Origin of the sequence: Alcaligenes sp. SJTW-7 (assembly GCF_047716895.1) — a bacterium.
Lineage (GTDB): Bacteria > Pseudomonadota > Gammaproteobacteria > Burkholderiales > Burkholderiaceae_B > Alcaligenes > Alcaligenes ammonioxydans.
The window spans coordinates 573,558-631,228 of the sequence record NZ_CP136682.1; the positions used below are offsets into that span (position 1 = coordinate 573,558).

Annotated in this window: 43 protein-coding genes (2 of these 43 cut by a window edge); 13 read left to right on the forward strand and 30 right to left on the reverse strand. The window is 57.8% G+C overall.

Going from position 1 to position 57,671, the window contains the following annotated elements:
- A protein-coding gene (gene mobH, locus RSQ48_RS02510) for a MobH family relaxase (protein WP_264838725.1) crosses the window boundary here: on the forward strand, nucleotides 1-311 show its end. It extends 1,531 nt beyond the left edge of the window; only the last 311 of its 1,842 coding nucleotides appear in the window; its start codon lies beyond the left edge, outside the window; its stop codon occupies nucleotides 309-311.
- 97 nt (nucleotides 312-408) lie between these two features.
- Here mobH and RSQ48_RS02515 read toward each other — a convergent pair whose 3' ends face one another.
- The 13 genes from RSQ48_RS02515 to RSQ48_RS02575 all read right to left on the reverse strand — a co-directional run bounded on the left by RSQ48_RS02515 (nucleotide 409) and on the right by RSQ48_RS02575 (nucleotide 22,416).
- Nucleotides 409-1,422, reverse strand: coding sequence for a DUF4917 family protein (locus tag RSQ48_RS02515; RefSeq protein ID WP_415302124.1), 1,014 nt, complete (start codon nucleotides 1,420-1,422; stop codon nucleotides 409-411).
- Nucleotides 1,423-1,489: 67 nt separating this feature from the next.
- On the reverse strand, nucleotides 1,490-2,212 hold the full coding sequence (locus RSQ48_RS02520; RefSeq protein ID WP_415302125.1) for a hypothetical protein: 723 nt from the start codon (nucleotides 2,210-2,212) through the stop codon (nucleotides 1,490-1,492).
- Nucleotides 2,209-4,251, reverse strand: coding sequence for a BREX-3 system phosphatase PglZ (pglZ, locus tag RSQ48_RS02525; protein ID WP_415302126.1), 2,043 nt, complete (start codon nucleotides 4,249-4,251; stop codon nucleotides 2,209-2,211). Before pglZ ends, RSQ48_RS02520 begins: the two co-directional genes overlap by 4 nt.
- Nucleotides 4,248-7,061 carry a DEAD/DEAH box helicase gene (locus tag RSQ48_RS02530; RefSeq protein ID WP_415302127.1) on the reverse strand — a complete coding sequence of 938 codons (2,814 nt, stop codon included), beginning with the start codon at nucleotides 7,059-7,061 and terminating at the stop codon, nucleotides 4,248-4,250. Before RSQ48_RS02530 ends, pglZ begins: the two co-directional genes overlap by 4 nt.
- Nucleotides 7,058-8,848 (reverse strand): Fic family protein, encoded by a 1,791-nt coding sequence (locus tag RSQ48_RS02535; RefSeq protein WP_415302128.1) that lies wholly within the window; start codon nucleotides 8,846-8,848, stop codon nucleotides 7,058-7,060. The genes RSQ48_RS02530 and RSQ48_RS02535 overlap by 4 nt, the downstream gene beginning before the upstream one ends.
- Nucleotides 8,849-8,870: 22 nt before the next feature.
- Nucleotides 8,871-11,711, reverse strand: a complete 2,841-nt coding sequence (locus RSQ48_RS02540; protein ID WP_415302129.1) for a DNA methyltransferase — start codon at nucleotides 11,709-11,711, stop codon at nucleotides 8,871-8,873.
- Nucleotides 11,695-12,363 (reverse strand): hypothetical protein, encoded by a 669-nt coding sequence (locus RSQ48_RS02545; protein WP_415302130.1) that lies wholly within the window; start codon nucleotides 12,361-12,363, stop codon nucleotides 11,695-11,697. The genes RSQ48_RS02540 and RSQ48_RS02545 overlap by 17 nt, the downstream gene beginning before the upstream one ends.
- Entirely contained in the window at nucleotides 12,356-13,699 is a 1,344-nt protein-coding gene (locus RSQ48_RS02550; protein WP_415302131.1) for a hypothetical protein, read from the reverse strand. The genes RSQ48_RS02545 and RSQ48_RS02550 overlap by 8 nt, the downstream gene beginning before the upstream one ends.
- Nucleotides 13,700-15,832 (reverse strand): ATP-binding protein, encoded by a 2,133-nt coding sequence (locus RSQ48_RS02555; protein ID WP_415302132.1) that lies wholly within the window; start codon nucleotides 15,830-15,832, stop codon nucleotides 13,700-13,702.
- Nucleotides 15,829-17,199, reverse strand: coding sequence for an SIR2 family protein (locus RSQ48_RS02560; protein ID WP_022580054.1), 1,371 nt, complete (start codon nucleotides 17,197-17,199; stop codon nucleotides 15,829-15,831). The genes RSQ48_RS02555 and RSQ48_RS02560 overlap by 4 nt, the downstream gene beginning before the upstream one ends.
- Nucleotides 17,200-17,235: 36 nt before the next feature.
- The gene (locus RSQ48_RS02565; RefSeq protein WP_415302133.1) at nucleotides 17,236-20,988 is read right to left on the reverse strand and encodes a DUF6079 family protein; all 3,753 of its coding nucleotides are present in this window, start codon (nucleotides 20,986-20,988) and stop codon (nucleotides 17,236-17,238) included.
- A complete protein-coding gene (gene brxF, locus RSQ48_RS02570; protein WP_415302134.1) occupies nucleotides 20,973-21,497 on the reverse strand; it encodes a BREX-3 system P-loop-containing protein BrxF in 525 nt (174 codons plus the stop codon). Before brxF ends, RSQ48_RS02565 begins: the two co-directional genes overlap by 16 nt.
- A gap of 4 nt (nucleotides 21,498-21,501) precedes the next feature.
- Nucleotides 21,502-22,416 (reverse strand): WYL domain-containing protein, encoded by a 915-nt coding sequence (locus tag RSQ48_RS02575; RefSeq protein ID WP_415302135.1) that lies wholly within the window; start codon nucleotides 22,414-22,416, stop codon nucleotides 21,502-21,504.
- Nucleotides 22,417-22,694: 278 nt separating this feature from the next.
- Here RSQ48_RS02575 and RSQ48_RS02580 point away from each other — a divergent pair, with 278 nt between their 5' ends.
- Nucleotides 22,695-23,585, forward strand: a complete 891-nt coding sequence (locus RSQ48_RS02580; protein WP_415302136.1) for a LysR family transcriptional regulator — start codon at nucleotides 22,695-22,697, stop codon at nucleotides 23,583-23,585.
- Between the two features lie 37 nt (nucleotides 23,586-23,622).
- Here RSQ48_RS02580 and RSQ48_RS02585 read toward each other — a convergent pair whose 3' ends face one another.
- A complete protein-coding gene (locus RSQ48_RS02585) occupies nucleotides 23,623-23,928 on the reverse strand; it encodes a helix-turn-helix domain-containing protein (protein WP_071037998.1) in 306 nt (101 codons plus the stop codon).
- 121 nt (nucleotides 23,929-24,049) lie between these two features.
- Between RSQ48_RS02585 and RSQ48_RS02590 the strand changes: the two genes are divergently transcribed.
- Together RSQ48_RS02590 and RSQ48_RS02595 are read left to right on the forward strand one after the other, a co-directional pair.
- Complete coding sequence (locus RSQ48_RS02590; protein ID WP_415302137.1) at nucleotides 24,050-24,691, forward strand: substrate-binding domain-containing protein; 642 nt, start codon at nucleotides 24,050-24,052, stop codon at nucleotides 24,689-24,691.
- Nucleotides 24,692-25,364: 673 nt separating this feature from the next.
- Nucleotides 25,365-26,402, forward strand: a complete 1,038-nt coding sequence (locus tag RSQ48_RS02595) for a DUF72 domain-containing protein (protein ID WP_415302138.1) — start codon at nucleotides 25,365-25,367, stop codon at nucleotides 26,400-26,402.
- A 56-nt stretch (nucleotides 26,403-26,458) separates the two neighbouring features.
- On the opposite strand, the gene RSQ48_RS02600 is transcribed toward RSQ48_RS02595, so the two are convergent.
- The 10 genes from RSQ48_RS02600 to RSQ48_RS02645 form a co-directional block, all read right to left on the reverse strand.
- On the reverse strand, nucleotides 26,459-27,592 hold the full coding sequence (locus tag RSQ48_RS02600; RefSeq protein WP_059318615.1) for a calcium:proton antiporter: 1,134 nt from the start codon (nucleotides 27,590-27,592) through the stop codon (nucleotides 26,459-26,461).
- 334 nt (nucleotides 27,593-27,926) lie between these two features.
- The gene (locus RSQ48_RS02605; protein ID WP_230406241.1) at nucleotides 27,927-28,856 is read right to left on the reverse strand and encodes a DNA-binding response regulator; all 930 of its coding nucleotides are present in this window, start codon (nucleotides 28,854-28,856) and stop codon (nucleotides 27,927-27,929) included.
- A 639-nt stretch (nucleotides 28,857-29,495) separates the two neighbouring features.
- Entirely contained in the window at nucleotides 29,496-30,104 is a 609-nt protein-coding gene (locus tag RSQ48_RS02610) for a 2-hydroxychromene-2-carboxylate isomerase (RefSeq protein ID WP_131071268.1), read from the reverse strand.
- Complete coding sequence (locus RSQ48_RS02615; RefSeq protein WP_415302139.1) at nucleotides 30,101-31,429, reverse strand: MFS transporter; 1,329 nt, start codon at nucleotides 31,427-31,429, stop codon at nucleotides 30,101-30,103. The genes RSQ48_RS02610 and RSQ48_RS02615 overlap by 4 nt, the downstream gene beginning before the upstream one ends.
- Before the next feature lie 39 nt (nucleotides 31,430-31,468).
- Nucleotides 31,469-32,254 (reverse strand): aldolase, encoded by a 786-nt coding sequence (locus tag RSQ48_RS02620; protein ID WP_059318619.1) that lies wholly within the window; start codon nucleotides 32,252-32,254, stop codon nucleotides 31,469-31,471.
- 180 nt (nucleotides 32,255-32,434) lie between these two features.
- Nucleotides 32,435-32,614, reverse strand: coding sequence for a hypothetical protein (locus tag RSQ48_RS02625; RefSeq protein WP_131071271.1), 180 nt, complete (start codon nucleotides 32,612-32,614; stop codon nucleotides 32,435-32,437).
- A gap of 13 nt (nucleotides 32,615-32,627) precedes the next feature.
- On the reverse strand, nucleotides 32,628-34,040 hold the full coding sequence (locus RSQ48_RS02630) for a GNAT family N-acetyltransferase (protein ID WP_415302140.1): 1,413 nt from the start codon (nucleotides 34,038-34,040) through the stop codon (nucleotides 32,628-32,630).
- Between the two features lie 370 nt (nucleotides 34,041-34,410).
- Nucleotides 34,411-35,580 carry a YncE family protein gene (locus RSQ48_RS02635; protein ID WP_415302141.1) on the reverse strand — a complete coding sequence of 390 codons (1,170 nt, stop codon included), beginning with the start codon at nucleotides 35,578-35,580 and terminating at the stop codon, nucleotides 34,411-34,413.
- Between the two features lie 259 nt (nucleotides 35,581-35,839).
- A complete protein-coding gene (locus tag RSQ48_RS02640) occupies nucleotides 35,840-36,313 on the reverse strand; it encodes a nucleoside deaminase (RefSeq protein WP_003803938.1) in 474 nt (157 codons plus the stop codon).
- Nucleotides 36,314-36,485: 172 nt separating this feature from the next.
- Nucleotides 36,486-37,322 (reverse strand): bifunctional allantoicase/(S)-ureidoglycine aminohydrolase, encoded by an 837-nt coding sequence (locus tag RSQ48_RS02645; protein ID WP_003803937.1) that lies wholly within the window; start codon nucleotides 37,320-37,322, stop codon nucleotides 36,486-36,488.
- Nucleotides 37,323-37,732: 410 nt separating this feature from the next.
- Here RSQ48_RS02645 and RSQ48_RS02650 point away from each other — a divergent pair, with 410 nt between their 5' ends.
- Nucleotides 37,733-38,638, forward strand: coding sequence for a LysR family transcriptional regulator (locus RSQ48_RS02650; protein ID WP_059318623.1), 906 nt, complete (start codon nucleotides 37,733-37,735; stop codon nucleotides 38,636-38,638).
- A 42-nt stretch (nucleotides 38,639-38,680) separates the two neighbouring features.
- Here the strand turns inward: RSQ48_RS02650 and RSQ48_RS02655 are convergent, their stop codons facing one another.
- The 3 genes from RSQ48_RS02655 to RSQ48_RS02665 all read right to left on the reverse strand — a co-directional run bounded on the left by RSQ48_RS02655 (nucleotide 38,681) and on the right by RSQ48_RS02665 (nucleotide 42,316).
- Nucleotides 38,681-39,577: a cation diffusion facilitator family transporter gene (locus RSQ48_RS02655; protein WP_003803929.1), complete on the reverse strand. Its 897-nt coding sequence runs from the start codon at nucleotides 39,575-39,577 to the stop codon at nucleotides 38,681-38,683.
- Between the two features lie 195 nt (nucleotides 39,578-39,772).
- Nucleotides 39,773-41,842 (reverse strand): methionine--tRNA ligase, encoded by a 2,070-nt coding sequence (metG, locus tag RSQ48_RS02660; protein WP_240208951.1) that lies wholly within the window; start codon nucleotides 41,840-41,842, stop codon nucleotides 39,773-39,775.
- A 216-nt stretch (nucleotides 41,843-42,058) separates the two neighbouring features.
- The gene (locus RSQ48_RS02665; RefSeq protein ID WP_003803926.1) at nucleotides 42,059-42,316 is read right to left on the reverse strand and encodes a hypothetical protein; all 258 of its coding nucleotides are present in this window, start codon (nucleotides 42,314-42,316) and stop codon (nucleotides 42,059-42,061) included.
- Between the two features lie 102 nt (nucleotides 42,317-42,418).
- Here RSQ48_RS02665 and apbC point away from each other — a divergent pair, with 102 nt between their 5' ends.
- From apbC to gcvH, 7 genes are all read left to right on the forward strand, one after another.
- Complete coding sequence (apbC, locus tag RSQ48_RS02670; protein WP_415302142.1) at nucleotides 42,419-43,504, forward strand: iron-sulfur cluster carrier protein ApbC; 1,086 nt, start codon at nucleotides 42,419-42,421, stop codon at nucleotides 43,502-43,504.
- Nucleotides 43,505-43,510: 6 nt separating this feature from the next.
- Entirely contained in the window at nucleotides 43,511-45,289 is a 1,779-nt protein-coding gene (locus RSQ48_RS02675) for an autotransporter assembly complex protein TamA (protein WP_415302143.1), read from the forward strand.
- Nucleotides 45,289-49,338: a translocation/assembly module TamB domain-containing protein gene (locus RSQ48_RS02680; RefSeq protein WP_415302144.1), complete on the forward strand. Its 4,050-nt coding sequence runs from the start codon at nucleotides 45,289-45,291 to the stop codon at nucleotides 49,336-49,338. Before RSQ48_RS02675 ends, RSQ48_RS02680 begins: the two co-directional genes overlap by 1 nt.
- Before the next feature lie 127 nt (nucleotides 49,339-49,465).
- Nucleotides 49,466-50,029 carry a dCTP deaminase gene (gene dcd, locus RSQ48_RS02685; protein WP_003803918.1) on the forward strand — a complete coding sequence of 188 codons (564 nt, stop codon included), beginning with the start codon at nucleotides 49,466-49,468 and terminating at the stop codon, nucleotides 50,027-50,029.
- A 9-nt stretch (nucleotides 50,030-50,038) separates the two neighbouring features.
- Nucleotides 50,039-52,312, forward strand: coding sequence for an arginine/lysine/ornithine decarboxylase (locus RSQ48_RS02690; protein WP_003803916.1), 2,274 nt, complete (start codon nucleotides 50,039-50,041; stop codon nucleotides 52,310-52,312).
- Nucleotides 52,313-52,318: 6 nt separating this feature from the next.
- Nucleotides 52,319-53,542: an NAD(P)/FAD-dependent oxidoreductase gene (locus RSQ48_RS02695; protein WP_415302145.1), complete on the forward strand. Its 1,224-nt coding sequence runs from the start codon at nucleotides 52,319-52,321 to the stop codon at nucleotides 53,540-53,542.
- 92 nt (nucleotides 53,543-53,634) lie between these two features.
- Nucleotides 53,635-54,009 (forward strand): glycine cleavage system protein GcvH, encoded by a 375-nt coding sequence (gene gcvH / locus RSQ48_RS02700; RefSeq protein ID WP_039943780.1) that lies wholly within the window; start codon nucleotides 53,635-53,637, stop codon nucleotides 54,007-54,009.
- Nucleotides 54,010-54,363: 354 nt separating this feature from the next.
- Here the strand turns inward: gcvH and RSQ48_RS02705 are convergent, their stop codons facing one another.
- Genes RSQ48_RS02705 through RSQ48_RS02715 form a run of 3 tightly spaced genes read right to left on the reverse strand, consistent with a single transcriptional unit; the run spans nucleotide 54,364 to nucleotide 56,082 of the window.
- Nucleotides 54,364-54,855 carry a dihydrofolate reductase gene (locus tag RSQ48_RS02705; RefSeq protein WP_003803908.1) on the reverse strand — a complete coding sequence of 164 codons (492 nt, stop codon included), beginning with the start codon at nucleotides 54,853-54,855 and terminating at the stop codon, nucleotides 54,364-54,366.
- Nucleotides 54,852-55,652 (reverse strand): thymidylate synthase, encoded by an 801-nt coding sequence (locus RSQ48_RS02710; RefSeq protein ID WP_003803907.1) that lies wholly within the window; start codon nucleotides 55,650-55,652, stop codon nucleotides 54,852-54,854. The genes RSQ48_RS02705 and RSQ48_RS02710 overlap by 4 nt, the downstream gene beginning before the upstream one ends.
- Before the next feature lie 7 nt (nucleotides 55,653-55,659).
- Complete coding sequence (locus RSQ48_RS02715) at nucleotides 55,660-56,082, reverse strand: OsmC family protein (protein ID WP_003803905.1); 423 nt, start codon at nucleotides 56,080-56,082, stop codon at nucleotides 55,660-55,662.
- A 539-nt stretch (nucleotides 56,083-56,621) separates the two neighbouring features.
- Here RSQ48_RS02715 and RSQ48_RS02720 point away from each other — a divergent pair.
- On the forward strand, nucleotides 56,622-57,671 hold the 5' portion of the coding sequence (locus RSQ48_RS02720) for a cbb3-type cytochrome c oxidase subunit I (RefSeq protein WP_039943885.1). 606 nt of this gene lie beyond the right edge of the window; the window shows 1,050 of its 1,656 coding nt (coding positions 1-1,050); it begins with the start codon at nucleotides 56,622-56,624; its stop codon lies off the right edge, out of view.

Below are 57,671 nucleotides of genomic sequence, written 5' to 3' on the forward strand. Positions count from 1 at the left end.
CGAAAGCGCTAGTGCATACCGTGAGCGACACCGCCTACCTGGTCAGCCCGGGCGTATTTCAGCGCTATGCGCAGGAACATCCGCAGGTAGGCAAACTGGCCAGGCAGGAGAGCCTGCAGGATTGGCAGTGGGTGCAGAAGCGCTTCGAGCGGCTGCAATTGCATCGCAAGCAATCCAGCGGGTTGAACATCTGGACATGCGAAGTCACTGGCCCCAGAAAATCACGGAAGCTACATGGCTACCTGCTTCTCGAACCCAGCTCGATATTCAGTGATGCGCCTGCAAATAACCCATTCTTGAAGCTGGCATAATTTACGCGAACTTCCTGTGCAATTGCTCGTGGCTGCCGCCATCTGCACACCGGCCCCTGCGCGAGATTCGCTCGGCTGAGGCTCATCGCTAAGCAGGTCATGGATTGTTCCAGCAACCTGGGCTTCGCGAATCGAAGAACGTCACATCTGTGGCAGGCAAGGATCGGCCAGCAGCCTTCAGAACTTGGTGGCAGAACGCTTGCTGATCTCCATCTGGCTGACCAGTGAAAACCGAGACGGCCATTCGCTTTGGCTTATTCGCCGCGATGGCATCAAGCACATGTTGGTCTCGTTCGTCAAAGCTCCAGCCATAGACGACCAGACCCTCCCCGAGCGCCGGCAGCACCTCCTCATACACATTCGTCAGATAGTGACTCCGGCGGATCGCAGCGACCTTCTGCTGACTGGTTCCCTCGCTAACGAACACCGGCACATAGTGCCCGGACGCCCACCTGCGGGTGATCGTGTCAAGCAAGTCACCTGCAGATCCTGCCCCAACTGCGAGCTTTGTCTCATCACCAAGGTAGTTACGCGCAACCGCAAGACTGCCGTGAGGATAGAAAACCAATGTTGCTCCTCCAGCAGGCCCATAGGGCCGCCGCAGATATTCCCAGTCTGTCTGGAACTCGCCGCCGTGGAACGCATCCTTGAACCAGCTGCCATTTGCCGCATTGAACAGCAGCATGGCCCAGTACAGGGTGAGATCGTAGTTCAGGCTAACGACGGTCGGAAAAACGCTGGCAAACGCACCCATCCGTTGTAGGTCGGCGGCGACATCGGCATGTATCGGATGCACACTGTGCACAGCTTCGACCAATGCCGTGCGCACTTCCGCATAAGCCGCAGAGATGTCGGCAGACGGTGATCCCAGGGCGGCGTTGACGTGCTCCGCATACCAGCATGCGAGCAACACATGCTCAAAGTCAGTCGTCCCGAGCTTGGTGAATATTGGCGCAGTGGTTGCGAGCAACCCTTTTGCGTCGGCAACGCTGTGAAGTGTTGGATATGCAAACTCCTTGTGGATGGCGATGCTGGCGCCGTTGCCCAGAAGGAGGGAGCTCCAACTTTCCGCGCTGATGCTTGCCCAAGTGTCGATTTCGATTCTGTCCATGTTCTTTCATGTACCCGTCTTCATCGCGTGGTCTGGCACGCAGAGTCTCAGCTGCAAGCCGCTCACATCAAATCGTGCCTCGCAACGCGACAAACTGGTTACTCGGTCCTTCCGACCGGAGGGTGAGGCTCGGGCTGTTCGCCACCAAGTAAGCCAAAGGCCGCGTCAAGTTGAACGGGAACAGCACGGGCAGCGACTGCAGGCTGGGCACTGAAACCGGCTTGCCGGCGTAGCGCACGACAGCTTCGATCAGCCAAACCGTGAGTGCATCGTTGTCGATGCCCGTCTGTGGCAGGCGAATGACCCGCTTGCCTTTCTCGACCCGTTCCACCGCGCCCCAGCTCGCCTGACTCTGAATCACCATGTTGGTCATGCGTCGGGTGCCTTCGCGCTCCCCATAGGTTTCGCTCATGCGCCGATGCACTTCGGCGGCTGCGCAGTCGCCCTGGATAGCGGACAGGCGGCCCACCAGCTCGGCCACCTTGCCAAAGAACGGGTAGGTCGCCACGGACATGCCCCAGCACAGTGCTGAGACGGGAATGTCCGGCTGCGTCTTGTGGATGGCCACGCCGCGATCGGCGTATTCGACCAGTTCGGCACGCGGCTCCAGCCACAGCCGATTCAACACGGTACGCGTTTTCTTCTTGGCTTCCACGCCAAGCTCGGCTGCATCGAGCAGTGCATTCAGATCATCTAGCCCAGCCACGCCTGCACGTATATTCAGTGCCGCAGCCGCCCAATCAAGCTGAATGAACCGATCAAAGCCTATTTTTGGGGCTGATGAATTCATTCGGTACCTATCACATAACTGACTTTCACAAAGGGCACGATCAGTTCTTCGACCGACACCCCGCCGTGGACCACCACCTGGTCGCCCTCCGGCACAAAGGCGGTTCGTCCGCCTGCGAACAGGGGCATGAAATTCGCGGGAAGGCCTGCGACGTCCAACTTGACCGTGTTGGGATAGGCCGCTGCGGAGTCGGCCAGCAATGGCTCACTCCGATACACCCGCACGCGCTCGCCGCGCGTCTCGGCAATCACGCCCTGGTTGGGTCTGCCGACGCCGGTGGACTCCACATTGCCGTGATCCGCCGTGAGGTAGATGTGATACCCCTTGTCCAGCAGCATCGAAAACAGCCGGTCAACGAAACCGGTCGTCAGCCAGTTGCCGATCCACATCGCCACGTCTTTCTTGGATCGTTCCTTGTGGAGCCGCTCATCCACCTCATCGATGACCAGGCCCACGACCTTCGGCCGCCGGTCGATCAAATCGACTTCCAGTGCATCGAGCTGACTGACTTGGCGCAGTGCGCGTCGATACATCACCTCATTCGAGTTGACGCCTTCGTTCTGCCAAAACGTCTTCCACAAGGATTCCTCTTTGTCCGTTCGGTCGATGGAGTCCTCGAACTCACGCGGCTTCAGGCCGGAGAACAGCGCCTGGCGTGACACCGATGTCACCGTCGGCAGCCATGCGAACGCGGTTCCCTCGTCAAATGCGAAGCGTTTTGTGGTGGCAATCAGCCGCTCGCGGATCTGCACCCACTGGTCAAAGGCCAGCCCGTCGAAAACCAGCAAAGCGAGCTTGGTTTCCCCTGCGGATCGCCGATGGCGCAAGAAGCGCGGCACGTGGTGCACCATTACCGGGCCTTTGCTCACCGGCTGCAGGATCAGGTCGGCGTAATGCTTGGCCGCGACCCAGGCTTGCAGACGCTCGTCAGATTGCGCCTGCAAGGTCTTGATCCGCTCTCCGATCTGTTGAGACAAGACCGGCAGGCTCGCGCTGCCTTCGGTGCCCGGCAGGCCCTGCATGCGGGCCAGGATTTCACCGTAACGCTTGGCGAATTCGCTCCAGTCCTTGTGCGAAGAGGCTGCCGTTGGCGTCGTCTCGATCAGACCATCGATGCCTTTGAGTACCAAAGCCTGCAACGCCGCCGGGTCCTGAACAATGCCAGCCTTGATCCAGCTCGGCATCCTCGCCGGAACACTGTGCACCGCCAGCGGATGCAAGCTGCCGTCGAGAAACATGGAATCGACCAGCACCTGCACATCGGAGTGGTCGAACGGAATCTCGATCTTGGCGATGCCGTCTTTCTCAACATAAGCGGGTGGTGGTGGCTCCCCTGTACGCGTGCCATCAAGTCCCAGGGTCGTCAGGTAGCGATACCACGCATCCTGCACCACGCGCAGCAACGCACTCTTGGAAGTCAGCCAGGTGGCGACGGGCAGGTCTGCGAATAATCCCTTGCCCTGGATGATGCTTGCCGCGTGCTGGGCGAACAGGGGCGGCAACGAGCGGTTGGCAAAGTGCATCCGCAGCAGTTCGCGCCAGAAGTCCACCGGGTTACGGATAGACCTGGGCGCAAGCTGGTAGACGTGTTCAAGGATGAAGTCCTTCGATTCGTTCTCGCCGCGCGCAGACTGCAATTCGGTCTGGTGGGCATGAAACAGCCCGGCAAAATGCTCCGGCTCGACTTGCTGTACCGCGCTGTATGCCAGCCTGGGGAAAATCTCAGCAAGACTGAGCCGAACCACGCGCCCGTGATGCACGATGTCCCACGGCAAGGCATTCGCATCGGCACTGCGCAAATGCAGAACCAACGAAGGCGCTGGCCCCTGCTCCCCCCGATCCCATGCTGCGCGGTAGCGCTCCTCGTACTCCGCACGGAAGGCGAATGGGTCTTCGTACAGCATCAGCTCGAAGCCTCGGCTGCGCAGTTCGCTTAGCAGCTTTTTGTCCAACAGCACGTCGTCGGGGTCGCAGGCCACCCACAGCCGGGTGAGATCGACCGTGAAGTGACTCAGGATGCGTTCCGTCCAAAGGCTCATGCCTCACCTCCGACGCGCACCATCATCACGGCGTTCAAATCCGGCACGCTGGCCTCCATGTCGTCCAGGGCGGCCATGCGTGCATCGTGTTCCTGTTGCAGCCGCTTGCGGCGGTGCTCGCGCACGGCGGGCAGGCCGATTCGCCCAATGGCCTGGCTCCGGGCCTCGAAGGCATACAGCGCTCGTTCGCGTTCTTCCTTCAACCGGGCGCGGTGTTCGGTCAGCAGCTCGGTGAAGATTCGCTCACCCTGGGTACTGGCCGCTGCATGGGATGCTTCAAACCACTTCGCAGACGCTTCGGCACAGGTCACGGCGTGCACGTCTACAGATTCAGTCAGCAGCAAATCCCACACGCGCTTGGCAGTCGGCACGAAGGGGCGGCCTTCTTCGTTGATGAACACCGGCAGGAAGCGCTTGCGGCTCAGGCCTTCTGCCGCCAGGCTGATTTCCCACAGCGACCAGATGCCGCGCACCGAATCCGGCAAACCCGTCGCGCGGATCACCGGCAGCGGCTGCCCGGCGACAAAGCGCGGCAGCTCGCTGATCACTGCCCGAGCGCGCGGGTCTTCCATGGTGACCCATTCCAACTCCGGGTTCTCATCCGCCGTGCGCGCGTCAAAACAGGCCTGGGCCGACTCGCTGCCGTCCGCCCACTTCACTTGCCACGCCTTGCCAGCCTTCGTTGCCGAGCCGCCGCGCGCAGCCAGCCCGTTGATGATGGCCCGTTCCAGCCAGAACTGCGCCGGGTGATCGAGCCACTTGCGGGCATCCTCGACGTCCAGATCGTGCTCGGTGGTGAGCAGGTCACTGTTGTTCTGGGACTCTGCCAACGTTGAGCGCAACTGCGACACCACCGCGTCGCACTCCTGCTCGATGGCTTCCGGGTTCTGCAAGCCATGCACGAACAGCTCGTCGAAGATCGGGTCGGCTTCGACCGAGTCCATCACGTCGGCCGCCTTATCGACGCCGAACTCCTGCGCGATGACCTCCAGTTTTTCTTCCAGCACCTGGCGCACCCGGTGCTCCACCGTGTCTTCAAGCACGAAGTTGATGGCGCGGACCACATGCTTCTGGCCGATACGGTCCACCCGGCCAATGCGCTGTTCGATCCGCATGGGGTTCCACGGCATGTCGAAATTGACGATGACATGGCAGAACTGCAGGTTCAGACCCTCACCACCGGCGTCCGTCGAAATCAGCACGCGCACATCCTTGGAGAACACCTGTTGTGCCCGCGTGCGCGCTTCCAGATCCATGCTGCCGTTAAGCGTAGTCACCGAGAAACCACGGCTTTCCAGGAACTCGGCCAGCATGGCTTGGGTGGGTACAAACTCGGTGAAGATCAGCACCTTCAACGCCGGGTCGCCTTCCTCTTGCTGCAGCTTGTAGATCAGCTCCAGCAGCGCTTCGGCCTTGGCGTCGGTGCCGGCGGCCTCGGTTTCGCGGGCCAGCTCCAGCAGCATCTCAACTTCGGACTTCTCCAGCTCCCAGCCACTGGACTGCATGGCCAGATCCACCTGAGACTGGCCGTCGAGGTCTGCCCATTCGTCGGTGCTGGTGTGCTCAAACAGGTTGGCCTGCGGCTGCGGCGCATCGAGCAGGGCCTGGCGCTTCTCCAGCGTGGTGCGGATGGCCGCAGTGCTGGATGTCACCAGCCGCTGCATCAGGATCATCAAAAAGCCGATGTGGCGCTGCTTGGCCGCCATGGCCTGGTTGTAGCCGTGGCGCACATAGTCGGTCACCGCCTCATACAGGCGCTGTTGCGCGCCGTGCCGGGCCTGCCAGGCGACCGCCTGCAGCCGGGTCACGCGCGGCTTGAACAGCGGCTGGCCTTCGGCGTTGATCGATGCGCGCTTTTCGGTGCGAATCACGAAAGGCCGCACCCGCTCACGGTTGACGCTGCCCTCGTCCGGGAAGGCTTCTCGATCCAGCAACTGCATCAGCCGCATGAACTGGTCGGTCTTGCCCTGGTGCGGCGTGGCCGACAGCAGCAAGAGATAGGGCGAGGCTTCAGCCAGCGCTGCGCCCAGCTTGTAGCGGGCCACCTGCTCGGTGCTGCCGCCCATGCGGTGGGCTTCGTCGATGATGACCAGATCCCACGACGCCGAGATCAGGTCCTCGAAGCGCTCGCGGTTGTAGGTGTTGAGTTGCTCCAGGCTCCAGCCTCGCCGACTTTCCATGGGTTTGACCGAGTCCAGCGAGCAAATCACCTGGTCGTGCATGCGCCACAGGTTCTCTTCCTCGCCCGCGCCGCCGCTGCGCCACTGGCGGAAGGCCGCCAGCTCGGACGGCTCGATGAACTGAAACGTCTCGCCAAAGTGCAGGCGCATTTCCGCCTGCCACTGGCGTACCAGCCCCTTGGGCGCCACCACCAGGATGCGCTTCACGCGGCCACGCAATTTCAACTCGCGCAGCACCAAACCGGCCTCAATGGTCTTGCCCAGGCCCACCTCATCGGCCAGCAGGTAGCGGATACGGTCGCGGCTGATGGCGCGGTTCAGTGCGTAGAGCTGGTGCGGCAGCGGCACCACGCTGGACTGGATCGGCGCCAACAGCAGGTTGTCCTCCAGTGCATCCAGCAACTTGGCGGCGGCTGTGGTGTGCAGAATCTGCTCCACACTCGGGCGCACGCTTTCCAGCGCGGCCAGGTCAACCGCCCGTGCACGTACCACCGCGTCCTTGGCGGGTAGCCACACGCGGTAGGCCACCTCGCCCCACACGTCTTGCCGCTCGATCACCCGGCACGGCGATGCCTGCCGGGTGAACCAGCACCAATTGCCGACGGTGAAGTCGCGCCCGGCTTGCGTCATTGGCCCACCTCATCGCGCAGCGCTCTGCCTTGCGCAGTCAGGCGATAGCGTTGTTTGCTGCTGTTAGGCTTGTCCGGGATGGTCATTTCGACCAGTTCCAATGCCAGCAAAGGCGTCAACACCACCTCGCGGAACTTGCTCCTGTTGCTGCGACCGACCCACTGCATCAAGGTTGCCACATCGTGTTCATCGGTCATCTGAGCCAACAACCTGTGTTGCTCGGCACTGAGTCCCAACTTAGGCCCGACTTGGTCCCGACTTGGTCCCGACTTGGCCCCGGCTTGATCCCTGGCCTGCGCTTGCGCCTCTTGGGCAAAGCGCTGACGAATCGCCTCGCGGGCCTGAAACTGGGTATCGCTGAGCGGATCGAGCAACTGCTGCCGCACCAGATGGTCGGCCACCGCGCGGGCTTGCTGGGTGGTGCTGATACCCAGGCTGCGGATTGCCGTGAGGGTGAGCGGTTCCCCATCTGGCAGCGACAGCGACAAAGCCAGCACATCCGCTTGCTCGGGCGTCAAGCTCGCCCCTAGGGTTTGGCGCAAGCGCTGCATGGCCTCGGTGACCAGGGGCTTGTTTACCAGCACCAGCTCAAAATCCTTGCGCGCCTTGTCGTTCTTCAACTGGGGTGGGGTGCGCCCCAGCTCATGCCAGTTACGGAAAATGGCGCGAATACCGGTGCCGGCCTGATCTGACAGGCCAATGCGCCGGAATGCCTTCACGATGGCAGGGTTGCGCACTTCCTTTTCAGTGGGGTCCAACAACTCGGCTTCTGTAGCGAAGGCATCGCCGGGGTTCCAGAACACCGTGCGGTCGGTAAATAGCTTGATCGATGCCTTGCGCCCGTGGTCGCCGTAGTCCTGGTGGATCAGCAGGTTGATGGCGGCTTCACGGAAAGCCACATAGTCGGGCGGATCATCGTTGCGGCGCAGGGTGGCCGGATCGAGCGAGAACGGATGTTCGGCAATGCGCATGTAGCGCGCCACCAGGCCCTGCCAGGTCTGAAAGACGTTCTCCTCGAATACATAGCGGTCATGCCAGCGCTGCTCGGCAGACCACTGCTCAAAAGCCGTGTCGATGCGCTGATAGTCCAGCACCGGCCTGGGCAGAATTTGGCGCACAAAACGCCCCGTGCCAAATAGCAGCACGCCTGCGCGGGTGGGGTGCAGCTTGCCGCCTTGCTCGACCACGAAATTCCAGTTCAGCAGGAAGGCAATCGGGTCGGTGATCTCGGCATGCTCCGGGTTACGCCGTGCAAACTGGGCCTGATACCACTTGACGGTATCCAGATCGAAGCAGGTGTCCGCAGCAAGCTCGGTCAGCACCGTGCCGTCATACCGCTCTTGTGCCGCGTCACGTAAAAAACGCTCCAGTTCGCTTTGGGTGAACTGTTCGTCGCCCGCGCCACGTCGCAAATAACTCTGGCGCGGGTCGCCCTTGAGGTAAACCGGCTTCTCCAGGCGCGGCATTTCCGGGATGTGGAAGGCAAACACATGCTTGCCGTCCAGTTCAAAGCGATGGGGCGTTACCCTGATCACCCGATTCAGTTTCTGCCCACCACGCAGTACCGCCAGAAAATCATTCTGAACCTTGTCCGGCTCTTCAACGCCGGTCACTTCCAACCGGCCATTGACCTCACTGACACCAAACACCAGCCAGCCGCCTGCCGTATTGGCAAAGGCTGAAACGGTTTTGTAGGCATCTTCCGGCACGGCACGCTGGGCCTTCTTGCACTCGAAATCGTTCCATTCGATGCCGTTGAGTCGTGCCAGCAGTTCATCTTGATTCATCGAGCGGCTCCGCGAGGTGTCATCAGATACCGTCCTCGGTACGGGTCAGGGCGAGGTCGTACAGCGTCAGCAGCTTTTCGTCCTCTTGCAGCGCAGCGTCGGGCACTTTGGCCGCAATGTCGATGATCGTCTGATAGTCTTTATTGCCCCATGCCGTTCTGAAACCAGCCCGCAGCGCTTCCAGGCGGAACTCCTTCAGGCGTCGCCCCGTGAATGCCCGGTACTGATCGAACTCCTTGAGCAGGGCCTTCTCGCGTTTTTTCTCCAGGTCTTGGGCTTTGTTCGGGTCGGGAACGTACCAACGCTCCTTGGCTTTCGCCACAAGGGCTGGACTGTTCTTCTCCAAACCGCGCAAATCCTTGTGGTTGGTCGAGAGGTAGCTATGGATCTGGCTTGGCACATCACCTGTGCCATCGTACTGAATGAAGTTGTCTTCGAGCAGGGCGGCGAGTTCCGGCTTCGATTCGTGCTTCTTCCAGCCCGCTCCGAGCTGACTGATGAAGTCGGTGTGGACCTCTTGGTAGGTTGACGGGCGACGCTTCAAGAAATCGGTTAGCCAATCAATCGCGCTGCGCTCGTCGGAAACGAACATCTCCATTTGCGGTGCAATAGCGACTTGCATACGCTTCTTGTCGTACTCGGTGACCTGATCAGGCAAAAAGATCATTCCATCCCGTTCTACAAACCGCTGATAGAGACCCGACTGAAACTCGTGTGTTGACATTGGAACAGGTGCGTTGTGCCGGACAAACCATGCCACCATGCGATCAAAAATAATCCTTGGATCACGCTCTGCGATGAACTCCAGTTCATCTCGCTTTGCCTTGACGACAGGGAGGTATTTCAAATGCGTACGAACAAAATCCCAAACAGATTCCTCAGTTCCTCCGGACTGGGAGAATCGATCTTCAAGGCCGCCATTCGGCTTGTATGCAGAAATAACCAAATCTTGCTTTACCGCCGTTGTTGTTGTTATGGCCTTAAAGCTTCCCTTCTGCTTATCAAGAGCCGCGACGTTGGCAACTACGAACCCGGCTTCCTGTAACGACGTTTGAATTGCATTCCAAACACTTGCTTGCGTATTTGAGAATTCGATGGTAACCCAGCGGCCGGGCTTAAGTGCCTCATAGACGTTTATTAATGCATCAGCCATCATTTTTCTATAGTCGTTCAGTGATTTCGACTGTGCTTTACTTTCGATTGCTTCCGCCTTGGTATCAGTCAGTGCACCAATCCAACCCTCCCAGAGCGCATTTAACTCCGAGTACATGATGTTGGCGCCAAAAGGCGGATCTATGAACGCATAGTCAATTGAATTGGGCGGCAGCTTCAGCCCCTGCGTTGATTGCGTGGACAATATTGCATTCAGCTCATTAATATCCGTTTTTGATTCGCTTTTTGAGACAGCGTTGTCTAGCATCTCAAACATATTCAACTCTTTGACAAGAGATGGAATATATAGAGTTCCGTTAGTCGGTCCGCCTCCCGCACCCCAAGTGCCTGCTTGATAAGTCAAGCCATATCTTTTTGTTATACGAAAAGCGACGGTTGTCACCAGTGACTTTAGTAGCGGGTGCTCGCACAAAGCATTAAACGCCGCCAATGCGATACGATTTCTTCCCGTATAGAAATGATGAATATGAGTCAATCCATGCGACTCAATTGGTTGCCGGGTATTAAAACCAGTCGGCAACGGAAAAGTTGGGCACCATTCACCTGCCCGTAGCGACTCCGTTTTTAGAATCAGGGCAACGTCAGCTTGATCAGGGATTTTTTGGAATCTTTTTTTGCCTACCTTGTAGTTGATCATTACTGGCACCTGAACAGCCTGCTCAACTATATGCCCAAGGTAGGGGTCCATCATTTTTTGCCACTTTCTTTCCATTGAGCGCTTCGTAAGTGACGCGGCGCATGAAGGGCAGCTAAATTGATCATTAACCTTCCCTCCTTCTATATCAACAGCGGTATTCCAAAACACAACATCGCCAGCGCATTCCGGGCATGTGAATACATCGGACCAGACCGTGTAATTGACTCTTCCGACCGCACAAAATTTCCCTAGATTGGGGGTGTCTTTGGAGTTTATCTCCTCTACGGCAAGCTGAATCTGATCGTTAGTCGGGCTATGCGCGGTTTGAAACATCCATCCATACTTGTCCTCAGTTGCACGGAGTATTCTCTGAGCATCGTGCTGAAATGAAATAGGGTCAGAAGGGGTGTTGTAAATATATGAAATAAATCCTGCGACTGGAGATAGGTCGCTCAATATGGCCTTTCTTGCGCCAATTTTTGAAAACGGAAGCCACGATTCCTTTCCATCGACAATTTCTTCTCTATAAACAACGCCATTTGAGTCGACTTTGTATCCAAGAGACTCAACAACAGCCTTGTTTCCGCAAAGTTGAGCTGCGACGCCGGTTGCACCACTGCCCGCAAACGCATCCTGGACTAAATCACCCGGTTCGGTGTACTGAAGGATGTAGCGCATGATCGCTCTATGCGGAACTTTGGTGTGATACGGATGGAGCTTATAGAGCGGATCGTATTTTCCCTCACTCACATCTGCAAAGAATGGCTCTCTGAGATATGGGACGGACGAGTCGTATGATTTTCCGTAGTGCCGGATGAAATTCTCAATGAACGGGTTTGGGCATGCCGTGTAGTACGGTGGATCAGACAGCGCCAGGATGTCTTCATCCGAGCCGATAGGAAACCCTTCGATCTTCCGGAACTCGGGATCCTTGAGTTTCTCGGCAAGCAGCTTCAAGTAATGCTCGCGGCGAACCTCATCGCTCGGGAACGTCTGCCCGAGACATTCAACTGGGCCAGAATTTTGTTGTGAAGTGCTAAATAGATCGATCATTTTTTTCCTCGGTGCTTTGGGCCTTGATTACCGCGCTCGCAGACTGCTTGATTGTGGCGGTCAGTTTGTCAATGGACTGCCGAACCCGTTCCAGCTCTTCCACCACAGGATGCTTGGGCACGCTGGTGCCGATATAGGGGCGGAGATCTACGTGGGTCTTTTCGCTGTACTTGTTTTTCCCATACTCGTATTCGGCTGACACTTGGAACGTATGCGGACAAATCGCCAGATCAGCTCTACTTGCAAATATCTCGAAGCCCATTCCAAGATCGAACAGCAGCTCCGACATTGGCGGCAGGCAGTCGATAGATTGCGAAAAGGCAGATTGCTTGGCGAGGTTGCGACGATCAACTCGCTCGCCAAACTGAAAAAAATCTCGATCCAGGCGTAGCCGAAAATTCTGCGCAGGCGAGCGTCCCACATTCTTGATCAGCAACTGGATAACAGGTGTGCCCATGCGCACCTGCGCAGTCACGGCGACAAACGGGCGATTCTGATCTTCTATCTGCTCACGCATTGCACCAACTGCTGCGCGGTTGGCACGCAGGATAAAAAACGTGAGCCCGGCGAACATCGCGGTCAACAGGACGTTGGCCAGCGTCAACCATTCTGGCAAGTTCGCTGGCGTCATCAATGAGGTGACATCATTCATTGAGTGTTTCCTCTTCTACTTCTTGATCATCTTCTCGGGGTTCGTCGGGCTTTTTCGGCTTGATCGCAATGGCTACCGCTTTACCCGTTTCCAGAGTTGCCCGAATCACATCCTGAAGCACCTGCGACTGGCTGGGCGTCGTGCCAACCCAAGCCTTGGACACTACGGTGGTGAACGCGGTGTTGTCGAAATGGCGCTGCGCGTTGTCATAGGTGATCCGCAGGCCACCTTTCGGCCCCTGGATGCCGGGGTCGCTTTCCAACAGCTTCCAGTAGTCCAGCGGCAGGTACATGCCGGGCACAAGGCCCACGTCATCCGGGTTGAATACCAATCTGGAGCAGAGCTTGAGGAAGAACGGGTTCTCGGACAGGCGGAATCCGCCAATGCCGGTGTTTGGCGCACAGGCCCTCAGTGCGCTGAGCACGGTATCCATGCGGTCGATTTCTTCCTTCAATTGCGCGTTGGGCAAGCGATAGACCGCTTCGACTGGCCCAACGCGCCGATCCTCACGCTCCATCGCCTTGTACTGAACCATGACAAAACTTTGGTAGGTTTCGTTGAAGTAGATGAGGTCGGTGCCAGTTTGTTCTTCGAGCGGCAGGCGGTTGGCGAGAATGACAGTGAGGCGTTCCGACGTCGCCTCGGACTCGAAGACTGCCGCGCCGTAGGGGTAGGTTTTGATCACCTCGAAACCGGGCAGGTTTTGCAAGTCGTTGACCACCATCGGGTCTTCGCGCAGCCGAACGCGGGGCAGGCCGTCGAGAAAAGACACCGGTGTTTCGTCCAATGGCGTCCATTCCTGAACAGGGTCGCGGCTCAGGCCAGCTATCGACAGCGCCGTAAGCAGCGCTTCTTTTTGCTGGGCCAAGCTGTCTCTGGCCTTGGCTGACAACCGCCGGATGCGTTCTGTTCGTGACTGACTGAACCGATCCAGCAGGGTGCTGGCTTGGGGGGCGATCTGGCGAATGGTTTCAACGACAGCGGAGAAGCCCTTTTCGGTCAACAAGCCGCCCGACTGAAACCGATTGCGCACGGATGCGACATTGCGCTTGGGCAGACGATTCAGCAGTTTCCGCACAGACAGCGGTTCGGCGAGTTCTTCGACTTTGTCGATATTCAAGCGACTCAACCCCGTACCAGCGCGCACGCCACGACGCCCCAGGCCGATATGCGTCAATTTTCCTGCGTTGACGACAAAGCAGACCAATGGTGTAGTTCGGCTGTGCTGAAAGTCAGCGACAGGCTCAGCAAACGCGTGCTCCTCGGCTACACATTCAAGGAATGTGTCCATCCGATCCTTCGAGAGGGATACGGCGAAGCCGCTTGCCTTGGCCATCTAGGAAGCTCCGCCTTCATCCGATGCTTCCTTGTCTGGAGCAGGTGCTATTTGTTGCCAGTCCTCTGCAATCGCTGTCCAATCCACGGTGCGCTCGACAGCTTCGATCTCGCCTGTTTCGTTCTCCTTCTTGCCCGACCATACCGCCCAGAAGTCCGGGTCATCGGATTTTGGCCGTTGGCCTTCAGGCAAGGCATTCATCTGCACCAGCACGGGCAACTCAGAGGCCCAGCCCAGCAGGATGGCGTGGCGCGAAGGTAGCGAAGGAAGATCGCGCAGCAGGCCACGCAGGTTGTCAGGAACCAGCTTGTGCACCAATTCCTGGTCACGGTCATTGCTGATGCGGTGCAGCAGGTAGCTGTTGCATTGAGACAGCACTGTAGGCGACAACTCGCTGGGGCGCTGGGATGACAGCACCAAACCCAATCCGAACTTGCGGCCTTCGCGGGCAATTTTCTCGAATACCTGACAACAAATGGCGGCTGAGTTCTGGTTCTCAGCATCGTCCTGGTAGCGTTTGATAAATGTATGCGCTTCTTCCATCACCAGAACGGTAGGCAGCGTTTTGCCGTGGTTGAGCTTGCGGTAGCGCTGCATGGATTCCATCGTCATACGAGCAATAACGGCGGTGACGATGTGCACCACCTCAGCGGGCACCAGCGATAGGTCGATGACAGTTACCGTGCCGTTGGACGCTTGGTTGTCGCCGATGATGTTGGCCAGCCAGTCCTGCAAACTTACCTGATCTGAAGCTGTAGTTATTCGGCTGATCCTTGTGTCCGACAACATAGTGCGGATACGCATAATCAGGTAATCAAAAAACTGCGCGTTGTTTTCCTGGCTGGCCAAACTTTCCAAGTGATCCGCAAATTGTGCACCGTTAAAACTCAAAGGTGCATCTTCATTAGGGCCAGCCTGGTAGACGATGCCACCAATGCTATTCAGATAGCCTTGAAGGTTGGATATAACGACTTCCACTGCTGTGGCAGGAAAATCGTTATACCCGGTTTGCCCATTTTGCTTTCGGTAAGTCTGCTGAGGCCGGTTGAGTAATGCCTGCATTTGATCGCGCAGGTACTCAATGCTGTCACTGTGATCAGAGAACTCGCGTGAATATGCCTCCAGGTCCTCTATGAATACAGGGAGCTTGGGGCCAAACTTCCAGCCTTCATAGTTTTCGCCATTCCTGACTTGAGCTTTAAGCGTGATCAGTATTGAGCTAATTTTTCTTCGTAATATAAAAACCGGATCTTCTGTGACGTCAGCGCCACTGCGCATTTCGCGTAGAGCGCGCCGAAGCAGTGGTCGTTGGGCACGTTCGCTGGCTTGAGTAAACGCACTCCACTCAGCGCTGTTCCAGAACCAAAGCGGCACCTGTAGCTGCTCAATGCCACTGTCAGGCTTCGGCTCGACAGCGAATACGCGCACTTTCCCCAAACCATCAAATGCCTTGGCGTATTCGCCGTTGGGGTCGAGCACAATGAAGCGGGCATTGGGGTCTGCTCCGCCGCGTGCTTTGCGGGCTTCTTCCATCGACCAGCGGATCAAACCGGCGACTGAGCAGGATTTGCCACTGCCGGTGTTGCCCAGCACGGCCAGATGACGACCGAACAGGCGATCAGGGTCGATCTTGACCTCTGCATTGGCGGCCAGCGGACTGACGCCGATTTTCACCCGGCGGTTATCGCCGGATTCGACGATGGCGCGTAGCTGGGTTTGGGTGGGTAGCAGTACGGGGTCACCTACCGTCGGGTAGGCTTCCACACCACGCCGGAAGGAATAGCGTTCCTTTCCAGCAATCTGACCCTCGTAAGCGAGGCCTCCCAGCGGGTTGAGGCTCATCTTGCGCAGCGGATAAGGCAAATCAACCAGGCCGAAATCCTGCATGCCCTTCCGCTTGGGGTACTGAGACCGCTCGATGGTGATCCACTCCACCTGTGCGACCAGATAGCCTGTCTCACTAGGCACGAGGACATAACCATTGATACGCGGGAACGGCCGTGGAGTGCCTGTGTTCAGCGCGAGGTTGTCGGGTGCTTCGATGTCCAGCAGAACCTTAATTTCGTCGGGTGAGACAAAGTCGATGCTGCCGATACGCAGTGAGTCGGCGTAGGCCAGGGGCGAGAAGCTCATACCAGGTCTGCCCCGTCAAAATCGCTACCAGGTTTCGCTGCTGCTGGGCCTGGATGGGCTTCGGTGCCGAACCGCTGCTTAAGCAGTTCGCTCATGCGGAAGGTGGTTTTGTCGATAGCAGCCTTGGGCAGGAAGTTTTCGGTCAGGATTTGCAAATCAGCCAGAGCGGGGCCGATCAGCAGGCTGATCTGCGAGGGGCGTCCCAACTCTCGATAGGTCTGCATGATGCGGCCAAGCGGATCGTTATAGGCAATGATGACCAGATGGGTGGACGGCACTGTGAGCATGTCGCGGATGACGCGGTTGATGTGCTCGTCACCAAAGCTGTAGCCATAGGTAATCAGCGTGCTGTTAGGGCGGCACACCGCTGCGGCGAGGTCTCGGAACAGCTCCACGTAGGGGTGATCCGAAGTCTCCCGGTCCTTGGCGGCATTGGGGTAGATCATCAGCTTGTGAGCACTGGCACCGTTAAGCCCAGGCGCTTGCAGATAGGGCGCGACATCGTCGGCGCCGAAGGGCAGCCCGACGCGGCGGATATCCCTATCAACCTGCACCCAATCCACCGAGCCGTGCAGCTTGGTAAAGCGGGCTACTCCCTCCAGGTAGCGCGGTTCACCACGAATGCCTGGCGGGTTGTAGTGCATGTCCAGATCCAGCCGTGATGAACGAAAGATCGGCATGAGGTTGCCGAGGAAGCGGTCCAGCAGATGCAGCCCGGCCAGTTCGGCACCAGCTTCGATCAGTCGGTCGTAGTTGGTGGTGAAGATATTCAGCCGGTCGCGCACGCCGGTGCGGCTGGCGAAGCTCATCAGGAATGTGACCAGCACATTGAGCGCTTGCTCACGTTTGTCTTCATCTGCCCTGGCAATCCCAGCTTCGCTTTCGAGGATGGACTTGGAGAAGTCTTCCAGCGTGCTGGTCAGCTCAGTCAGCAGCGTTTCGGCTTCTGCTGAATTGCCCAGTATCTCTAGCCCTCGCAGCAATTCGTTGGCGGCGCGAAGCTGGTCTTCCAGATTGCCTGTTTCCCGACCTGATCTTTGGGCGGCTTCTTTCGCCGCTTTCCTGATTGCATCCTCGTAGATGGTCAGGGTGACTTCGTTCATTCCGGCAGCGGGCTTTCCTGTCGCCAGATGGTGCACGGCATGGGTCAATCCTGAGCCAGCAAGCAGCGAAAGATGCTCCGACTGAAATAAGGCGGTCAGCCAGGGCTCGACACGGCTTCGCAACGCCTTGATGTCGAAAGTTTGGCTCTGAGTTAGCCAGGCGGCTTCTGCCCCTTCGCAAAGCTTGAACTTGCCGGCATCCTCGGCGCTTGCTTCGAAGCAGATAGGGGCGTGGTCGTCCCTGACTTTCAGTGTGTTGCTCATGGCAGCAGTTTCCTGTTCGTTTGCAGAGTCATGGCATCACTCGATCACGAAGCGCAGCTTGGTGGCGTCCTTGCCCTTGCAGCGCTCGTTCATGAAGGCATCGAAGCGCTTACGAAGCTCATCCGGCGTAGCCGGCGATCCGCCTTGCAGCAGTGCCTGCTTGATCTCCTCATTCTTGACCGCGATCTTCTCCAGCCCCGACAGGGCCTCTTGCACGGCGTTGGCGAACTCTTGGGTCAAGGGCTCCGGCAGCTTGCGTGAGGTCAGGAAGGCGTCGATCAGCTTTTTGCTTACTGCGGGCAACAGGCCTAGGCTGTCCTGGGTGAACGGGTCTTCCAGGTTTTCCAGCAGGGTCTGCTGCCAGTTGGCCAGCAACGCATCCAGGTCATCGTCCAGCTTGTGCAGGCGGTTGGCGGCAGGCAGCAGCTCCAGTTGCTCGGCAGCCGGGCGGAACTGGCAGTGCGGGCAGACGGCGGCCGTGACCAGGGTCGGCTCATCCAGCGAAGAGCAGCTCTTGAGGCCATTGAGCGATTCCTCGAAGGCGGTGAGCTGGCTGGTGGGCATCAACGACACGCCGGCCAATACGCGCAGTGCCAGCAGACGCTCGTCGCGACGCAGGGCGTTGCGGGTCTTGTCTTCGGCCACGCCGAGCCGTGCCTTGCTGTGGCTGGCGATGTAGGCGGTGATGTAGTCCTTCTTGAGCTGGGCCAGCGTTTGCCGGCCATTACCCAGGATCAGGGCGGCGTGCTCGGCGCTGCGGTCCTGGCTGATCTTCTCGAAGATGGCCTTGCGGGCGGCTTCAGCCTGTTTCAGCCACGGGTGCTCGGCGGGCAACACCATCTCGGCCTGCGAGAGGTAGGACGCCGTGCTGCCCAGCTCCGCCACCAGTTCGAGCAGACGTTCTACTGCAGCCAGGATTTCCAGATTCTTTTTCTGGCCGTCCAGGTCTTCCTCGGTGACGCGCAGGTTCTTGAGTTTGCCGACGGTGTTGTAGGGTGTCAGCGACTCGGTGAACTTCTTCAGCGAATCGAGCCGGGCGTACCAGTCCTTGGCTTCTTCCTCACGCAGTAGGTTCTGGCCCCAGAAACCGAGCTTGCCTTGCTGCAGATCGGAGCCGGCCTTGAGCACGCGCGGCACCAGAGCGCTGACTTTCTCCTGCAGTTTGATAACCGGTTCAATGTCGCCCTGGCTGGCCTTCTGCGCCAAGCCAGACGGCAGATCGAACAACTCGAACAAGGCGCGCAGCACGGCGAGGTTGATCTCCTTGGGCGCCTCGATGTGCTTGAAAGCTTTGAGTTCCTCCAGTGAGCGTTCTGCCAGTTGGGTCAGCTTGCCGGAGTCGATCTTGTCGCCGGTGATCGACAGCACGATGTCACCGGAATAGACCAGCCCGCCCAGCACGGTGACCAGCAGGTCGGGTTCCAGCCGGTACTTGATCGGGGCGAAATACTCAATGTCGGACGAGCCTGACAACAGCTCGTTGCGGTTGAGCACCTGGCCGTGGCCCTTGGCTTTGAGCCGGCTCAGCACTTCCTGCGCGTAGCGGGAGTTGGCCGGATCGACGCGGTCGCCATCGAGCAGTTCCAGCGCATCGAGCATGGCCGCGGCATCCTTGGTGCGCGTGCCGCCAGCCAGAGCGCGCAATGCGTTGCCGATCAGTTGCTTGCGGTTGGTCTCGGTGACCAGCACGGAAAAGCTGGGGTATTCCGGCGCGAGATCGCCGAAACGCTGGCCCAGTACCAGGCCCGAAATGACGTTCACCACGTCACGAAAGTTGATGCGCTCGTCCGCACCGAGGCGCGCCCGGTCACGCAGCGACACGCCTTTGGCCCAGTCCTGCAGGTTCTTTTTCTTGCCCTGGTAGGTGACCTCGAAGGCGGTCATCTGCTTTTCCTGCAGCCACTTGCTCATGGCGCGCAGGAAATCCTGTGCCTTGGACAGGTAGATGGCCTTGGCGCCGCCACTGGCGGTGGATGCCAGATCGAGCGCCGCTGCGTAGGACGACAGGTGCCGCTTGAGATCGTCGTCCAGCCCGGTGAGGCGGAAGAAGACCTCATCCGACAGGTTGTTGTCGGCGAACTTCGGTTTGTCGAAGGGTTGGATGAAGTAGACGTAGAAATCGCGTTCGGGCTGGGCCGTAGGCCGATCATTCGGGGCGCCGAAGAACAGGTAGCCCATGCGCTCGACACGGCGTTCTTGCCATTCGAGCTGGTACTGCCAGATCTGGAAGCCGGGGTAACGCAGGTCGTCGCTGCACTCCATCAGCGCTTTGACGGCGCTGTAGTAGGCACGATCCAGCGCGTCGTCGGACAGGGCTTCGGCGCGCTTTTCGATCTGCGCGTCGTAGTCGATGTCTTTCTTGAGATCGAGGTAGTACTGCTCCGTATCGGGTGCCCTGGAGATGAACTGGCCGTTGACGGTCTTCAGCACTTCCCGCATCACGGTTTGCACCATCGACAGCAGGTTCTCGGCGGGGTCGCCCGGCATGTCCTCCACGCCCGGCTGGAACAGACACAGGGCGTCGCGCAGCTCGGCGGCGGTGGAGCCGATCGGAATGTGGATGTCGCCACCGGTGGTCAAGCGGTGGACGGCCAACGCATTGATGACGCGCAGTGCCATCGGCTTGTAGGCCGGGCGCGTGAAAGCCTGCTGCACGCGGGACTCCAGCACTTCGGACACGCGCATCACTTCCTTGATGTTCGGGTCGGCGCGCAAGACCGAGTTGGCCTTGATGGTGTTCCAGAAACTTTCGTAGCTGATGAACAGCGGCTTGTCGGCGGGCACTTCCTGGTCGAGGATGGCCAGCATGGCGGCCTCGATGGTCTTGAGCGCGCCGCGCTTCTCGGTGAAGTGGATCTGCTCGAAGGTCTTCAGGTAGTCCGGGTGCACAGGGAACAGTCGCACGTACTCGTCCATGCGCTCGTTCATGGAGCCGTAGAACTTGGCGAACGGCGTGAGGTATTCGCGGATCTTGTTCTGCTGGTCGGCAGTCTTCTTAAGCAGGCGCGCGGAGACGACGAAGCTGACGTCCTGGCGGTCGATGAGGATTTGGGTGAAGCGCTCGTTGACCCGGCGCATGCTGTCGGCAACGTGCTGGAAGCGCACGCTGTCGAAGATGGCTTCCTGCACGCCGGCCACGAAGCGGAACTTGAGATGTTTGGTGATTTCGCCGATCTGCCGCAGGATGGCCAAGTCGCGAATCAGTTCGTTGTCCTTGCGCGATTGCAGGTATTCCAGGAACTCATCGACCACCAGCAGCAGGCCCTGGTCTGGGTAGACCTCATGGAAAGCGGCCATCATTTCTTCAAGAGACTCTTTGTTGTTGAGTTCTTGATCTGCCGGCGGGAAGCTGTAGCTGACGCCCAGTTTGTCGAGGAAGCGCTCAAGCTGCTGGGTGATGACCTGGCGCAGCGGCATTTCCAGACCGCCCACCTCGATGCGAAGAACTTTGAATTTCCCGGCGATGGAGGCAACCGCCTCGGCGACCTTGGGGTGGCGAATCATCGGCGCATAAGCGGCGTCTTCTGCCACCAGCGACAGCACCGACATCAAGTGCGATTTACCGGTGCCGTAGTTGCCGACGATCAGCACGCCCTTGTGATCGACCGAATCCTCGAAACTGAGCTGGGGAACCATGAGCTTGGAGATTCGCTCGGCCATGTCGTCGGAGATGACATAGGTCGCGACGAGCTTCTTGGCTTCGTCCGGGCGTCCGGCATCGAGCAGTTGAATGACTGACTCGATCTGCTCAAACTGGATCAAATCTCCGTATTTCATGTTCGTACCCATATGCTTCTCTCTTCCCGCAGTTTTCGTAAATTCGGCCAAATTTCGAGTACGACCACACCGTCCTGGCTGTAGTCACGATGTTCTGGATGGCTCATGTCGGCGTAGATCAGCCGATCACCGCGCAGCTCGCCAGGCCAGACGGCCACGACACGCCTGGCGTGAGCCAGCCGCCTGACGAGGTCAAGCGGGTTGATCTGCAAGCTGGGCTCGAACAGCAACTCCAGGTTGTCGAGCAGCAGCGGGGTTTCGGTTCGTTCCCCGAATTGTTCAAGCAGCGCAATCTCGCGCAGCAATTCGCCGGCAGAGAAACCCCGCTTGTTGTTCGGCGTAGCGGCCAGCCGGCGCCCCAGCTCCAGGCCAACGTTGAGCGGCTCGATGTTGAGCTTGGCGCTGAGCTGGCGCAGTAGTTGGGTCTTGCCACTGCGGCTGGGGCCGACCAGCAGGATCAACTTGCTGTTGAGGTCGCCGATTTCGCCGATGAGTCGTTCCAGTTTCGCGAGCATGCTCATCCCATCAGTCCGTCTCGGCTTCGAGCCGGTGTTGATCAGGGGAGCGGTAACCCGGCGCCAGCACCGCACTGCGCACACCATAGATGGCGAGGTGGTTCCTCAACCAAAGCCGGTATTCGGGGCCGCGCAGGTTGTGGTCGGGGGAGCAGTCCACACTCCATTTGCGCAGGATGTATCCGGCGGTGGCGGCGCGCAGCTTCATGTGCAGCACACCACCCTGCATGCCGTAGTCCATTTCGGTGATTTCTGGCCGGGGCTGATCCGGGTGAGGAACCAGCTCCAGCTCGACGATCCGGGTCCACTGAATGTCCTGATCGTTCATTTCGTGGGGCGCCACGGGCTGCCCCTTGCGCACCACAGGGCACTTGATCCGGGTGATGACGAAATCCCGGAACTCCTGCGATTTGCGGTCGAAGGCGCGGACGTGCCAGCGCAGGCCGTTGTCGATCAACGCGAACGGGACGATCTCGCGTGTGGTGCGGCCACTGGAGATGGAGTGGTACTCGATACCCAGCGGGCATTCGTGGTGGATGGCACGAGTCACGCTCGCCAGGATGTCCAGGTCAGGGTGGGTGAGCCGGGACGGGCTCTCGCTGGCCACCCAGGCTTTGATGCGCATCGGTTCACCGTCGCCAAAACCCTGCGTCAGCCACGACAACACCCGCTCGGGCGGGAAGGTGAAGATCGGCTGGAAGCTCGGGCCGAGGACGTAGAACTTGCCTTTGCCGTCGTAGTCGATGTTGCCGGGGGCGATTTCCTTGTACAGCGCCAGGTCCCTGGACGCAGCAGCGGACTGGATACCAAACCGCGCGACCAAGTCCTGGCGGCGCATCTCCCCAATGAAGCGCACGCGCAACTCCACGAACGCGAGCCGGTCACGCTGTGGCTGGGTTAGATCGGCAAGCTGTTCGTGGGGCATCTTGGTTGGCTCGTTCGGGTTAGCGAATGCTTATGCAGATTTCTGCAGAAAGTATATGAGCTGCTTAAAAAGACGTTTATAAATCCAAGCGGGTTTGCTAGTGCGCTGCATTATGATAACCATTTTTTGAGGCGCAAATGAGTGATCTGACACGGACGAGTAGACGATCAGCCCAGCGGAGCGCACCAGGAACGGCGTGGAAGGGGGTGCATCCAGCAGGCCATCGCGGACGAAAACTGGTGCGAATAGATCCTTGATAGGGAACAGGAGCATGGCCCATGGAACTGCGACACCTTCGCTGCTTTGTGGCTCTCGCAGAGGAGCTGCACTTCACACGGGCCGCCGAGCGCCTTCATATCGAACAGCCACCCTTGTCCCGCGCCATCAAGGAGCTTGAGGGCGATCTGGGCGTGGTGCTCTTCGTGCGCAACCGCCGAGGTACGGTGCTTACCGAGGCGGGCGCAACTTTCCTGCAAGACGTGCGCAGGGTGTTCGCCGCGCTGAAGCAGGCTCAGGAGAACGCTCAGGCGGTCGCGGCGGGCCTGAGCGGAAGCCTTCGCATTGCAGTGTCCGACGGCGCAATCGATCCCCGGCTGTCGGCCCTCCTGGCCCGCTGCCGCGAGGAGGAGCCGGAGATCGAGATTCGCCTGTCCGAAGTGCCGCTGGCCGAGCAGTTGCGCGGGTTGCGCTCGGGCGACTTCTCGATCGGGTTTGCTCACATGGCGGAGGTCGGCGATGACATCCTGACCGAGCCACTCTGGCACGACTCGCTGGTGGTCGCCGTACCTGCCCGGCACCCTTTGCTTTCACACAAGGCCGTTCCGCTGCACCAGCTTGCGAGCTACCCACTGGTCTTATGCGACCCGCAGACATGCGAAGGCTGCTACCGCGAACTGACGCGGCTGCTGCGGCCGTTGGAGCGTGAGCCCGACGTTGTCGAGCATGTGTCCTCGCTGGATATGATGCTCACCCTGGTCGGTGCTGGCTACGGCGTTGGCTTCATCACGGCAACCAGGGTCGCGGCGAGCCCGCGCCCCGATGTGGTGATCCGTCCCCTGGCTATGGATTCCGCGATCATCACGACCTACTTGCTGCGGCCCGTCAGCGAGGATTTGCCGGTATCGGTGGAGCGGTTCATTGCGCGCCTGCGCGAGCACTCGGGCGATTGATGCGGCGGCACGAGCTGTGACTGAAGTTCGCGGCTGTTTATGGCGAGTCTTGCGGCTCACTGCCAGAGTTGAGGTTCTTTTCAGTCGCCGCCATCAACTCGCTGGCGCTAATCCCGAGCGCGGCGGCAATTTTCAGTATCAGGGGAAGCGTCGGCACATGCTCCCCGCGTTCGATCTTGCCCATGTGTGAACGCGATATTCCAGCCTGAAATGCAAAGTCGTCTTGAGCGACGCCGTGCGCGACGCGGGCCGCGCGCACGGCCCGCCCGAAAGCTAATGCTGGTTCGGATTCATAGGTGGGTGTGCCAGGTGGACGACCTGGCTGAATAGTAAGCTTCTGCATCGGCAGAAGCGTCAAACAATCCTCTTAAATTAACCACGTTAAACATATAGACGTTAAAGTTCTCTCTTTAATATGATGCTGGTTTGCCCTTGACCTGCTTTGTCGCTTCTGTGGGTTCTCCATGAACAACATCACCAGCCAGCCCGCCCACCTCAGGTTTGCGATAGCGCCAGGCGTATCGTCATCTCGGCTTTCGGCGCTGCTCGCGCTGCAACGTGCGCAAGAACCAGAGGTCAGCATCGGGTTCTTTGAGGTTGCAGGTGACGAGTTGCTTGATGGACTTCGTGAAGGCCGCTACGACGTAGGGGTGTCGCTTCAAGAGGCGAGCGATCCGGTCATCCAAACCCAGCCCTTGTGGGTTGAGAGCATGGCCGTTGCGATGCCGCTGCGGTTTCCATTGCTGGATCAGGCATCGCTCACCATCGCTGACCTACAGAACTACCCGATCTTTCGCTTGCAGGCTGAGGCCTGTTCTTCACTGGATCATCGGCTGCTCTCGCTCCCGTCCGCCGACCCGCAAAAACTTCAATACGTGACGTCTTTCGAGATGATGGCGCTATGGGTTTCTGCCGGCTACGGTGTCGGGCTATCCGCGCAATCGCGCATCAAGCACGCCCATGGATGGGGAGTCAGCATGCGCCCCCTGGACGACGGCCCCTACGAGATCGTGACGCACCTGCATAGGCCCCAGGGGCAAGCGAACTCTGTTTCCGTGCGATTCGAGAGCAGAGCTCTGCATGTAGCACAAGCTCAGGGCGCCTGATGCCGCTTCGCTTAGGAGCAGACCGCTGGGCACACAACTCAGTGGCTGTCAGTGGCTGCCCTAAGACCGCAGTGGATGCATCTATCCATCAGGAGGGCAAAACTGGTATCATTTACGGCCCAAACCGGACATCCGAACTTGGGAAACCCGTTATTAATCAATGGGTTGAATGATTGGATCGATTCCCATCACCCGCTCCAGTTCTGCTTTGTTTCCAACTCCCCCGTTTTTCTGCAACGTTTTCCCAAGCCAGGCTTTGCCGCTCTCGGGATTCGGGTGTGTTGGGCTGCAAAACGACTGCATTTCTACTTCTTAGGCTGTGGTAGCCGCTGATTCTTTCAGCGAAACTGGATGCACGTCGCTATGTATTGAAAATAAGTACACCTTTTATCGACGTGTCACTGGTGACGACATAAGGCGGCAACCTGTCGACGAAATCGAGATTTGGCATCATGATGCTTGATGCTGTGTGGAATCCGAGCCAGCCTTATATCCAGCTACCTACTTGGCTGCCCAAGCATGCACTGGACAGTCGTGTTGTTCTAAAAGCCCGCATTGAGGCGCGCACAGCATGGGCGGAGCTTAAGCAAGCTGCGCAGCTGATTCCTCATCAAACGATGCTGATCACGTTGCTCATTGGCGACCAGCTCCTTCCCATGGCACTATATTTGGCATGCAAGAAGATCTTTTCGGCGATGCCATTCCTCAGCCACCCGCCTCAAAGCCCGCCGCCCTCTCGCGACGCAAAATCACCAAAGTCAGCCTTGCTGCTTCCGCCCTGGAGCTAAGCGAGCTGGCAGCTCAGCTGCCTGAAACCCTGCGTTTCGGTGTCTCCACCTGGTCTTACCCCGGTTGGCAAGGTTTGGTCTGGGCTGGCGAGTACGAGCCAAGTACCTTGTCCAAGCACGGCCTGGAGGCCTACCACCAACACCCCTTAATGCGCGCGGTGTGCATTGATCGGACTTTCTGGCGTCCTTTGACGGTCACGCAGTATGGCGCCTACGCCGCGCAGGTCGATAAGGATTTTCGCTTCGTCGTGAAGTGTCCATCCCTGATTACGGACGCGCAAGTGCGCGATGAGCAGGGCAAGGTGCGCAAGTCCAATCCCGACTTTTTGAACCCGCGTCTGGCGGTGGAGCAGTTTGTGCAGCCTGCCGTGGAGGGCTTGGGGGCCAGCCTGGGGGTACTGGTCTTCCAGTTAAGCCCACTGTCCTGGGCTTGGTTGCATCGGCCCGTCGACTTGTTCCATAAATTGGGGCACATGCTGGCGGCGGCACGCGAGGCTTTGCCTCAAGGCTCCTCAGTGGTGCTTGCCGTAGAAGTGCGAGACCCCGAGCTGCTGAGTCAAAATCTGGTCGATACGCTCAAGGCCAATGGAGCAACGTTTTGTCTGGGCCTGCATGGCAAGATGCCGCCCATCGAGGAGCAGTTGCCGATATTGCGCGCCTTATGGCCCGGTCCTTTGGTGTGTCGCTGGAATCTGAATCGGGAGTTTGGGGCCTACGGTTATGCCGATGCTCAGAAAAAACACGCCCCTTTTAATGCCATTGTCAGCGAGGACTTGCCTACGCGTACCGTGCTGGCACGCACGATTGGCGGCATCACGGGGGCGGGCCAAGCTGCTTATGTGACGATCAGCAATGATGCAGAAGGCTGCGCACCGCTGTCCATTCAGCGGCTGGCGCAGCTTATTGCGGCGCAGAAAAAGTAAAGGCGAGGCGGGCGGGCCCGTCTGTCTGCGTCAAGAGGGGTCCTTTTGGTGCCTAATCAGGGATAAAACAGCAGCAGTCCGAACACGGCAAAAACCATCAGGTGCATATAGCCGTGAATGGGAGAGGTACGTGGGCCGCCAAAGCTCAGCATGCTCAGCATGACGGTAAGCAGAAACAGCACCATGTCGGTATTGCTGATACCCATAACGACCTGTTTACCGCTTATCAAGCCGATAAGCAGGACCACGGGTACGGTCAGCCCAACGGTAGAGACAAAGGCCCCCAGACAAAGATTGATGGCGCGTTGCATTTCATTGTTCATGGCGGCCTTGATGGCGGTAATGGACTCGGGGGTGAACACGATAATGGCAATCAGCACCCCCCCGACGGCGACGGGCGCGCCGGAGGCGGCAATCCCGTAATCGGTCACGATGGCCAAATCATGCGCCAGCAAGACAATGGGCAAAATCAGGGCGATCAGCACCAGGCTGCGTATCAGCATGGCGCGGGTAGCCTGGGGATCACGCGGTGGGGGCGTTGCGTTCTTGGCGCCTGGCACAGTGTCATGGGGTTGCATATAGTCATGACGACGGCTACCCATTTGCAGAGACAGGAACAGGGCATAGATCAGGCCCGTCAGTATCGAAATGCCGATGGCCTGTGTCGTGCTGAACTCGCCCGCAGTGCGGGTGTAGTTGGGCAGTATCAGCGCCATACTGGTCAGCAAGACGATCATGGACAGGTAGGTGCGGGTACCCTGACGGTTGAACGCCTGATCGCCATTGCGCGCCGCGCCGGCAATCAGGCACAGCCCAGTGATCAGATTCAGAATAATCATCATCACCGCATAGATCGAATCTCTGCCTATGGTGGGAAAGTCGCCCGGCCCCAGCAGCACCGAGGCAATCAGAATGACCTCGATCAGCACAATGGATAAAGTCAGGATCAGGGTGCCGTAAGGTTCGCCCAGTTGATGGGCCAGATGGTCTGCCTCACGAACGACGCCAAAGGAGGCGGCCAGAATGGTGATGAACAGAACCAGAAAGGCGAGGGTTGCCGTAGTGCCGTTCAGGGAGTCGCCCAGCCATTGACTGCCAAAAACCGTGAACAGACCCACAATGGACCAGGAGCCGAACAGGCGTAACCAGGTGACAGGTGCAAGCAGAGGGGAGGAGCCGGTGTGTTTCATGGTTGTTGTTTCCCGCGCGCAACGCTGAAGATGGCCAGGCGACGCGATGCGTCGTGCTCAAAAAACAGGCAGGAATGGGAAGCAGGAACATGCGCCAGGGCATGTGAGGGTGAGGCAGGGTGGACCATCGTGGATGCTCCTTTTGAAGGAGTAGGGCCGTCCCTGTATTGAAAAGGCAGATCCAGGTCGTCCCGGATCTGTTTTGAATTGAGCTATTCAAGCCCACGATTTTATCATCCTGTGCCCATACGGCAAGTCGGGGGCTTCCCAAGTGGTGCTTTCGCGGACGGGAATCTTCTTTTGCGCACCTGCGTGCCGCTTTATTCCCTCCTATTTAAGGTGGGCACCATTCTGATGAAAAAGAGGGAGAACCCAGGGATCGAAGAGCTGGTGTTTTTTCTGTGGGGAGTTTGTTTTTTTCAATGGCCTGTCTGAATTTGCCAGGCGCCACACCTGCATAGGTTTTGAATGCGGTCGAGAAATTGGCCGGGCTGGAAAACCCCAAGTCGGTTGCGATGACATCAATTTTCAAGGCGGTCGTTCGTAGCAGATACTCAGCCCGATACATACGCTGCAGTCGGATATAGTTGCTGACGCTCAAGCCGAAATTGCGCTGAAATATATTCATGATTTTTCGTCTTGAGATCTTGAACATATCGCACAGTTCTTTCTGGCTGGGCGGTGAGCCCAGATTGGCATCGATTGTTTTTTGAATGGCGTAGATCAGCATGCTGGTTTCAGCAGTGGTGCTGGGCCGTTGGGTCAGAGGCTTGCCGGCAGAGAGGTGGGAGAGCGCCTGTTTGGGATTACGTAAAGGAACGTTGATGCGCTCTTTGACTTCGTCAACGGCATAGGGATTGCCAATGTAATCAACGGCTCCTGCCTTCAGGAAATTGACGCATTCTTCACTGCTGCTTTCGCTGCGTGAATCCAGAATGATGATGGGAATGTGAGCGGTTGCTTTTAGCCCTTGCAGCATGTGTGTCAGCGATAAGGCATCAATCCCGCCTACTTGTTTATCCATCAGGATAAGTTCGGGTAGCGTTAGCTGGGCCTTGGTGTAGCCTTGCACTCCATCAGCGGCAACAGAAACCCGAAACGCTCCAGCCAGCAGAGATTGCAGAAGGTGTTCGTGCTGTCGAGTGTTATTGGAGATCAGCAAAATCCTGGTTTTTTGATCCGGCTGACACTTTATAGTGGCGTATTTGTTCAATATAAAGCCCCGCGCCCTTCTTCTGTCGAAGACGGCTACCTTTACTGGCATTGCTCAAGTAGCCAATTCCTTCAGAATACAGACTCTATGAATAGATAAAATCTATCGATATGATTCGTACGGCAGACATAACATTTTGTATCAACGGAAAAAGTAAATTTTCAAAATTGCTCATTGCATTTTATTTTTGGCAGGCGGCGTGCTGAAAGCCGGAATCCCGGGCTTTAGGCCGAACCCAGAAGTCGATTCTCAGCAATGCTACGTTGACGTATGGGTGAATTTTCCTGGCAGGAACAAGCGTGATTCTACGGCTTTTAAGACCGAACGAATGAGGGGGCTTTGGCAGGTCTGCCGTTGCTTTTCAGGTCTGCGCGTGTAGCCGTTCGCAGGTGTTTCACCCGAGCCTCCCCGTTTTTTTGTGAGGACTCATCCGCGGCGCTCAGTCAGTCAGTGAACGAGCATCGACGTGAACCCTGGGGGGGCTGAGTGTTGAGCTTTCTCAAGCGCCGGGCTTCGGTGTTGGGATGGTTTTTAGACCGTTTTGGGGTCCTCGCTCTTGAATGACATTGAGCAGGATGGAGACGGGGCGCAGCCAGTCTCTGACGCGACTATCGCTAAGGGCAGAACAAGCTTGGTAGCCTTGTTCTGCCCTTGCTGTAAAACCCGTTGAACACTAGTCGGAACGTCGACTTAAGCCGGGGCAGGATGCATGTGGATGGCCTCGTCCAGCATGTCCAGCCTGTCTTGCCCCCAAAATAGCTCGCCCTGATACACATAGGAGGGTGAGCCGAATACACCGGCTGCAATCGCTTCGTCGGTATAAGCCTGATAGCGTTGTTGCATGTGCGGCGCCTGTTCAAACCAGTAGTCAGCGTCCAGGTGCTGTGACTGCATGATTCGAGCCAGTACTGCTGGATCGGCAATATTGCGCTCTTCACACCATTGCGCCCGCAGTATGGCCTTGTACAGCTCTAGGACGGGCAAGCCGGCCTGATTGATGGCGATGACCACGGTCGAGGCCAGCGTGGCATCCGGGCACATGAAGCGGGGCGTGGGGTTGATGGGGGTGCCCAGCTTGCGGCACCAGCGCTGCAGTTCAGTGATCCGATAGGCCTGGCGTTCGGGGGAGCGTTGTCCGAGCAGCACACCCCCTGTACGGGCATACACCTGCGGCAAATCGACGGGCTTGTAATGGATGGGGACACCCTGTTTGCGGGCGATCGCCTCCAGACGGTCGGCTCCCAGGTAAGCCCAATCCGAGTTCATCCAGAAGTAGTAGTGAATGCCGGCCGTGCTCATGTGCGCACCTTGGGACGGGAAAGATTGGGCAGGGAGAAGTGGGCCGGTCCGTGCATGAACCAACTGCTGGCAAAAGCGATCAAGCCCAGCGCACTCAGATACCAGACGATGTAGTCAGGTTGTCCGTCTCCATAGGCCAGTAAGGAAGTCGCCACCAAAGGGGCCAGACCGCCACCGATGGCGCCAGAGACCTGGACAGCGATTGAGATCCCGCTGTAGCGTACCTCGGGGGGGAACTGCGTGGAAAACAGACCGCCCTGCGGGCCATAGAGTGCTGCATAGACCAGACCAATGGCAATGACCAGCGCCAAGGTGATGGTGCCGGTGTCCAGGCTGCCCAGCATGGAGAAGAAAGGCGAGGAGAATGCCAGCATGCAAAGCGTACCCGCCATAAAGACCCATTTAAAGCCGAGACGGTCGCCCAGTACGCCAAACAGGGGCATGGTGAACAGCGCGGCAAAGGCGCCCCATACCGTGGCATTGAGCATCACACTACGCTCTACCCCGAGGGTGGTGGTGGCATAAGCCAGGGCGAAGGTCACCACCGTGTAAAACCAGGTGACTTCAGCCAGGCGGCCGCCGACCACCAGCAGCACTTCACGGGGGTAGTGACGCAGCACTTCCAGGGCGGGAATAGCGACCTGCTTGCCCTTTTTGCTCATCTGCTCAAAGTCTGGAGATTCGACCACTTTGGCTCGAATCCACCAGCCTACCAACAGCAGCGCGACACTGGCCAGAAAGGGCAGGCGCCAGCCCCAGCTCAACATGTCTTCTTCGGGCAGGCTGGCAACGGCTCCCATCGCCAAAGAGGACAAAATAAGGCCCGGCGCGACCCCGGTCTGGGGCAGACTGCCAAAAAAACCTTTTTTACCATCCGGGGCGTGTTCCACCGCCATCAGGACAGCGCCACCCCATTCACCTCCCACGGCAACCCCTTGCAAAAAACGCATCAGGACCAGCAGGACGGCCGCCCAATAGCCAATACTGTCGTAGAAGGGAATCAGTCCGATCAGGATGGTAGGAATACCCATCAGAAACAGCGTAATTAACAGCATGGATTTTCGGCCCAGCTTGTCCCCGAAATGGCCGAACACAAAACCGCCCAGGGGACGGGCAAAAAAGCCTACGGAATAGGTGGCAAAGGCCGCCAGAGTGCCCGTAATCGGGTCGAAGGCGGGAAAAAAGATCTTGTTGAAGATCAGTGCGGCAGCAGTGCCGTAGAGGAAAAAGTCATACCACTCTATGGTGGTTCCCATCATGCTGGCCAAGCCAGCAGTGACGTACTGGCGCGACGAACGCGCCTGTCCGGTGTGAGGCATCGTCATAGCGACCTCCTGGTGGAAGCGGGGTGTTGAGTGTGGGCGTCAGCGAGTCGTTGTTAAGGGCGCAATGCCTTGGGTCTGACGGGACCAGTAATCGAAGGTCGCGTTCACAATGGAGGGCTTGAGCAGGTAGTCGTGGGCCTCGGCCGCCAGAGTGTCATCGACGGGAGTCAGCGGGCCAAACGCCGCTTGCGCACGCACCTGCAGGCGTGCCGCACGCTCCAGGTAGACCGACAGGTAGGTCGCCTCCTGGCAGCTTTTTCCCGCAGTCAGGTAACCGTGGTGAGCCAGGATGATGGCGCGCTTGTCGCCCAGCGCTTTGGAAATGATAACGCCCTCCTGGTCGGCAATGGGTACACCGGGCCATTCGCCCAGAAACGCACAGTCATTGTGCAACGGCGTCATGTCCATTTGCGAAATCACCAAAGGCTGGCGGGCGGTCGCCAGCACGGTCGCCCAGGGTGAGTGCGTGTGAATGATGGAGTTGACGTCGGGGCGGGCTTCGTACACCCACAGGTGAAAGCGGGTGGCGGGGTTGGCCATGCCCTGGCCGCTCAGGGTGTTCAGGTCGCGATCAACTTCAATGAAGTCATCGGGTGTGGCTTCATCAAAACCCAGACCAAAGCGCAGGGTCCAGTAGGCCCCGGGACGCTCGGACCGGACACTGATCTGGCCGGCCAGACCGGCCTCCTGTTCGGTCATGGCCAGAATGCGACAGGCAAACGCCATGGTTTCGCGGGTGTCGCGCTGGACTTGGGGTAGATGCGTGGCCATCTCTTGGGTGGCACGTTCATCGAAATAGGATTTGTCTCTGAGGGGGGTATCCATGCGATTTGTCTCCTTTAGCATGCTTCGCCGGTCTATGCGCCGACGATGGGGTCATTGTCTTGATTTAAATCAAAAGGAGCTATGTGCCTTGGCTCATAGATCCTATTCCATTTGGCATGAAGAGGGATCGCATATGCCGGCCCGGCATGAGCCGGGCGCGGCGACTTTTCTCCTTTGCGTTTATGCCTGACGCCATCGGGAGCGCTCGCGTCGTCGCGAGCGGGACCAGGGGTGTTGCACCTTATGCGGCTGTGGCCGGGGATCGGGTGGATGTCGCGTGTCATTATTTTCCACGGGATTGGAGTCCGGTTTGGGCGAGTCCAGAAAGACATCAATGGAACAATCGCAGTCGAGGTACATGGACAGTCCTTTGTCAGCGTGAAGAAAGGGGAGGTAGTAGCGCAGCCCCGTTGCGGGCTTGCGTCTCTCCTGAAAAAAACGTGTCATAGCGCTCTAGCAAGGCTTGCAGAATCAACTCAAGGTAGTTGTCCTGCTCAACCGGCAGGCGCGCCTGCAGGTGCGCCAGATGTTCGTTATCTTGTTGCCCGCCCCAGTGCTTGTGGTAGTGGCCTTGTTGATAGCCACGTAGCTGGCGCAATCGGTTCAGGGCATTTTTGCCGACGTAGGCATGGTAGAGCGTATCCAGAGTCAGACCGCACAGGCCTGCCAGCAAGGCAAAGCCCTCAAAATCAAAGTGACGGGTTTGCAGTACTCGCAAGGTAAAGCGTTCCAGGGCATGCATGAGCGTGGTGGAATCACCGGCGGCTGTGTCTTGGGCGTGTTGGAGCTGTTCCAGCGCGGCAGCGGCTTCTTGTTCGCGCAAGGCATCGTTAGCGCGAAGCACATCACACAGTCCGAAATGCAGAATATCGATTAACTCCAGCTGTAGTTGCGGCAGATTTCGTTCGGACTGTTGCCACCACTTCCAGTCCAGGTAAGCAGCCAGCTCCGCGCATTCCACCCAGATTGCGCGGTAGTAGTCCTGTTTGGCTACTCGCCAGTTCGGGTCAATCAATTGATTCAGCTCGGATTGCAATGCGAGCATCTGCTGGAGTCGGCGCACGCCCGCAGCGGTGGGGGTGGGCGTTACATGCTGACCCAAACGCTGCTTTTGTTGACCCTGCCCGTCAAAGTTTTCCGGGGCCAGCCACGTCTGGAAATTTGTTTTCAGGGTAGGCCATTCTTTATCGGTGATGGAGAACCAGGCTGTGTCGCGTGAACGGCCCTTATAGACAACGGCCTGACGGAACACCCCCTCGTAACGAAAGCCTAGACGCCGTGCTGCTGCTTGTGAGGGGGCGTTGTGCGTGTCGCATTTCCATTCGTAGCGACGGTAGCCCAACTTCTCAATGGCGTAGGCCATCAACAGATAGTGGGCTTCGGTGGCCAGGCGGGTTTGTTTCAAGGCGGGTGACCAGGCGACAAAACCTACCTCGATACAGCCGTTTTGCGCGTCAATCCGCATGAGGGCCAGGGTGCCTAACGCCTGTCCGGTCGTCTGGTCTACGACGGCGTAATGCACGGCATTGCTGGCCTGGCTGATGGCGTGGAGGTGCTGATCGAACTGTATCCGGTTGCTGAAGGGCCCGACTGACAGATAGGTCCAGTCGCGCCCGTCGCGGGCGCGGCTGTAGGCCTGATACAAGCTGTCGCCATGCTTGTCGGGGTCCACGGCTTCCAGGCGACAGTATGTGCCCTGAAGAACGCAGCGTGCAGGTTGGGGGCGGGCTTGCCAGTGGGCAAGCGCGGGGCCAATAGGCTGATGATAAGCGTTTAGCTGAACCATAGGTCATCTGCAATAGAAAACGCTCCAGAGATGCCTGTGTGGGGCATCTCTGGAGGCGGAAAAGGCATGGACTTGGCCGGGAATCGGCAGGCGTCTTGCTAGGTCACTAATTGATTCTATTGATCAAGTGGCAGGTTGCAGCAATCCGCTTTTGGTCTGGTTTCCAGACCGCTTTGTGTCAAGGGGAGTGACATGCGTCGGGCGCACCCCGAGGTTGACCTGGAAAGAGGGTAGGAGCCAGGGGCAAAACCAGGCTGGATGCGAGGCTCAGAAGGGGTTACGCGGGTGGGCGGACCCCAGTGTGAGGTAAAAAAAGCCGGCTTGGCACAGTGGACAAACCAGGCTTTGGGATGGGTATCAGACCGCAGGTTTAGAGTTGGTTCAGGTTCAGACGCAGCACGCTATCCTTGGCCCCTTTCAGGTAATGGGGGCTCTTGTCGCCATGCGGAGCCTTGATGGTCACAAAAGCGGTCTGGCCGTCTGCGCTCAAGGTGACGCTGTTGGGGTGAATGGGGGCGCTGAGGCGATGTTTCACGGCCAGAGTTCGGGCATCCAGAATGTTGATGGCGCCGGTGCCAGCAGGCGAGTCACGATCCACGCCGCGGTTGGTGGCGATCAACTCCTGGCGAGCCGGGTTATAGACGATATCGAGCAGCCCTGGGCCGACGTCAACCGAGTTTTCCACTTTCCCTGAGGTGGTATCAAAGACGTAGATCTTGCCGGTATTGGCATCGGCGCCGAACAACTGCTTGCCATCCGCACTCAGGGCCACATTCACAAAGAAGTGACGCGAGTCCTCACGCTTGTCGCTTTTGGCATCGCCCGTGCTAAAGCGCTGCTCGATCGTGCCGGTGGCGGGGTTGATGACCGCAATCTCTTCCTTGCCGCCCTGACCCACGAACAGACGCTTGGTGTTGGCGTCATACGCGGCACCCGCAGGCCACAGTCCCACATTGTCGATATTGTGCAAAATACGGCCTTGGGTGCCGTCCACAATCCACACACGCCCCCCTTCAGCGGGGTTGGTCACAAAGATGCGGTTGTCTTGTTCATCAATGATGACCTTGCGGGTATGTTCCCAGCCTCCCTTGTCCTCTTTCTGGCCCAGCTGAATCAATTGTTTGACCGTACCGTTCAGGCTATTGAGGGCCAGTAAGGAGCCATCCAAGGTATTGCCCACGTACAGGGTGTGTGTTTTCTGGTTCAGCCCCAAGGCAAATGCCCGTCGTGGCAGTTGGATCAACTGTGCTGGTTGCAAGGTGTCCTGGTCCAGAACATGCACAAAGCCGGCGGTACGATCCTCAAACAAAGGGGTGGCAGCCACGAACAATTGATTGCTGTCCTTGGCGGCCAGCACTTCGTAAGCCCCTTCGATTGAGTCCTGGCGAAAGCTCACCTGCGCCTGCGGGGCTGTGTTGGCACGAGACGCGTTCAGGCCCGACTGTTGAGATTGCGGTGTGCTTTGGCAGGCGCTCAGCAGCAAGGCCCCCATGACAGAGGCAACAATCATTTTCAAGGAGGCGGGGCGGCACACAATCATGGATTTCCTTTGGACGTGAACAACAACAAACTGACTGCAGAACGGGCGTGAGGCTGCCGTCAGCCCCAATGCGTCAGAGCCACAGTGCTTACGGCCATAACCACATTGCGGACCTGTGCAGTCGCCTGTTCTGATTCGGTAATAAATTAATAAATGAGAATCGTTACTATAAACAATTCGATTTATAAGCTTTTCTTGTCATTCTGTCCATGCCAATACGCAAGACCCTGCGCGAACGCAGGGTCTTGAAGGTGCTGGGCTAATCCTGGGCGGGGCCTTGACCAAAACGGGCTTGCCAGTCTTCGTAGACTTGGCGTTTTTCAGCCAAGGGCAAATGTTCCACTTTCACACCCTGTTGTCCGAAGTCCTGGCGCATTTTTTGATAGAAGGCTTGGGTGGACCAGCCAAAAGGAGCCCCTTCCTTATCATCGGCGCAGTACACCACGCGCTCTACGCCTGCCGCGATCATGGCAGCCATGCACATGGGGCAGGGGATGCCGCTGGCATACATGGTACTGCCGGTGTGCTGGCTGCTTTTGAAGGTTTGGCTGGCATTGCGCAGGGCCTGGATTTCCGCATGCGCGGTAGGATCATGGGCGATATAGGTTTCATTCACCCCTTCGGCCAGCACTTGGTCGTTACGTACCAACACCGCACCAAAGGGCTGACCGCCACGGTCAACGTTCTCTTTCGCAATCTGGATGGACCGCAGCAGATAGTGTTTATCGTTCATGTTTTTCTCCCTGAGAGAGCAAAGCTTGGAATAAGTCCTGACACGTGGGGCTGTGTCGTGTTCGGTGTGCCGACTCTACCTTAAAGAGGTTAAAGGCGGGCAGTTCAGATTGGGCCTGTCTGCAACGCAAAACAGCCGCTGGCAGGCAGCGGCTGTTCGGGTTCAGGCCATATTAGCGTTTGCCGCCAATGGTCAGGTTGGCATGACGGTTAACGTCTTTGTACAACAGGTAGCGGAAACGGCCAGGGCCGCCGGCATAGCAGGCCTGTGGGCAAAAGGCACGCAGCCACATAAAGTCGCCGGCTTCCACTTCAACCCAATCCTGGTTCAGGCGGTAAACCGCCTTGCCTTCCAGAACGTACAGGCCATGTTCCATGACGTGCGTTTCTGCAAAGGGAATCACGCCACCGGGTTCAAAGTTCACGATATTCACATGCATATCGTGGCGCATGTCGGACATATCGGCAAATCGGGTGGTGCTCCAACGACCATCGGTGTCAGGCATGACGCGGGGTTCAACGTCTTTCTCGTTGGTCACGAAAGCCTCGGGGGCATCCAGACCTTCGACACGCTGGTAACGCTTGCGGATCCAGTGGAAGTTGGCCAGTTCGCTGCTGCGGTTGTGCAAGGACCAGTTGGTAGACGGAGGAATAAAGGCATAGCCGCCTTCTTCCATGATGTGTTTGGTGCCTTCCAGAACCAGTTCGAGCTGGCCCTTGACGACAAAAATCACGCCTTCGGCCTCGGGGTCATCCTCAGGGTGGTCGCTGCCACCTTGCGGGCCGACTTCCATGATGTATTGCGAGAAGGTCTCGGCAAAGCCGGACAAAGGCCGTGCCAGTACCCACAGACGGGTGTTTTCCCAACCGGGCAGGTAGCTGGTCACGATGTCCTGCAGCACGCCTTTGGGCAGCACGGCATAGGCTTCGGTGAACATGGCGCGATCCGTCAGCAGCTGTGTCTGTGGCGGATGCCCGCCTGGCGGGGCGTAGTAATTGACTTTGGACATGTTGATTCCCAATGAAATTCAGTAAGGAAAAATCTGTCGAACGGCACGGCGCAATCCCTGCGGCGGCCCAAAGGCAGAGGCGGGATGTCGTTGTAATGCGCGGGACCAATACACATTAACGAGAGCTGGTGATATTTACAAATTAAATGTATAAATCTCTTGTATTTGTTTTTTGAATAGCTGGAAGCGTGGGCTCGGATTTGAAACCTGGCGCGCAGTGGGCCAGACAGGCGCCCTCAGGATCTGCATTCGTCTCCCACCATGCTCTGACGCGGCAGCGCGGTCAATTCACAGGCAGACTCCGTTTGCCACACCGCAAGATGCGTCTTAACGGCCGGTGTGGCAGCTTGAAAAAATCGTTCTGCCACGCCCCGGGCGCTCATCGAGAATAGAGAAAAGGGGGTGAACACATGGATCATCAACGATCCAGCAGTCCCAGTCTGAACCGGCCTTTGTATGACCTGGATCTGCTATTGGCCTTGTTGACGGTTGTTGACTGCGGCAGTTTTACAGCGGCAGCCAGTCGTTTGCACTCAACACAGTCCACGATCAGTCAGAAGGTGCGTCGTCTGGAGGAATTGGCAGGACTGCGTTTGCTGGACCGGGCCAGTCGTGGTGTCAGCACGACAGAGGCGGGGCAGACCTTGCTGGCTTACGCGCGTCAGATGCTGGCCTTGAACCATCAGCTCTCTGAAGCCTTGTCGGGTTCTTTGGTAACCATCTCCGTGCGTCTGGGTGTGCCGGAGGACTTCACCAATGGCCAGACCATGCGGGCGTTGGCTGGTTTCAACCGCCGGTTTCCACAAGTGCGCCTGGAGGTCAGCAGTGGTTTGAGCAGTGATTTGCTGGCGGCTTATGATCAGGGTGAGCTGGATCTGGTCTTGGTCAAGCAGCGGCATAATGCCCGCGAGGCGGTGGCTTGTCTGCCCGAGCAGACGGCGTGGGTCGACAGTGCCACTGATCCTGTCTTTCATCTGGACCCTATTCCTTTGGTCACCTTCCCGCGTCGCGGTGTTTACCGCGAAGAGATTATCAGTGCCGTGGAATCCTTGGGGCGGCGCTGGCGCATCAGCTTCACCAGTTCCAGCTTGAGCGGGATTCAGGGGGCTGTGGCCGATGGAATGGGCATCAGCCTGCTGCCGCGGCGTGCGGTACGTCAGGATCATATTGAATTGGGGCAGGCTCAGGGACTACCGCGCATTGACGCTTTTGAGCTGGCGATATTGCATCGGCCTCACGCCAATGAGATGGTGACCGCCTTGTCCCGGGTGCTGGTCGAGATGCTGGCCCCCGAGAGCGCCCGCCGCACGTCATAGCCGGGCGGGCTGCCTGGGCCAGTGATCAAGGTAAGTGCAATCTTACTGTTTGGGGGTGACCGGATCAAAGTGCGTCATTACATCCAGTACCGGCTCTTCAGCCATGACGCGATCTCTTGCCGCCACAGCGATGGCATGGCCTTGGGCAATCGTTAAGGTGCCGTCCATTTCCAGATCGACTTCCACCCAGATCATGTCGCCCAGTTTGCGGGTGCGCAACTGGTGTATCCCTTCCACCCCGGGTGTCTCGCGTAACAGCTTGGCGATGCGCTCCTCGGTTTCCTGATCAACGGCTTTGTCGGTCAGGTCATGAAACGCGCCGATAGAAAATTTCCAGCCCATGCGCACAATCATCAAGCCCACGATACTGGCGGCCAAAGGGTCGCCCAAGGGCAAGCCTGCCAGGTTGGCCAGGACGCCGAGGCTGACAACCAGGGAGGAGGCCGCATCGGAGCGGGCGTGCCAGGCATTGGCAACCAGCAAGGTTGAGCGCAGACGTTTTGCCACGCGCAGCATGTAGCGAAACAGGAGCTCCTTGCTACACAGAGCGGTAAAGGCAACGAGTAGGGCTACGGGATGGACGGCCTCAATGCTGCTGGGGTCCCGCAATGAAGAGATGGCATTCCAGAGCATGCCGGCGCCTACGGCCAGCAACAAACCGCCAATCGCCAAGGTGGCAGCGGTCTCGTAACGCAAATGTCCGTAGGGGTGGTCGGCATCGGGGCCGCGACGGCTATGGTGATTGGCAATCAGCACCACAAAGTCCGAGAACAGGTCTGACAGGGAGTGGATGGCGTCGGCAATCAGGGCCTGGGAATGGGCGAAGATACCCACCACAATTTGCAGCAGGCTCAAGCTGATATTGACCAGAACACTGACCCAGGTTGAACGCTGGGCACCATGGTGCCGATCCAGATCAGAGGGGGTGAGATTTTCCATGCCAGAAGGTCCTTGCAGCCAGAGCGTCAGGCTGTGTATCAATACAGCGCTTTCAAGGTAGAGAGTGTATCGGCTTTCCTGCAGGCAGGGGCGCCCCAAGGGCTTGAACCGCTTGTTTTGAACAGATTCTTTGGTTTATAGATACAAAAAAGCCTCGCTTTGGGACGAGGCTTTTTTGCGTATCAGGAATGCGTCTTAATTGATGCGCATACCGGGCTGAGCGCCGGGGAATGGCTCCAGAATATAAATACCTTGATCGACGGCCTCATCCGCGTGGCTGGCTGCCAGAACCATACCTTCGGATACGCCAAACCGCATCTTGCGAGGAGCCAGGTTAGCCACCAGCACCGTCAGCTTGCCGATCAGATCTTCGGGCTGGTAGGCCGATTTGATGCCCGAGAACACTTGGCGCAAACGACCTTCGCCCGCGTCCAGGCTCAGACGCAGCAGTTTGTCCGAACCGTCTACGGCCTCACAGCTGACGATTTTGGCAATGCGCAGGTCCACCTTGATGAAGTCCTTGATGTCGATGGTGTCGGCAATGGCTTCACCACCGGGCAGCACGACAGGGGCGGGTGGGGGAGCCAGCAGCTCATCGACCATGGCGCTGTCGACGCGTTGCATCAGGTGTTTGAAGGGAGCGATGTGATCGGGCAGGGTGGCCACGTCATCCCATACAAAACTGCGGTCCAGGCCGAACAGTTCACGCGCCACGCGATCGGTCAGGGTAGGCAAAATGGCGGTCAGCATGACGGACAAGCCCTTGAAGCCAGCCAGGGTGCGCGAGCAAATGTCTTGCAGCGCATCTTTCTGGGCTTGTTCGGCAGTCGCAATGCCTTTAGCCATGACCCAGGGCTGCGCCGTATCAAAAGCCTGGTTGATGAGGTCGGCCTGAGCCATGATCTGGCGTACGGCACGGCCGTACTCACGGCTTTCCAGATCGGCGCGGACTTTCTCGGCAACGTCCTTGAGCTGGTTTTGCAGCTCGGAGGTGTCACCCTGGTAAGCCAGCTTGCCATCAAAATGCTTGCTGATGAAGTTGGCGGCACGGCTGGCGATGTTGACGTATTTGCCAATCAGGTCGCTATTGACGCGGGCGATGAAGTCGTCAGGGTTGAAGTCCATGTCTTCAACGTGCGAGTTCAGCTTGGCGGCCATGTAATAGCGCATCCACTCGGCATCCATGCCCAGTTCCAGGTAGCGCAGGGGCGAAATGCCCGTGCCACGGCTCTTGGACATTTTTTCGCCGCTAACCGTGATGAAACCGTGCACGTTCAGTGCGTCAGGCACTTTACGGCCGGAGAACTTCAGCATGGCAGGCCAGAACAGGGCGTGGAAGTACACGATGTCCTTGCCGATGAAGTGGACTTGCTCCGTGTTGCCTTCCGGGTCCAGCAAGGCATCAAAGTCCAGACCTGCCTTGGCACAGTAGGCTTTCAGGGAAGCCAGGTAGCCAACAGGCGCGTCCAGCCAGACGTAGAAATATTTGCCGGGTGCATCCGGAATCGGGATGCCGTAATAGGGTTCGTCGCGGGAGATGTCCCAGTCGTTCAGGGAGGCCTCAGCACCTTCACCGGTACCCAGCCATTCGCGGGTCTTGCCTAATACTTCCGATTGCAGGCGTGGCTTGCCCTGGGCGTTCTTGCCCGTGGTCCACTCTTGCAGGAAGGCCACGCAGCGCGGGTCGGACAGGCGAAAGAAGAAGTGTTCCGAGCTCTTTAGCACCGGACGCGCATTGGTCAGGGTGGAGTAAGGCTCGATCAGTTCGGTAGGGGCGTAGACCGCGCTACAGACTTCACAACTGTCGCCGTACTGGTCCTTGGCGTGACACTTGGGGCATTCGCCCTTGATGTAACGATCGGGCAGGAACATGCCTTTGACTGGGTCATAGAACTGTTCGATGGTGCGTGTATCGATGAAACCGGCGCTTTTGAGCGTACGGTAGATATCCTGGGCCAGCTCGACGTTGTCTGGCGAGTCGGTACGGTGCCAGTGGTCAAACTTGATGTGAAAACCGTTCAAATAGCTGGGGCGTTCCGCCGCAATCTTGTCAACCAGTTGCGCTGGGGTGATGCCCGCACTTTCTGCTTTAAGCATGATGGGAGCGCCATGAGCGTCATCCGCACATACAAAATGTACCGTATGTCCCGACATTCGCATGGACCGAACCCAGATGTCGGCCTGGATATATTCCATGATGTGGCCGATGTGAAACGAGCCGTTGGCGTACGGCAGGGCAGTCGTAACAAATATCGTTCGTGACATGACTTAACACAATAAAAGAGAAAGGGAACAAGGATTCTACGGTCTATTGCCCACTTGTGCTGCGCAAGACAGAGAAACGTACACGGGTCAAGCCCGATCAGGCAGTGTGAATCACACAAATGCACACACCCTGAGCCTTTGCGGACTCAGGGTGTTCGAAAGCCTACCTGTTCAGTGTTGCTGTTCGTCCAATACAGGATAAACAGTCAAGAACTGTTAAGGGATCTCGCGCATCTCTATGTCGGTCACATCACGCGAACGGGGTGAGGACGACTGTCTGCTGGCAGTAGCGGGGCGGCGGCGCTGATCCCAATAGGCTTTGACACCGAAAGGACGGCCACTAATACGCGCCACAATGTATAAAATGCCGATCGCAATAGCAGTGGAAACCATGAAGATAAACGCCATGATTGCACCGAAAATTGTCAGCAAGACAAAGAGGGCTGTGCGGATAATCTGGTTAAATGTGTTCATAGGGTTAGTATGACATCATAAGTGTAAAAAAATTCCCCTTGAACCGCTAATTTTCTGGTTTAAAGGTATGGTGATGTTTCTTTATATCAAGGTTTTGGATAAATGACAGTGAGTTCTGAGCGCGTGTTGCAAGCCCTGGCGAGTGTGACCGATCCCAACACGTTAAAGAAGTTATCGGTCGATGCGGGTCGATGCGAACTGAGCATTGACCAGAATCAGGTTGAACTGACCTTGCATCTGCCCTACACGGCTTATGACATACAGGGTCAACTGCGTGAACGCATTGAGCAGGCCTTGGCAGGCGTGGGTGCCACCCTGTCCAAGTTGCACCTGAATCCGCGCATTGGCGTGCATGCTGTGCAGGAGGGCCTGCGCCCCATGCCCAATATCCGCAACATTATTGCGGTGTCATCGGGCAAGGGCGGCGTGGGTAAAAGCACCACCTCGGTGAACTTGGCCTTGGCCCTGCATATGCAAGGTGCCCGGGTCGGACTGCTCGATGCGGATATTTATGGCCCCAGCGTGCCCACGATGCTCGGTTTGCACGAGCGTCCCCGTAGCGCAGACGGCAAGATGATGGAGCCGCTGATCGGCCATGGTCTGCAGGCGAACTCCATCGGCTTTCTGCTGGACGAAGACGCTCCTGCAATCTGGCGGGGCCCGATGGCCACTCAAGCCTTGACCCAATTGCTGACACAGACGCGCTGGGACGACCTGGATTACCTGATTATCGACATGCCTCCCGGGACCGGTGACATTGCCCTGACCCTGTCTCAGAAAGTACCGTTGACTGGTGCGGTCATTGTCACCACGCCTCAGGATCTGGCGCTGGTGGATGCCAAACGAGGCTTGAAGATGTTCCAGAAGGTCAATGTGCCTGTGCTGGGCATTGTAGAGAACATGTCGGTTCATATCTGCTCGAACTGTGGTCACGCTGACCCGGTATTCGGTCAGCATGGTGGCCGCGATATGGCCAGCCAGTACAACGTGCCCTGGCTGGGTGCCTTGCCCTTGGCAATGAGTATTCGTGCGCAGACCGACTCCGGAACACCTACCGTCATTGCCAATGCGGACAGCCCCGAGGCCCGCCTGTATCACGAGATTGCCAATCGCGTGTCGGCCAACGTGTCTCAGTTGCCACCTGATACGTCGGGGCAGCGCCCCAAGGTTGTTCCCCGTCCTCTTTGAGCACGTATGCGCAAATCCGGCTTTTGCCTGCTGTTCTCATTGGTCCTGAGCCCTGGTGCCTGGGCGCAATCGTCTGTCCCTGAGGTCATTATTGATCCAGGGGGCGTGCCGCCCCAGGCACTCAAGGAAATCCAGCGTGCAGTCGGTGCGATCACACGGCTGGCTGAGGACCAGGATCTTGGGGAGGTCACGCGCTTGCGTCGCCGGGCGCATGACGCGACTGTTTCTGCCTTGCAGACGCAGGGCTACTTTGATTCCGTGGTCACCCTGGAAGTGGGGGAGGACGCGGGCGGAGAATACTGGGACATCATTATCCGTCCCGGGGAGCTCACGCGGGTGCGTGATGTCAATCTGGATTTCAAAGGCAAGATTCAGGAGCCGGAGTATGAGGTGCGCCTTGAAGGCATCAAGGCCAGCTTCCCCCTGAAAAAAAACGATCCGTTTCTCAATTCGGTCTGGTCGTCGGCCAAGGCTGATTTGCTTGAAAGCGTGCAGCGCCAGGATTTTTATTACGCGCGTTATGTGGACACGCGGGCCACTGTCTACGCCGATGAAAGCGTGGCCGATCTGTCCTTGAAGGTGGACAGTGGGCCGCGGGTTCGCATGGGGCCGCTGGAGATGACGGGGCTAAAACGGGTACCGCAGTCCCTGGTGGATCGGTATGTGCGTTACACCCCCGGCGACCCCTACGATCAGGACAAGCTCGATGAGTGGCAGCAGTCCCTGGCTTCCACCACGTTTTTCCGGGGGGCTTTTGTTACTTTGAATCAGGATGCCAGCAAGAAAAAAGAGCTGCCTGATGGGGACGTGGAATTGCCCGTTCAGGTGCGGGTCACGGAGGCGCCTTCCAAGCAGTTTACGGGCTCCTTGGGGGTGGACAGTGACCACGGTTTGCGAGTTGAAGGCCTGTATCGGAAAAATATTGTGTTTGGCCTGCCTGTTTGGACAGAGGCGGGCATTGGGGTGGATAAAAAGCGTCAGCGTGCTTTTTATGACGTCCATCTGCCGCCGACGCTGCGCGGCTATAAAAACAGTTTTGGGCTTTTGTACGACCGCTCTGACATTGAGGGTCTGGATACGCAGCGCGCCGCCGTGGGCTGGAAACTGCGGCAGGAGCGCAAGGCAGCAGGTAATAGTCGGGTCGAGTACGAGACCGAGTGGGGCTTGCTGGGGGCCTGGGATAAAACCCAGATCATCGGTTTGCCGACCCGTGAAACACCGTCTGCGATTGCAACCTGGCAGTGGCTGCGTCGTGACGTGGACAAGAAATACGATCCACGAGACGGTAATCTGATCGACTTTGGCCTGGGAGCCGGTATCACGCTGGATCGAGGCGAGCGCTTCTACCGCAGCAACTTGCGCTTGCAGCAATGGTGGCCCATCGGAGATCGGGATGTCTTGTCCATACGGGGCGAAGTCGGCAAAGTGTGGGGCATGACGGATCGTACGCCGCCGGATTTCGGTTATCGCACCGGGGGCGCACGCAGTATCCGGGGCTACAAATATCAAAGTATTGGTCTGCAACGCGGCGAGGCTGTGATTGGTGCGCCTGCCATGGCAGTTGCCAGTGTGGAATATACGCACTTTTTCACCAGCATGTATGGCATGCGGGCGTTTGTGGACGTGGGCGATGCCGCTCCCAGCTTTGGTGATATGAATTTAGCCTGGGGTTACGGTCTGGGGGCTGTGGTTCGTACTCCAGCCGGGCCCTTCAATCTTGATCTGGCCTATGGTCAGCGAGACAGGCGTGTCCGTTTGAGCTTTTCTTTGGGAATCGCATTTTAATGGCCTGGGTTCGGCGCTGGTTCCGGTATTTCGCCTTATGGGGCATCCCTTTCATTGTGGTTGCCCTGCTGTTGGTGTGCGGCTTTTTGTACTGGGTATTGGCCAGTCAGGTGGGGACACGCTGGGCGCTGCGCACGGCTTTGCCTTATGTACAAGGCAGCGCGCAAGGTGTGCGCGGAACCATCTGGGATGGGCTGAGCATTGATCATCTGGTGTTGGGCTTGCCCGATACTCATATCGATATCGAGCGTTTGCGCCTGGAGGCTAACTGGGACGAATTGTGGGACCGCCGCTTGCATGTGGTGGAGTTAAGTGCCCATAAAGTAGATGTGGCCTTGAGCACGTCGGATGCGCCCAAGTCTGATGAACCGTTCAAAATGCCGCAGCTGCCGGTCAGTATTGCGGTAGACAAGCTGGCACTTGGCCAGTTTTTGTTGTCCCAGGATGGCACCCCCTTGCCCGTGGCCCTAGCGGACTTGTCCTCGGCGCTGGCGCTGGAGTCGGACCGTGCGCAGCTACGCCTATACGATTTGATGGTGGCCAACGAGTCCATTCGTGCCGGCTTTCAAGGCGAGGTGGAGCTGGCGGGCTTGGAGGCGCCCTACCCGGCACGAGCTGATATACAAATTATTGCGCGTGGTTTAACTGCAGAGTCGCCCATTTGTGCCAAGCAGTATCTGCCCGCTTATGCGCAGCCTCACAAAACCAGCGCACCCGCGACAAAATCAGCCCCCGCTGATTCGTCCCGCAACGTGACTGGCTCTGCCAGCGCAGCGCCCGCTACCGCGCAAACCTCAGTCAAGGCGACGGAAACGTCCGCCAGCCCGTCTGTTGACTCAAAGGGAGCGTCAGCGGCTCAGGGTGCAGCCGCTCCCGAGCAGCACCATGATGCTCAGGGCGCTGCGGGGCTGATCCGTTCTGCACCGTCAAACGGTACAGGCGTGGTGCTTGACGAGCGTATCAAGGAGCCGGTTGCTGTTCCTGAGCCCGAGCCCTTGCCTGATTGTGTGGTGAATGCTCAGATCAAGCTGGATGGCTCTTTGGAGCAAGCGACCTTGTCCCTCACGGGGCAGGGTCAGGGCTACAGCCTGGATGTTCAGGCAGATTTGAGCCCCTTGGCTTCCGTGCCGGTCAGGCAGGCTCAGCTGGCGGTGAAGTTACCGGATGAATCCACGCTGGACGCGGACTTTACCTGGGACGCCACGCAGGACAGCGGGCACGTTCAGGACCATTTCAAAGGCCAGTTCCGCAGCGATAAGCTGGATTTACACGCCTTGTTGGGCGATGTTCTGCCCGATGCATTGATCAATACGCAAGGCCAGTTCGATGTGGTGCTGGCCGATAAAGAACAATTGCTCCGGGCAGATGTAGACATCCAGCTTTTGCAGGGTAGCCGTTGGAACAGGCAACCCGCTCTGGGACAGATCAAGGCCAAGGCGTCCGCGCCGGCTCAACCAGGTCAGCCCGACTGGTGGCGTTTGCTGAATGTCTCCGAGGTGCTTACGGATATGAAAGTGGGAGACAACCAGGTCCAGCTAAAAGGGGGGTTCGGCATGTCGGGTAAAGCCGAACTGGATTTGCTGGCCCGTATCCCACGCGCCGAGCAATTATGGCCTGGACTGGAGTTGGGCAAGGCGTCGGTACAAGGCCAATTGCGCGGGGACATCGCCCGTCATGTTTTGCAGTTAACTGCCCAGTACGATCTGGGCGGCAAGGCGAAAGGGCAGTTGGGTCAAGGTCTGGCCGAGGCGGATCTGGCCTTGGAAGGCGGCTGGCACTTTGCGGAACAGGGCCAGGCGGCATACTGGGACGGAAAAGTCAGTCGGCTGGTAGCCGATCATGCCGGTGTGGCACTGCGTTTGCAGTCCGCTCTTCCTGTACGCTTTACCGATGCGTTGCGGGCGCCCAAGACTCCCGCTCTGGAAACACAGGTTCGTTCTGGGGATCAAGACAGGACAGGCACCACCGCTCAGCAGGCGGCTGGGTTGGCGAAGAATGAGACGGCGTTGTCAACGTCGGATGAGGCGGCAGCACAGGCTGTCGCACAGCGAGAAGCCGGGTCACCAGCGCAAGCCAAACCCGGCCAGACGGATAAGGCGGGCACCCGCTCAGACAACGCCGGCAGGACATCGCAGGCTTCCGAGCCATTGGTTCCCTGGTCGGTTCGGGTTGGAGCTGCTACGGTGAGTACGTCTGTTGACGGAGAGTCGTGGATCAATCTACGTCACCAGGAATCCAGCTACCAGCCCGGCCAATGGGCCAGCCGCGGCGAGGTCCTGGACTTGGTGTTGTCCGAGCCCCGTATTGCCCGTTTGCTGCGCAAGGTGGGCATAGAGGAAAACACAGACAAAGACCAAGGGGGTGTCAGGATTGTCAAGCACAAGAAAACCCAGCCCCCGGAGATTGATCTTCAGGCGCGTTGGGATCTGAAGTTTGCCGGCGCTTTGTCGGGGCAGTTGCGTGTAGACCGTGTGGCCGGTGATGTGCAGGTCTTTGCTGATCCGCCCACCTCCCTGGGTCTGCAAGACCTGAGCGTTGTCGTCAACGCTAAGCCCGTCTCGGCCACCAGCAGTCGCCTGGATGCTCAACTGGACCTGCGTACCAAGGAAATGGGCTATTTGACCGCCAAGGCGCAGACGCAGATTCATGGGCTGGTCTTGAATGAAAACGATCGTAAAACCGTCAGCATTCAGGCCAATATTGATGATTTGAGCTGGACACGCCTGTTCCTGGGCGATGCCATGGAGTTGGGCGGGCGTTTGAATGCGGACGTCAATATTGATGTGGGCGCCAAATGGGCCTGGACCAGCCGGGGCACAGTAACGGGGCGCGAGCTGCGCTTTACCCGACTCGATGACGGTATTCGCCTGATTGACGGTGAGCTGGATGCCCGTTTTGATGGCGATGTCTTCAGGCTGGAGTCCTTGACCTTTCCCGCTCGTTTACGCGTGGAGCCCCAGGAGTGGCGTACGGCGACCTGGTTGAAAGAAAGCCCGGATGCCAAGGATGGCAAGCTGACTGTTGCGGGCCAGTGGAACCTGAGCACCCAGCAGGGAGCGTTTGATGTTGATATTTTCCGCTTCCCCATTTTGCAGCGTTCCGATCGTTACGCCATGATTTCCGGCAATATCAATCTGGACATGGAACTGCCCCGCATTGCCATTACTGGCAAGGTGGTGGCGGATGCTGGCTGGTTCAATCTGGACATGTTGGGCGGCATTCCCACCGTAGACAGCGATGTGGTGATTGTGCGGGCCGGTGATGAGCCTGCCGCTGAGCCATCTGCCGCCACGACGGACATGAGCCTGCAAATTGATGTCGATCTGGGACCCCGTTTTTACCTGACTGGTTATGGCGTGAACTCGGGTCTGGTGGGCAGTCTGAGAATCACCATGATGGACGGCAAACTGACGGGTATCGGGGCCTTGCGCACTCGGGGTGGGCGGATCGAACTGTATGGGCAGAAACTGTTGCTCAGACGCGGTACGGTGACGTTTCAGGGCGATATCACCTCTCCGATCCTGGACATTGAAGCCTTGCGTACCGGCCAGGCTGTAGAGGCAGGTGTTAAGGTAGTGGGGACGGCCCGCAAACCCCGAATCGACTTGGTGTCCTATCCAGAAGTCAGCGAGGTTGAAAAACTGTCCTGGTTGCTGCTGGGCCATGGCCCGGATGACTCCGGTGGTGATATGGCGTTGCTGCTCAGTGTAGGCACTTCCTTTCTGGGAGATGGCGAGCCTTTCTACCGCAAGTTCGGTATTGATGAGGTGTCCATGCGCTCGGGCGATCTGGGCAGTGCGGGCAGCATCTTGCCGGTGGAAAGTGTGGTCAAATCCCTGAACAGCGGCACCAGCAACGAAGAGCGCAAGTTCATTGCCATTACCAAGGCATTGACGGCTGATTTTTCGGTCAGCCTGGAGCAGGCCATGGCCGATACCGGCACCGTGGGTCGGGCCAGTTACCGCCTGGCACGGGGCCTGACCGCTGAAGTCAGTATCGGCACCGTCAATGGTCTGGCCCTGATTTACCGCTGGTTCTCGAAGGATTGAGGCGGACTTGTCTGGCGCAAAGCGGACAGGCAATTGTGGTGCAAAGACAAATTTGCATCGCAGTTGCCTTGTGCAAGTCTCTAAACGATAAAATAACCGGTTACTGATTTAAGGCGGCTAATTTCTTATGAGTATCAAAAGCGACCGTTGGATTCGGCGGGCTGCTGCCCAAGGCATGATCGAGCCTTTCGAGCCAGGCCAGGTGCGCAGTGTGGACGGTCAGCGCATCGTCAGCTACGGCACTAGCAGCTATGGTTACGATGTGCGCTGTGCCAACGAATTCAAGATTTTTACCAACATCAACTCGACCATCGTCGACCCCAAGGCGTTTGATGAAAAGTCCTTTGTGGATTTTGTCGGTGATGTGTGCATTATCCCGCCCAACTCCTTCGCTCTGGCCCGCACGGTTGAATACTTTCGTATTCCCCGCAGTGTGCTGACGATGTGTCTGGGCAAAAGCACCTATGCCCGTTGCGGCATCATTGTGAACGTGACCCCGCTGGAACCCGAATGGGAAGGCCATGTCACGCTGGAGTTTTCCAACACCACTCCGCTGCCCGCCAAGATTTACGCGGGGGAAGGGTGTGCCCAGATGCTGTTCTTTGAAAGCGATGAAGTGTGCGAAGTCTCGTACCGCGACCGTGGCGGTAAATATCAAGGTCAGCTGGGCGTCACCTTGCCCCGTACCTAGGAGTTCTGGATGAAGTTTCGTTTTCCTATCGTCATCATCGACGAAGACTACCGTTCCGAAAATACGTCGGGTCTGGGTATTCGAGCCCTGGCTGCGGCGATAGAGGCCGAAGGCGTGGAGGTTCTCGGGGTCACCAGCTATGGTGACCTTAGTTCTTTTGCGCAACAGCAAAGCCGCGCGAGCGCCTTCATTTTGTCGATTGATGATGAGGAATTCGATGTGGATTCCCCAGAAGATGTCGCCAATGCGATCAAGAACCTGCGCTCCTTTATTGGCGAGCTGCGGTTTCGCAACGAGGACATCCCCATCTATCTGTATGGCGAGACGCGAACTTCGCAGCATATCCCCAACGATATTTTGCGCGAATTGCACGGCTTTATTCACATGTTCGAGGACACGCCCGAGTTCGTGGCGCGTCACATTATCCGTGAAGCACGTTCCTACCTGGAAAGTCTGGCGCCGCCGTTTTTTCGCGAACTGGTCAAATATGCATCGGACGGTTCCTATTCCTGGCACTGCCCGGGGCACTCGGGTGGCGTGGCCTTTCTGAAAAGCCCGGTTGGGCAAATGTTTCACCAGTTCTTTGGTGAAAACATGCTGCGCGCGGATGTCTGTAATGCGGTGGACGAGCTGGGGCAGTTGCTGGACCATACCGGTCCGGTCGCGGATGCCGAGCGCAATGCCGCGCGCATTTTCCATGCTGATCACTGCTTTTTCGTCACGAACGGCACGTCCACGTCCAACAAGATCGTCTGGCATGCCAACGTCGCCAACAATGATGTGGTGGTGGTCGATCGCAACTGCCATAAGTCGATTCTGCACGCCATCACCATGACGGGCGCCATCCCGGTGTTCTTGCGCCCTACGCGCAATCACCTGGGCATTATTGGCCCCATCCCGCAAGAGGAGTTCTTGCCGGAAAACATTGCACGCAAGATCGAGGCGAACCCTTTTGCCAGCAAGGCCAAGAATAAGAAACCCCGTATTTTGACGCTGACGCAAAGTACCTATGACGGGGTGATCTACAACGTGGAAATGATCAAGGAAACACTGGATTCCAAGATCCCTACGCTGCACTTTGATGAGGCCTGGTTGCCGCATGCGGCCTTCCATGACTTCTATCACGACATGCATGCGATTGGGGCGGACCGTCCACGTACCAAAGACACCATGATTTACGCCACGCACTCCACGCACAAGATGCTGGCCGGCTTGTCGCAGGCGTCCCAGATTACGGTACAGGATGCGGAAAACCGACCGCTGGACCGTAACGTATTCAATGAAGCCTATCTGATGCACACCAGCACCAGCCCGCAGTACGCCATTATTGCGTCCTGCGATGTGGCGGCAGCCATGATGGAGCCACCGGGTGGCACTGCTCTGGTTGAGGAAAGCATTTGCGAGGCCATGGACTTTCGCCGTGCCATGCGCAAGGTGTCCAAGGAGTACGGCGAGAACGACTGGTGGTTCAAGGTATGGGGCCCTGACACGCTGCCCGAGGAAGGCATAGGCGAGCGCGAGGACTGGATTTTGCGCTCCGATGCGGAATGGCATGGCTTTGGCAAGTTGTCCACCAACTTCAATATGCTGGACCCGGTCAAGGCGACAGTCGTCACACCCGGTCTGGATATTTCTGGCACCTTTGCCGAGCAGGGCATCCCGGCCGCTCTGGTGTCCAAATACCTGGCCGAGCATGGCGTGGTGGTGGAAAAAACCGGCCTGTATTCCTTTTTTATCCTGTTCACCATTGGCATCACCAAAGGTCGCTGGAATACCTTGCTGACCGCCTTGCAACAGTTCAAGGACGACTACGATCGCAACCAGCCCATGTGGCGCATCTTGCCGGATTTTTGCAAGGCTCAGCCCACCTATGAACGCATGGGCTTGCGTGACCTGTGTCAGCAGATTCACCAGGCTTACCGCAAGTACGATCTGGCCCGCCTGACTACCGAGGTTTACCTGAGCGATATGATTCCTGCTCTGAAACCGTCGGATGCGTATGCCAAGATGGCGCATGGCGATATCGAGCGCGTGGGCATTGATGAGCTCGAGGGCCGGGTGACCGGTGTGTTGCTGACTCCTTATCCTCCCGGTATTCCTTTGCTGATACCTGGCGAACGCTTTAACTCCCGCATTGTGGAGTACCTGCAGTTTGCGCGCGAGTTCAATGCGCGTTTTCCCGGCTTTGAAACCTATGTGCATGGACTGGCGCAGGATATTGGCCCCGATGGACTGCCGCGCTACTACGTAGATTGCGTGCTTGAGTCTGAACCCAACGAGTAAATTTGCGTGATCCCTTTTTTTGATGTGGCCGTCATAGGCGCAGGTGCAGCCGGCATGATGGCTGCCAGTATCGCAGGCCAGCGCGGCCTGCGAGTGGTATTGATTGATCACGCTGAAAAGCTGGCCGAGAAAATCCGTATTTCCGGTGGAGGACGTTGCAACTTCACCAATACGGGCACGTCGCCCGAGAACTTCCTGTCCAAAAACCCGCACTTTTGCCGTTCAGCGCTGGCCGGTTATACCCCGCAGGATTTCTTGCAGCTGGTGCGCGACTATCGCATTGGCTTTCATGAGAAGCACAAAGGTCAGCTGTTTTGTGATGACTCCAGCGAGTCCATTATCCAGATGCTGCGTCAGGAATGTCTGAAAGGGCAGGTGTCCTGGCGCATGCCTTGTTCCGTTCAGTCCATCGGTCGTACTGAGCAAGGCTTTGTGTTGCGCACCAGTCAGGGTGAGCTCAATGCCCTGCAAGTCGTTATTGCGACAGGGGGCATGGCCATTCCGCAGTTGGGTTCTACGGACTATGCCCTGTGTGTGGCGCGTCACTTCGGTCTGAAAGTAATTGAGCCCCATCCCGCACTGGTGCCCCTGACTTTCGACGGTCGTGACTGGAAGCCATTTTCTGCTCTGAGTGGCGTGGCGTTGGAAGTGGAAGTCAGTACCGGGCAGGGTAAGCAGCGCCAGGCTTTTCTGGAAGACCTGTTGTTTACGCATCGCGGCTTGTCAGGGCCGGGTATTTTGCAGATTTCCAGCTACTGGCAGCCAGGTGAGAGCATTTGTGTGGATCTGGCACCGGGCCAGGACATTGCCCAGCAGTTGCTGGACTTGAAGGCGGGGAATCGCCAGCAGTTGGTGACGGTGTTGTCGACATTGTGGCCGCGTCGTTTGGTGGAGCAGTGGCTCGATACCTCGGAGCTGTTGCCCAAGGGTGTAGGCCAACAACGTCTGGCCGATTTGCCGGATCGCGTCTTGCGTTCCGTGGGGCAAGTGATTAATGCCTGGGCGTTGAAGCCCAGTGGCACTGCAGGCTATAAAAAGGCGGAAGTGATGAGCGGCGGCGTGGATACCCGTGAGCTCAATCAGAAAAGCATGGAAGCACGCAAGGTTCCTGGCCTGTTCTTTATTGGCGAAGCGGTGGATGTTACCGGTTGGCTGGGCGGGTACAACTTTCAATGGGCTTGGGCTTCGGCAGCGGCTTGTGCGCGGGCACTGAAGGCGCAGGCGGCTTAATGTTAAGCAAGCGGGTGAAGACGGCAGGGCCCCGATTGGGTGGCCGTTTTTGAAATCAACACAGGTGTTGGCTGGTTAGTCAGGGAGGCAATATGCAACTGCCAGTAGATAGAAAGTACGTAGCAAGTCATGAGTGGGCCAAGGAGGAAGGCGGAGTTGTGCTGGTAGGCATTACTGACTTTGCGCAGGACCAGTTGGGTGATTTGGTTTTTGTCGGGGACTTCACTCCTGGGACCCGGCTGGCCGCCGGTCAGACGGCAGGGGTGGTGGAATCGGTGAAAGCTGCTTCCGATATTTATGCACCGGTTTCGGGTGAGTTGGTGGAGTTCAACCAAGCCTTGTCGGATGCGCCGCACCTGTTGAATGAAGCCCCGTTCGATACCTGGATTTTCAAGCTCAAGGCTGATAATCCGGCGGATCTGGACGGTTTGCTGGATGGTCCGGCTTACGCGGCGGTCGCGGAGTAAGGCCAGACGTAGAGCCCGTACGAATGCAGTTTGGCCTTGCCTGATGCAGGCGGACTGATCGGAAAAAAGCCTGAATCCGTTTGACGGGTTCAGGCTTTTTTTTGGCTTCGGGCGTCAGCAGGGGGGTGCGCAGAGGCCCCGGTGCTTGCTTGAAGCCCGTGCCTGATGCCTGTCCCGACAACTGAAGCGATGCGAAGCCCGAGCCAGGGTTTTTGGGCTTTGGTGACTGTCAGCTCGATAGAGCGGTGGTGGTCAAAGGCTTGCAAGGCATGAAAAACAACGCCTTGACCTCATTGCCAGGAAGTCATGCGCCGCATAGTGACTAAGCGCCCCGCTCGTTGCTCTACGGCTTTCTTAGCGGCGACGATAGGTGACATAGTCGTAAGTAAAGCCATTTTCCTCAGGCTGGGGAAGGCGTTCAATTTCTTCCCACTCACCTTCCGGCAGTATCGGGAAGAAGGTGTCGCCGTCCACCTCTGCCTTGATTTCAGTGGCAATCAGCTCCTGAGCGATGGGCAGGGCCAGACGGAAAAGCTGTTCGCCGCCAATCACGCAAACGGTGTCATAACCGGGGCAGGCCGCCAGAGCATCGTCCAGATTGCTGAAAACCTGCGCGCCCTGGGCCTGATAGTCCGCATTGCGGCTGATCACCAGATTCGGGCGACCCGGCAAGGGCCGGCCCAGCGACTCCCAGGTCTTGCGGCCCATGATGATGGGCAAACCCATGGTCACACGCTTGAAGTGCTGCAGGTCGGACGGCAGACGCCAGGGCAGGTCCTGATCTTTGCCAATGCAACGGTTGGCCGCATACGCGACAACCAGACGGATAAGTGGGAGGGTGCTCATACGGCAACGGGCGCCTTGATATGGGGGTGAGGATCGTAATCGGTGATCTCGAAGTCTTCGTACTCGTACTCAAACAGGCTGGCCGGCTTGCGCTTGATGGTCAGCTTGGGGTAGGGGCGCGGGTCGCGTGAGAGCTGCAGTTCAGCCTGCTCGAAGTGGTTCGAGTACAGGTGGCAGTCGCCTCCGGTCCAGATGAAATCGCCGACCTCCAGATCACATTGCTGGGCCACCATGTGGGTCAGCAAGGCGTAGCTGGCAATGTTGAATGGCACACCCAGGAAAATATCCGCGCTGCGCTGGTAGAGCTGGCAGGAGAGCTTGCCGTTGGCAACGTAGAACTGGAACAGGGCATGGCAAGGGGGCAGGGCCATCTGATTGACATCGGCCACATTCCAGGCAGAAACGATCAGGCGGCGCGAGTCGGGATTGTTGCGAATCTGCTCTACCACCTGGCTGATCTGGTCAATATGACGCCCATCGGGAGTGGGCCAGGAGCGCCATTGCACGCCGTAGACGGGGCCCAGATTGCCGTTCTCGTCAGCCCACTCGTCCCAGATAGAGACGCCACGCTCTTGCAGCCACCGCACGTTGGAGTCGCCGCGCAAAAACCATAGCAACTCGATAAAGATGCTGCGGGTGTGCAGCTTCTTGGTGGTGATCAGTGGAAAGCCCTGCGACAGATCGAAGCGCATTTGGTGGCCAAATACCGAGTTCGTACCGGTGCCGGTGCGATCCCCTTTGGGAGTGCCTTGGGTGTAGACCAGGCGCAGCAGGTCTTCGTAGGGATAAAGGGACATGGCGAACTCAGGCTTGCTCAATAGCGACGGAATAAGTGATCTCGGCGGTCTTGCCCAACATGGCCGAGGCTGAACAGTACTTGTCATGCGACAGCTGCACGGCACGCTCGACGGCGGCTTGAGGCAGGTCCTTGCCGGTCACCACAAAAGTGAAATGAATCTTGGTAAAGACTTTGGGATCGGTGTCGGCGCGTTCAGCCGTCAGTTTGACCTGACAGCCGGTAATGGCATGACGACCTCGCTTGAGAATCAGCACCACGTCGTACGCTGCGCAGCCGCCTGCGCCGGTCAGCAACATTTCCATGGGTCGGGGAGCCAGATTATTGCCGCCTCCTTCGGGAGCGCCGTCCATGGCCGTCACATGACCGCTGCCCGTACGGGCAACAAACAGCATGCCGTCCTTGCCGCCCCAGTCGATTGTGCATTCCATATGAATTCCTTTGTTGTCAGTGCGAGCCAAGACTCGTCAGTAGATTGTCAGGGGTGATTGTACTTTTTGACGCGCTCGCGTGCAGCGTCCGCATCTGACCTGTGGGGCGATGGCTACTGCCACTGAACGGCATGCCGGTGCTTGTCGTCCTGTTCCAGGCCCATATAAGAAAAACTGTATGGACAAATCGGGGCAGAACCACGCTCTTTGTAAGATTTAGACTGGTTTTGTTGATTGTCCTAGGATAAACTTCGGAGCGGTACACGGCATTTTGAAACAGATATGTCACACGGGTTTACCCTCGCCTATAATGACAGTCGCCCGTATACCAAAAAATGTCGTGCTCGTATTTGTCCTGTCTCAATAAACCTTGCTTTCAATGGGGGCTTTATTCAGACGTCACAGACGGGTGTTTTAACATGACGGCTCTCGCGACCTAGGCAGTCGCAGATTTTTTGCGTCCATGCTCTTTCGATCTGCGACGCGTCAAGTGCCGCCGAGCTGCTTGGCAGCTTCACATTAACCAGGCCTGGATCATTGTGAATACCGTTTCAATACTGCTACTAGCTTTCATATTGTCCGTTACCGGACTTTTTGTCTTCATCTGGTCGTTACGTCGTAACTTCTTTGACCACAGTCCCGCCGCCTCGCGAGAAATTTTCTCCAAAGGCGAGATCGGGCAGGTAGATGACCCTTCCGCCACCCCTGAACAACGTCAGGCACTTCAAGATGAAATGGGCCACAAGACCATTTCTGCTGAGGATCGTCAGGCGCTGAGCGTTGAACTGGCAGAACGTGTGGAAGCCGACCGCTCCACCGCGTCGGTCACCTTCATTTTGCTGGCCTGTTCGGTGTTCTGGCTGATTGTGGCCTCGACCGCGGGTCTGATCAGCTCGATCAAGCTGCATGAGCCCGAGTTCTTGACGCAACACGCCTGGATGACGTTCGGCCGTATGCGCACCCTGCACCTGAATGCGGTCGCTTATGGTTGGGCCCCGATGGCCGCCTTTGGCGTTGCCATGTGGATGCTGCCCCGTCTGCTCAAGACCCCCCTGATTGGTGCCCGATACGCCATCACCGGCGGTGTCTTGTGGAACCTGGGTCTGGTCGGTGGGCTGACCTGTATTGCGATGGGTATTACTGACGGCATGGAATGGCTGGAAATGCCCTGGCAGGTTGATATCCTGATGGTTATTGGCGGCGCGCTGGCAGCCATGCCTTTGATCTTCACTTTGCAAAACCGTCGTGCCCACCATCTGTATGTGTCGGTGTGGTACATGGGCGCGGCGCTGTTCTGGTTCCCCATCCTGTTCCTGGTCGGCAACCTGCCAGCCGTACACGTGGGTGTTGAGCAGGCAACCATGAACTGGTGGTTTGGTCACAACGTGCTGGGTCTGTTCTACACTCCGATGGCCCTGGCGTCGGTGTACTACTTCCTGCCCAAGATCATCGGTCAGCCCATCAGCTCCTACAACCTGTCTCTGGTGGGTTTCTGGGGTCTGGCGTTTTTCTACGGTCAGGTCGGTGGTCACCACCTGGTTGGCGGCCCTGTGCCGCAGTGGATGGTGACGCTGTCGATTGTGCAAAGC

Excerpts from the sequence above, each read along its gene's own strand:
- RSQ48_RS02560 (WP_022580054.1), bottom strand. The coding sequence starts at position 17,199 with ATGAGCAACACACTGAAAGTCAGGGACGACCACGCCCCTATCTGCTTC.
- RSQ48_RS02610 (WP_131071268.1), bottom strand. The coding sequence starts at position 30,104 with ATGAGCACGGCCGGCATTCACTACTACTTCTGGATGAACTCGGATTGG.
- dcd (WP_003803918.1), top strand. The coding sequence starts at position 49,466 with ATGAGTATCAAAAGCGACCGTTGGATTCGGCGGGCTGCTGCCCAAGGC.
- RSQ48_RS02640 (WP_003803938.1), bottom strand. The coding sequence starts at position 36,313 with ATGAACGATAAACACTATCTGCTGCGGTCCATCCAGATTGCGAAAGAG.
- RSQ48_RS02535 (WP_415302128.1), bottom strand. The coding sequence starts at position 8,848 with ATGAATCAAGATGAACTGCTGGCACGACTCAACGGCATCGAATGGAAC.
- RSQ48_RS02630 (WP_415302140.1), bottom strand. The coding sequence starts at position 34,040 with ATGGTTCAGCTAAACGCTTATCATCAGCCTATTGGCCCCGCGCTTGCC.
- RSQ48_RS02605 (WP_230406241.1), bottom strand. The coding sequence starts at position 28,856 with ATGCCAGTAAAGGTAGCCGTCTTCGACAGAAGAAGGGCGCGGGGCTTT.
- RSQ48_RS02600 (WP_059318615.1), bottom strand. The coding sequence starts at position 27,592 with ATGAAACACACCGGCTCCTCCCCTCTGCTTGCACCTGTCACCTGGTTA.
- RSQ48_RS02615 (WP_415302139.1), bottom strand. The coding sequence starts at position 31,429 with ATGACGATGCCTCACACCGGACAGGCGCGTTCGTCGCGCCAGTACGTC.
- RSQ48_RS02550 (WP_415302131.1), bottom strand. The coding sequence starts at position 13,699 with ATGGCCAAGGCAAGCGGCTTCGCCGTATCCCTCTCGAAGGATCGGATG.
- RSQ48_RS02515 (WP_415302124.1), bottom strand. The coding sequence starts at position 1,422 with ATGGACAGAATCGAAATCGACACTTGGGCAAGCATCAGCGCGGAAAGT.
- RSQ48_RS02705 (WP_003803908.1), bottom strand. The coding sequence starts at position 54,855 with ATGAGCACCCTCCCACTTATCCGTCTGGTTGTCGCGTATGCGGCCAAC.
- RSQ48_RS02655 (WP_003803929.1), bottom strand. The coding sequence starts at position 39,577 with ATGGAAAATCTCACCCCCTCTGATCTGGATCGGCACCATGGTGCCCAG.
- gcvH (WP_039943780.1), top strand. The coding sequence starts at position 53,635 with ATGCAACTGCCAGTAGATAGAAAGTACGTAGCAAGTCATGAGTGGGCC.
- RSQ48_RS02620 (WP_059318619.1), bottom strand. The coding sequence starts at position 32,254 with ATGGATACCCCCCTCAGAGACAAATCCTATTTCGATGAACGTGCCACC.
- RSQ48_RS02520 (WP_415302125.1), bottom strand. The coding sequence starts at position 2,212 with ATGAATTCATCAGCCCCAAAAATAGGCTTTGATCGGTTCATTCAGCTT.
- RSQ48_RS02715 (WP_003803905.1), bottom strand. The coding sequence starts at position 56,082 with ATGGAATGCACAATCGACTGGGGCGGCAAGGACGGCATGCTGTTTGTT.
- RSQ48_RS02585 (WP_071037998.1), bottom strand. The coding sequence starts at position 23,928 with ATGCAGAAGCTTACTATTCAGCCAGGTCGTCCACCTGGCACACCCACC.
- RSQ48_RS02575 (WP_415302135.1), bottom strand. The coding sequence starts at position 22,416 with ATGCCCCACGAACAGCTTGCCGATCTAACCCAGCCACAGCGTGACCGG.
- RSQ48_RS02555 (WP_415302132.1), bottom strand. The coding sequence starts at position 15,832 with ATGAGCTTCTCGCCCCTGGCCTACGCCGACTCACTGCGTATCGGCAGC.
- RSQ48_RS02565 (WP_415302133.1), bottom strand. The coding sequence starts at position 20,988 with ATGGGTACGAACATGAAATACGGAGATTTGATCCAGTTTGAGCAGATC.
- RSQ48_RS02690 (WP_003803916.1), top strand. The coding sequence starts at position 50,039 with ATGAAGTTTCGTTTTCCTATCGTCATCATCGACGAAGACTACCGTTCC.
- RSQ48_RS02530 (WP_415302127.1), bottom strand. The coding sequence starts at position 7,061 with ATGACGCAAGCCGGGCGCGACTTCACCGTCGGCAATTGGTGCTGGTTC.
- RSQ48_RS02590 (WP_415302137.1), top strand. The coding sequence starts at position 24,050 with ATGAACAACATCACCAGCCAGCCCGCCCACCTCAGGTTTGCGATAGCG.
- RSQ48_RS02710 (WP_003803907.1), bottom strand. The coding sequence starts at position 55,652 with ATGTCCCTTTATCCCTACGAAGACCTGCTGCGCCTGGTCTACACCCAA.
- pglZ (WP_415302126.1), bottom strand. The coding sequence starts at position 4,251 with ATGAGCCTTTGGACGGAACGCATCCTGAGTCACTTCACGGTCGATCTC.
- RSQ48_RS02680 (WP_415302144.1), top strand. The coding sequence starts at position 45,289 with ATGGCCTGGGTTCGGCGCTGGTTCCGGTATTTCGCCTTATGGGGCATC.
- RSQ48_RS02625 (WP_131071271.1), bottom strand. The coding sequence starts at position 32,614 with ATGTACCTCGACTGCGATTGTTCCATTGATGTCTTTCTGGACTCGCCC.
- apbC (WP_415302142.1), top strand. The coding sequence starts at position 42,419 with ATGACAGTGAGTTCTGAGCGCGTGTTGCAAGCCCTGGCGAGTGTGACC.
- RSQ48_RS02645 (WP_003803937.1), bottom strand. The coding sequence starts at position 37,322 with ATGTCCAAAGTCAATTACTACGCCCCGCCAGGCGGGCATCCGCCACAG.
- RSQ48_RS02540 (WP_415302129.1), bottom strand. The coding sequence starts at position 11,711 with ATGATCGATCTATTTAGCACTTCACAACAAAATTCTGGCCCAGTTGAA.
- RSQ48_RS02545 (WP_415302130.1), bottom strand. The coding sequence starts at position 12,363 with ATGAATGATGTCACCTCATTGATGACGCCAGCGAACTTGCCAGAATGG.
- RSQ48_RS02595 (WP_415302138.1), top strand. The coding sequence starts at position 25,365 with ATGCAAGAAGATCTTTTCGGCGATGCCATTCCTCAGCCACCCGCCTCA.
- brxF (WP_415302134.1), bottom strand. The coding sequence starts at position 21,497 with ATGAGCATGCTCGCGAAACTGGAACGACTCATCGGCGAAATCGGCGAC.
- RSQ48_RS02665 (WP_003803926.1), bottom strand. The coding sequence starts at position 42,316 with ATGAACACATTTAACCAGATTATCCGCACAGCCCTCTTTGTCTTGCTG.
- RSQ48_RS02650 (WP_059318623.1), top strand. The coding sequence starts at position 37,733 with ATGGATCATCAACGATCCAGCAGTCCCAGTCTGAACCGGCCTTTGTAT.
- RSQ48_RS02580 (WP_415302136.1), top strand. The coding sequence starts at position 22,695 with ATGGAACTGCGACACCTTCGCTGCTTTGTGGCTCTCGCAGAGGAGCTG.
- RSQ48_RS02635 (WP_415302141.1), bottom strand. The coding sequence starts at position 35,580 with ATGATTGTGTGCCGCCCCGCCTCCTTGAAAATGATTGTTGCCTCTGTC.
- metG (WP_240208951.1), bottom strand. The coding sequence starts at position 41,842 with ATGTCACGAACGATATTTGTTACGACTGCCCTGCCGTACGCCAACGGC.
- RSQ48_RS02675 (WP_415302143.1), top strand. The coding sequence starts at position 43,511 with ATGCGCAAATCCGGCTTTTGCCTGCTGTTCTCATTGGTCCTGAGCCCT.